At 49.6% G+C, this 57,671-nt stretch carries 42 protein-coding genes (1 of these 42 running past the window's edge); 13 read left to right on the top strand and 29 right to left on the bottom strand.

Annotation, left to right across the window (positions count from 1 at the left end; genetic code table 11):
• Window positions 1-118 precede the first annotated feature (118 nt).
• Window positions 119-955: an AAA family ATPase gene (locus AB1757_21435; GenBank protein ID MEW6129617.1), complete on the top strand. Its 837-nt coding sequence runs from the start codon at window positions 119-121 to the stop codon at window positions 953-955.
• Window positions 952-1,437, top strand: a complete 486-nt coding sequence (locus tag AB1757_21440) for a hypothetical protein (GenBank protein ID MEW6129618.1) — start codon at window positions 952-954, stop codon at window positions 1,435-1,437. The genes AB1757_21435 and AB1757_21440 overlap by 4 nt, the downstream gene beginning before the upstream one ends.
• Window positions 1,438-1,475: 38 nt before the next feature.
• Here AB1757_21440 and AB1757_21445 read toward each other — a convergent pair whose 3' ends face one another.
• The 10 genes from AB1757_21445 to AB1757_21490 all read right to left on the bottom strand — a co-directional run bounded on the left by AB1757_21445 (window position 1,476) and on the right by AB1757_21490 (window position 10,946).
• Complete coding sequence (locus tag AB1757_21445) at window positions 1,476-1,976, bottom strand: CopD family protein (protein ID MEW6129619.1); 501 nt, start codon at window positions 1,974-1,976, stop codon at window positions 1,476-1,478.
• A 1-nt stretch (window position 1,977) separates the two neighbouring features.
• A complete protein-coding gene (locus AB1757_21450; GenBank protein MEW6129620.1) occupies window positions 1,978-3,198 on the bottom strand; it encodes an MFS transporter in 1,221 nt (406 codons plus the stop codon).
• Window positions 3,199-3,380: 182 nt separating this feature from the next.
• The gene (locus tag AB1757_21455; protein MEW6129621.1) at window positions 3,381-4,556 is read right to left on the bottom strand and encodes a lycopene cyclase family protein; all 1,176 of its coding nucleotides are present in this window, start codon (window positions 4,554-4,556) and stop codon (window positions 3,381-3,383) included.
• Between the two features lie 219 nt (window positions 4,557-4,775).
• Window positions 4,776-6,089, bottom strand: a complete 1,314-nt coding sequence (locus AB1757_21460; protein MEW6129622.1) for a lanthionine synthetase LanC family protein — start codon at window positions 6,087-6,089, stop codon at window positions 4,776-4,778.
• A gap of 12 nt (window positions 6,090-6,101) precedes the next feature.
• Window positions 6,102-6,668: a 2OG-Fe(II) oxygenase gene (locus tag AB1757_21465; GenBank protein ID MEW6129623.1), complete on the bottom strand. Its 567-nt coding sequence runs from the start codon at window positions 6,666-6,668 to the stop codon at window positions 6,102-6,104.
• Window positions 6,665-7,366, bottom strand: a complete 702-nt coding sequence (locus AB1757_21470; protein ID MEW6129624.1) for a hypothetical protein — start codon at window positions 7,364-7,366, stop codon at window positions 6,665-6,667. The genes AB1757_21465 and AB1757_21470 overlap by 4 nt, the downstream gene beginning before the upstream one ends.
• Window positions 7,367-7,454: 88 nt before the next feature.
• Window positions 7,455-8,642 (bottom strand): alpha-hydroxy acid oxidase, encoded by a 1,188-nt coding sequence (locus tag AB1757_21475; GenBank protein MEW6129625.1) that lies wholly within the window; start codon window positions 8,640-8,642, stop codon window positions 7,455-7,457.
• A gap of 120 nt (window positions 8,643-8,762) precedes the next feature.
• On the bottom strand, window positions 8,763-9,317 hold the full coding sequence (locus tag AB1757_21480; GenBank protein ID MEW6129626.1) for a 3'-5' exoribonuclease: 555 nt from the start codon (window positions 9,315-9,317) through the stop codon (window positions 8,763-8,765).
• Window positions 9,310-9,867: a hypothetical protein gene (locus AB1757_21485; protein ID MEW6129627.1), complete on the bottom strand. Its 558-nt coding sequence runs from the start codon at window positions 9,865-9,867 to the stop codon at window positions 9,310-9,312. Before AB1757_21485 ends, AB1757_21480 begins: the two co-directional genes overlap by 8 nt.
• 17 nt (window positions 9,868-9,884) lie before the next feature.
• Complete coding sequence (locus AB1757_21490; GenBank protein MEW6129628.1) at window positions 9,885-10,946, bottom strand: ParM/StbA family protein; 1,062 nt, start codon at window positions 10,944-10,946, stop codon at window positions 9,885-9,887.
• Window positions 10,947-11,229: 283 nt separating this feature from the next.
• On the opposite strand from AB1757_21490, the gene AB1757_21495 reads away from it, so the two are divergent.
• The gene (locus AB1757_21495) at window positions 11,230-12,936 is read left to right on the top strand and encodes a rhomboid family intramembrane serine protease (GenBank protein ID MEW6129629.1); all 1,707 of its coding nucleotides are present in this window, start codon (window positions 11,230-11,232) and stop codon (window positions 12,934-12,936) included.
• Between the two features lie 5 nt (window positions 12,937-12,941).
• Here AB1757_21495 and AB1757_21500 read toward each other — a convergent pair whose 3' ends face one another.
• Window positions 12,942-14,309 carry a SpoIID/LytB domain-containing protein gene (locus AB1757_21500; GenBank protein MEW6129630.1) on the bottom strand — a complete coding sequence of 456 codons (1,368 nt, stop codon included), beginning with the start codon at window positions 14,307-14,309 and terminating at the stop codon, window positions 12,942-12,944.
• A gap of 55 nt (window positions 14,310-14,364) precedes the next feature.
• Window positions 14,365-16,182, bottom strand: a complete 1,818-nt coding sequence (typA, locus tag AB1757_21505; protein MEW6129631.1) for a translational GTPase TypA — start codon at window positions 16,180-16,182, stop codon at window positions 14,365-14,367.
• A gap of 89 nt (window positions 16,183-16,271) precedes the next feature.
• Here typA and AB1757_21510 point away from each other — a divergent pair, with 89 nt between their 5' ends.
• Window positions 16,272-16,901: an O-methyltransferase gene (locus AB1757_21510; protein MEW6129632.1), complete on the top strand. Its 630-nt coding sequence runs from the start codon at window positions 16,272-16,274 to the stop codon at window positions 16,899-16,901.
• 29 nt (window positions 16,902-16,930) lie between these two features.
• Here AB1757_21510 and AB1757_21515 read toward each other — a convergent pair whose 3' ends face one another.
• Window positions 16,931-18,637, bottom strand: coding sequence for a 6-pyruvoyl-tetrahydropterin synthase-related protein (locus AB1757_21515; protein ID MEW6129633.1), 1,707 nt, complete (start codon window positions 18,635-18,637; stop codon window positions 16,931-16,933).
• A 282-nt stretch (window positions 18,638-18,919) separates the two neighbouring features.
• Between AB1757_21515 and AB1757_21520 the strand changes: the two genes are divergently transcribed.
• The 4 genes from AB1757_21520 (at window position 18,920) to AB1757_21535 (ending at window position 23,528) form a co-directional block, all read left to right on the top strand.
• A complete protein-coding gene (locus AB1757_21520) occupies window positions 18,920-19,885 on the top strand; it encodes a nucleotidyltransferase domain-containing protein (GenBank protein ID MEW6129634.1) in 966 nt (321 codons plus the stop codon).
• A gap of 108 nt (window positions 19,886-19,993) precedes the next feature.
• The gene (locus AB1757_21525) at window positions 19,994-21,451 is read left to right on the top strand and encodes a circularly permuted type 2 ATP-grasp protein (protein MEW6129635.1); all 1,458 of its coding nucleotides are present in this window, start codon (window positions 19,994-19,996) and stop codon (window positions 21,449-21,451) included.
• 89 nt (window positions 21,452-21,540) lie between these two features.
• Complete coding sequence (locus AB1757_21530) at window positions 21,541-22,497, top strand: alpha-E domain-containing protein (protein MEW6129636.1); 957 nt, start codon at window positions 21,541-21,543, stop codon at window positions 22,495-22,497.
• A gap of 104 nt (window positions 22,498-22,601) precedes the next feature.
• Window positions 22,602-23,528, top strand: coding sequence for a transglutaminase family protein (locus AB1757_21535; protein ID MEW6129637.1), 927 nt, complete (start codon window positions 22,602-22,604; stop codon window positions 23,526-23,528).
• 193 nt (window positions 23,529-23,721) lie between these two features.
• Here the strand turns inward: AB1757_21535 and AB1757_21540 are convergent, their stop codons facing one another.
• From AB1757_21540 to AB1757_21560, 5 genes are all read right to left on the bottom strand, one after another.
• Window positions 23,722-25,089 (bottom strand): PepSY domain-containing protein, encoded by a 1,368-nt coding sequence (locus tag AB1757_21540; protein ID MEW6129638.1) that lies wholly within the window; start codon window positions 25,087-25,089, stop codon window positions 23,722-23,724.
• Window positions 25,090-25,114: 25 nt separating this feature from the next.
• On the bottom strand, window positions 25,115-26,329 hold the full coding sequence (locus tag AB1757_21545) for a PQQ-binding-like beta-propeller repeat protein (protein ID MEW6129639.1): 1,215 nt from the start codon (window positions 26,327-26,329) through the stop codon (window positions 25,115-25,117).
• A 97-nt stretch (window positions 26,330-26,426) separates the two neighbouring features.
• Complete coding sequence (locus AB1757_21550) at window positions 26,427-28,760, bottom strand: TonB-dependent receptor (GenBank protein ID MEW6129640.1); 2,334 nt, start codon at window positions 28,758-28,760, stop codon at window positions 26,427-26,429.
• A gap of 240 nt (window positions 28,761-29,000) precedes the next feature.
• Window positions 29,001-29,249 carry a hypothetical protein gene (locus tag AB1757_21555; GenBank protein ID MEW6129641.1) on the bottom strand — a complete coding sequence of 83 codons (249 nt, stop codon included), beginning with the start codon at window positions 29,247-29,249 and terminating at the stop codon, window positions 29,001-29,003.
• Between the two features lie 91 nt (window positions 29,250-29,340).
• A complete protein-coding gene (locus AB1757_21560; protein MEW6129642.1) occupies window positions 29,341-30,111 on the bottom strand; it encodes a DUF3386 family protein in 771 nt (256 codons plus the stop codon).
• A 747-nt stretch (window positions 30,112-30,858) separates the two neighbouring features.
• On the opposite strand from AB1757_21560, the gene leuS reads away from it, so the two are divergent.
• Complete coding sequence (leuS, locus tag AB1757_21565) at window positions 30,859-33,462, top strand: leucine--tRNA ligase (GenBank protein MEW6129643.1); 2,604 nt, start codon at window positions 30,859-30,861, stop codon at window positions 33,460-33,462.
• A gap of 201 nt (window positions 33,463-33,663) precedes the next feature.
• On the opposite strand, the gene AB1757_21570 is transcribed toward leuS, so the two are convergent.
• Both AB1757_21570 and AB1757_21575 read right to left on the bottom strand, forming a co-directional pair.
• On the bottom strand, window positions 33,664-40,875 hold the full coding sequence (locus AB1757_21570; GenBank protein MEW6129644.1) for a C25 family cysteine peptidase: 7,212 nt from the start codon (window positions 40,873-40,875) through the stop codon (window positions 33,664-33,666).
• Window positions 40,876-41,386: 511 nt separating this feature from the next.
• Window positions 41,387-46,093 carry a C25 family cysteine peptidase gene (locus AB1757_21575; GenBank protein ID MEW6129645.1) on the bottom strand — a complete coding sequence of 1,569 codons (4,707 nt, stop codon included), beginning with the start codon at window positions 46,091-46,093 and terminating at the stop codon, window positions 41,387-41,389.
• 371 nt (window positions 46,094-46,464) lie between these two features.
• Between AB1757_21575 and lptE the strand changes: the two genes are divergently transcribed.
• Both lptE and holA read left to right on the top strand, forming a co-directional pair.
• Complete coding sequence (gene lptE / locus AB1757_21580; protein MEW6129646.1) at window positions 46,465-46,983, top strand: LPS assembly lipoprotein LptE; 519 nt, start codon at window positions 46,465-46,467, stop codon at window positions 46,981-46,983.
• A gap of 102 nt (window positions 46,984-47,085) precedes the next feature.
• Window positions 47,086-48,144 (top strand): DNA polymerase III subunit delta, encoded by a 1,059-nt coding sequence (gene holA / locus AB1757_21585; GenBank protein ID MEW6129647.1) that lies wholly within the window; start codon window positions 47,086-47,088, stop codon window positions 48,142-48,144.
• Window positions 48,145-48,237: 93 nt separating this feature from the next.
• Here holA and rpsT read toward each other — a convergent pair whose 3' ends face one another.
• Window positions 48,238-48,504: a 30S ribosomal protein S20 gene (gene rpsT, locus AB1757_21590; GenBank protein MEW6129648.1), complete on the bottom strand. Its 267-nt coding sequence runs from the start codon at window positions 48,502-48,504 to the stop codon at window positions 48,238-48,240.
• A gap of 191 nt (window positions 48,505-48,695) precedes the next feature.
• On the opposite strand from rpsT, the gene AB1757_21595 reads away from it, so the two are divergent.
• Together AB1757_21595 and AB1757_21600 are read left to right on the top strand one after the other, a co-directional pair.
• Window positions 48,696-50,435 (top strand): cobaltochelatase subunit CobN, encoded by a 1,740-nt coding sequence (locus AB1757_21595; protein MEW6129649.1) that lies wholly within the window; start codon window positions 48,696-48,698, stop codon window positions 50,433-50,435.
• Complete coding sequence (locus AB1757_21600) at window positions 50,432-52,756, top strand: cobaltochelatase subunit CobN (GenBank protein MEW6129650.1); 2,325 nt, start codon at window positions 50,432-50,434, stop codon at window positions 52,754-52,756. The genes AB1757_21595 and AB1757_21600 overlap by 4 nt, the downstream gene beginning before the upstream one ends.
• Window positions 52,757-52,793: 37 nt before the next feature.
• Here the strand turns inward: AB1757_21600 and AB1757_21605 are convergent, their stop codons facing one another.
• The 8 genes from AB1757_21605 to AB1757_21640 all read right to left on the bottom strand — a co-directional run.
• Complete coding sequence (locus tag AB1757_21605) at window positions 52,794-53,639, bottom strand: hypothetical protein (protein MEW6129651.1); 846 nt, start codon at window positions 53,637-53,639, stop codon at window positions 52,794-52,796.
• Between the two features lie 158 nt (window positions 53,640-53,797).
• Window positions 53,798-54,214, bottom strand: a complete 417-nt coding sequence (locus AB1757_21610) for a hypothetical protein (protein ID MEW6129652.1) — start codon at window positions 54,212-54,214, stop codon at window positions 53,798-53,800.
• A gap of 119 nt (window positions 54,215-54,333) precedes the next feature.
• Complete coding sequence (locus tag AB1757_21615) at window positions 54,334-54,783, bottom strand: hypothetical protein (GenBank protein ID MEW6129653.1); 450 nt, start codon at window positions 54,781-54,783, stop codon at window positions 54,334-54,336.
• A 69-nt stretch (window positions 54,784-54,852) separates the two neighbouring features.
• Window positions 54,853-55,293 carry a hypothetical protein gene (locus AB1757_21620; protein ID MEW6129654.1) on the bottom strand — a complete coding sequence of 147 codons (441 nt, stop codon included), beginning with the start codon at window positions 55,291-55,293 and terminating at the stop codon, window positions 54,853-54,855.
• Window positions 55,294-55,309: 16 nt separating this feature from the next.
• Window positions 55,310-55,666 (bottom strand): hypothetical protein, encoded by a 357-nt coding sequence (locus AB1757_21625; GenBank protein MEW6129655.1) that lies wholly within the window; start codon window positions 55,664-55,666, stop codon window positions 55,310-55,312.
• Between the two features lie 44 nt (window positions 55,667-55,710).
• Window positions 55,711-56,592 (bottom strand): hypothetical protein, encoded by an 882-nt coding sequence (locus tag AB1757_21630; protein ID MEW6129656.1) that lies wholly within the window; start codon window positions 56,590-56,592, stop codon window positions 55,711-55,713.
• Window positions 56,593-56,631: 39 nt separating this feature from the next.
• The gene (locus AB1757_21635) at window positions 56,632-57,120 is read right to left on the bottom strand and encodes a hypothetical protein (protein ID MEW6129657.1); all 489 of its coding nucleotides are present in this window, start codon (window positions 57,118-57,120) and stop codon (window positions 56,632-56,634) included.
• A 489-nt stretch (window positions 57,121-57,609) separates the two neighbouring features.
• Window positions 57,610-57,671, bottom strand: partial view of a hypothetical protein gene (locus AB1757_21640; GenBank protein MEW6129658.1) — the end only. Its footprint extends 340 nt past the window's final position; the window shows 62 of its 402 coding nt (coding positions 341-402); its start codon lies off the right edge, out of view; its stop codon occupies window positions 57,610-57,612.

A 57,671-nucleotide genomic window follows, 5' to 3' on the forward strand; every position in this document is an offset into this window, starting at 1 on the left:
AAAAGCGGCAGCGAGTTTTGTCGTGGGTGCAGGTTGGGTTGAATTTGCTGCGAGAATCTCCAAAATATCTGAACCTTCTGTTCAATGGTAGAACGACAGGCTTTTATTTTCGCTGGGCATGATTCAGGATTTCAAGGAATTGCGGATACGTGAAGAAAATCTTATGGTCGGTGGTAACCCCGTTTTCACCCGCAAAGGAGCACAAGTGCATCTTGCCAGAACAGGACAAGGAGAACAGGAGAAAGAGGCGAGGTTTCTTATTGATTGGCATAGAGCAGCTCTACCGATAGTGCAGGAATGGTCAGAAAAGGATCCTCTGTTTATATTCAAACGATGGCTTGCGCGAATGCTTATTCTTCGACCGATGCCAAGCTTAATTACGGGAGACTCTGAACAAGAAACACTGGAACCGAATTCTCAGGTTACCGATTTCGGCGCGTGGTTTTCGGCTTTAACCCTGCAATATCCATCAGCCTATACCAGGATTGACGAATATCTCAAGCAAGTAATGCCTGATCTGAAAGATTTGGAGAATCGCGGAAGTAGCAAAGACTTTCGCAGCCTTGAGGTTCGGTTTTCCAACGAATTAGGGAGATTCAAGATACCTTTCGCAGATTTGTCTGATGGCGAGAAATGTTTCATGATTTGCGCTTTAGTGCTTGCCGCAAACCACGCGTATGGTCCCGTACTCTGTTTCTGGGATGAACCTGACAACTATCTCGCATTGGATGAAGTTGGTCATTTTGTCATGGCGCTTCGGAGCGCGTTTCATTCCGGCGGTCAACTTATTGCCACATCGCACAACCCCGAAGCCATCCGTCGTTTTTCTAAAGAGAATATCTTCGTTCTCCACAGAAGAAGCCATCTTGAACCGACAATCCTTCGTCCACTTAGTCAACTCCAAATCAACGGTGATCTAATCAATGCGCTTATTCGGGGCGACTTAGAATTATGAGCGTCAATAAACATCTCTCGCATATTTTTGTACTTCCAGAAGACGATGCTAACAGCGATTTGGCAAACGGCTTTCATCAAGAGGTGGCTCAGAATCGTTATCGGCAAATGCAGGCGCTTCCGGTTGCGGGCGGGTGGCTCAAAGTCCTGGAATGTTTCAAGAATGATCATATCCGCGATATGCAACGATTTCCTCAACGCTTCTTGGTGTTGTTAATTGACTTTGATCACCAACTTGAACGTTTAAACCAAGCGGAAAAGGTGGTTCCAAATGAATTGAAAGACCGAGTCTTTGTTCTTGGAGTATTGAGCGAACCTGAAGATTTAAGTAGAAACGAACGCCGCTCTCTGGAAATTATGGGGATGGCACTCGCACAGGATTGTCGGAACGACACTTACATACTTTGGAACCATAACCTCCTGAAACATAATTCAAGCGAGCTTGAACGATTACGCCAAAAGGTTCGCCAAATCTTGTTTTAACCATCCTAACAGGTGACGCTATAAAACAGGTCAATAAATCAACCGCGAACCAGTCTCACCGACACGTAGACAATGATGATGGCAAGCAGAGTGGCAAGCGCGGCGGCAATCGAGCCTGCGCGGTTATGCGGCGGCGAGCCTTCTTGCCCCGCGTGACGTTTGGCATCGCGAAGACTGGTGATGTCGTGAAAGAGCATTAAAGCAACCATCAAGACGACGAGAATCAATTTAACTGCAAGCCATTTCATAAACGATTCATCGTAGCGGATGCTTCCGGCTACCGATTTGATTCCACCGACTGAATTCACTTGATAATCTATGGTTCGATAAAAAATGTTGACCAAACCCGTGATGATCAAAATACCAATCGCCGACCAACCGATTCTTCTGAACCGTCGGGCGAGTCCGCGCAATATCGGCTGGCGTTCTTCTTTGCTCAAACTGAGAGCAAAAGGAATCACCGCAGTCATGGTGTAAATCAATCCGCCGACCCAGATTGATGCCATCACGATATGAATCCACACACTCAATCGATACATCTTATCCCTCTTGACGCGCCGGAACTTCGGCAACGGTTGTGACATTCGAGCGCAAGGTCAAAGCCAGTATAAACGCGATAATCATAATCGCGCCGCTCACCCAGAAAGGCGTGATGCCATAACGCGCTACCTGACGGCTCGCATCACTCATAAGTAACCAGCCGCCAAGCGCCGGACCGATGATGCGCGCCAGGCTGGCTGCCGATTGCAATGCGCCAAGCACACGCCCTTGCCACGCCGCATTCACATATTTGGAAGCGAGTCCATTGAGCACCGGCGTCACAAAACTATTACCAATCGCAATCGCGGCGCATGCCATCAACACAGACTTGAGGCTGTCACTCACCGGCATGGTAAACATTCCCAGTGCTAACAACGCGGTTCCCACGATGGTCAGCGTCTTTTCACCGAACAATTTCACCAACCGACCAAGCAATCCGCCTTGAATAATCACCCCGATGACACCCTGACTGGCAAAGATATAACCGTTGTGCGCTTCGTCGAGATTGAATTTTTTCGAGGTAAAAAGCGAAAAGGTTGCCGTGAGCATGGCAAACGCCACGGTTGCAAAAAAGTACGTGGCAAAGACTGCGCCGAGTTGCCAGTTGCCCGATTCTTTAAAGACCTGTTGAATCGACGCGCGACCGGCTGCCAGATGGCGATTTTCAGCAGATAAACTTTCCGGCAATAAAAAATACAATGCGATGGCATTCGCCGCTGCCAGCAATGCCGCAAAGTAAAACGGCGCGCCCAGCGAAACTTTACTTAATACGCCGCCGATGAAGGGACCGAAGATAAAGCCGAGACCGAATGCCGCGCCGATGAGTCCCATCGATTTGGCGCGGTCTTCGGGCGGCGTCACATCCGCAATATAAGCCTGCGCGGTTGAGATATTCGCGCCGGTGATGCCATCAATGATGCGCGCCACAAATAACAGCCACAACGTACCGGCAAGCCCCATGATTAAAAAGCCGATGGAGGTGCCGATTAAACTGACAAGCAACACCGGGCGACGCCCGACTCTATCGGAGATTTTTCCGAGTATCGGCGCGAAAATAAATTGCATCATCGAATAAACCGCAAGCAGCAATCCGACAGTGGTTTCCGAGGCGCCGAATTTCTGGGCGTATAAAGGCAAAACCGGAATAACAATGCCAAAACCGATGAGGTCAATGAAGACGGTAATAAAAATGATTAATAACGGAGAGCGGTTTTTTGCCATCTCTTCAACACGTTTCCTTCTTTAATTTTCAATCTCTTGATTCTGAAAAGTGTGCATGAAAAATAGCGGTTTCTCCTCTCAGCTTACCGCTCTCTGCGGTTTGGTATCCTGTATTTTTTAACCGCAGAGGGTGCAGCGGATTCACCGAGAACGCGGAGTTCAAAATTTCAATCAGCCTTAAATTAAAAAATCTGATGCGCGCGACTGAGCAAATCTTGTTTCAGGGTGATGTAACTCTGCTCACCAATCAAACAATCGACCAAAACTTTTCTGACGCCGCGATGATGCGCCGCAAGAAAAATTACCGCATTCGGAAACGGACGCCCCATAAATCTGCCGTGATAAAAACGCGGCAACAATTGCGAAGCGCGACTGAGTTCCCTGCCAAAAAATTCCTGCCAGTTATTTTCATAGGCGGCTGCGGCATTCGCTAAATTTTCTTTCAACAGTACGTCAGCCAGAACGTCCGCAGATTTAAACGCATAATAAATGCCTTCGCCGGTTATCGGGTCGGCAAATCCCGCCGCATCACCAATGAGTGCCCACCCCTCACCGCTTGCCCGCAAATCTTTCCAGGTTGCGAAATCAAGCGTTGGAATTTTCGCGCCGAAAAAATTCATGCGGGATTCTTCGGGCATCTTGCCGCCGTAATACCCGCGCACAAAGTCCGCAAGCAAGCCGCGAAGTTCATCCGAAGTTTTTTCGCCGAGTTTGGAAGCGACCCCGAAATTCATCACACCCGGTCGCGGAAAAGCCCATAAATAGCCGGTAAATGCGTGCGGAAATTGAATGGTCACCGCTTCCGCTTGGTTACCCTGTTGACTCGGTTCATCAACCGCGATGTTATAACCAAATGCCAGCGCCAGGTCTTGTTTGGAAAAAATGCCTAAAAGTTTTCTTCTCGTAGGCGATGCCGCGCCATCGGCTCCGACTAAAAACCTGGCAGACCACTCGCGCCCGTCATCGGTTACCAGTTGCCAACCGTTTCCCTGTTTTTCAAAATGCGTCACTGCCGCGCGAATGAAATTGGCTTTGCTATTAATGGCTCTATCCAACACCAGGCGGTTTAACACTTCACGCGAATAGATAGCGAACGGGCGATCTACATCGATTGAAACCCGGCGACCGTTTGCAGAAACCAGAGTCACGCGATGAATCAATTTTCGCGGATAATCGGCGTTTTCGAGAATAAATGAAAATTCGCGCAGGGCGCGGGTCGGAACGCCACCGCCACAGGGTTTTTCCCACGCGCCTTTCGGGTCGAATAACAGAATCTCGCGCCCCTTAGCGGCAAGCCGCGAAGCCAGATGCGCCCCGGCAGGACCTGCTCCGATAATGGCAATTTCCGCGCTCGACATAGACCTCAAGAGTAAAAAGGCAACGCGGAAAAGACAAGCAGATTACGGAACAAACGGAAATAACGGAACAGACGGAACCTGAATTTGAAGCCCACTACGATTTGCAAAAAGCCCAAGTCAAAACCAGCGGCTATATTTGGGTGATTTCATCAACCGCAGTTTTCTTCCCAAGAATAAGCAAATCCGTTTGTTCCGTTTTTATTTCGTGTGCTTTGTAGTTTAAAACGGAGAATCGGGGAAGGTGATTCCCGGTTTGCGATTCAACTCGCGGGCATCCAGTCGCAATAGAAACATCCCGATTCCTGCCGCGCCCTGCATAAAGCCGGTTTGCGCGATTTGCACATCAGGGTCGCGGCGGTTTTCGGCTTGAATCCATTTCAGCCCGTTGTTCTCTTTTGCCGAACGCGCCAGCAAATTGTCTGTCACCCGCTTGATGAATTCGAGATAGATTTTATCTTTAGTGATTTGATAGAGGCTCAGAAAAAATTCGCCGACTCCTGCCGCGCCGCAACATTGGCTGACATTATTCCAATAACCCGGCGTCTCTTTTTCGGGAATGCCGCTTTTCATAATCGCCCGCGCAGATTTTTTCACCAGTTCCATCCACGCTTTATCGCCGGTCACTTGATACAATCGATAAAACAACCGCGCCGTACCGGCAGGACCATGACACCAACTCAAATAGTAGAGGTCTTTGCCTTCCGGTTCGTTGTGAAAAATCATGCAGATGTCGCCATCGGTTTTGGCTACGGCTTTCAAATAAGTTGCACCGGCAAGCGCCGCGTCAAGAAATTCTTTCTGTTTGGTTTCCTGATAAAGCGTCGCTAAGAAATAAGCGATACCTGCGGTGCCGTGTGAAAAATTGGGCATTAGTCGCGGAAACGATTTATTCATTGCCCATTTTGTGCCGCCCGCTTCCGGTTGTCCGAGTTCAATCAAGCGGCGTCCGGCATCTGCGGCAATACCTTGCAAAGAACCGTCGCCAAGTTCTCTTGCGGCGTACAACAAAAATAATCCGATACCGGCGCTGCCCGCGATGATGTCTGTCGTATCGTTCCACTCGATGCCTTTGCCGGCGCGATTGGCGCGGTCTTTTAAAATTTGCGTGACCCGGAGTGCAGCCTGACGATAGCGGTCATCTTTCGACGCTTTATAAGTTTCAGTGAGCGCAAAGCCGATTCCGGCAATCCCTGTGTAGAGACCGTTTTCTTTTTCTTTATCGAGATTCACCATCAAATAGTCCGCGCCCGATTTGGCATCGAGCAAAGCGGGGATGTACTGATTGTTGGTCGAATGATAGGTTTCAAGCAGAAACAATATGACGCCCGGTGTGCCGCTGTAGAGATTTCGGGAAACGGATTTCGGGTCGAGCGGATTTGCGGGCCAAGCGGTTCCCTGTTCGGTCTTTATCGCCGAAGCTTGAATCCAGGCGTTGGCATCAAACGCGGCTTTGAAATAGGCGCTGCGTTTTTGCGCAGGCATCGGTACAGCAAGAAAAACGATTAGCAGAAATATGGCTCCAAACTTTTTCATAAAACCCTTTCATTAATGGTAAATCACATCGGTGCGGAGGATGTATTTCGTCCCACTTAAAACCGGCAACCCTTCGTGCCAGAGTTGGTGCGCGAATAGTAAAACTTTTCCGGTTTCGGGCGCAATCAAGGTTTGGGAATTTAAGAAAAAGGTTTCGCCGCCAGCAAAATCTTGATTGAGGTAGATGATTAAGGTGAGCAAACTTCTCTGGCTTTGCGAACGCATAAAGTAGCCATCGGTGTGCGGCGCGAATTTTTGCCCCGTCGTGTAGCGATAAAAGCGCAGGCGTTCATTGAGTCCGACAACCGTTTTTCCGTTCAGGGTTTCGGGAACGATGCGGCGAAGGCGGTGAAACAAGGCATCCGCAAGTTTGAAATCCTCAGCCGCAGCGCGATAATTGTGCCTGCCGTTACTGACCAGAAAACCGCGAGGTCCCTCCCACTCGCCCTCAATCGTCGCATCGCGGAAGCCGACGGTTTCGCTGAGATTGATTAATGCGCAGCATTCCTCAAATGAGAAAATATTATTTTGAGTTAAGGTGTGGTTTAAATCAGGAAAAGGATTTATCCCTTGGCTCATCTTTTTAATGAAGTATTTCTTGAAGCTGGAATATCATCAGTCAGTTTCAGACAAATCACTTTTACACCTGCACGCCTGACGGTATCAAGCACATCTGTCACATCTTCATAGATGAGCTTTTCCGAAACATAAACGGAAATCATCTTCTCTTGCTTAAAATCTGTTTCCTGTTTGAGCAAATTAAAAATCTCTTCATTCATGGTTAATTGAGAATTCAAATAAACCTGTTTTTGTGAATCATCTATCCGTTTAACTTCTATCCTCACCGATTCATTCTGCGTATTGCAGCCTTCTGTTAATGCCAGAACTTCAAAGTCAATTAATCCCATCCATCCAAGTTTTTTTTCAAATCTGGTGGGCAAACCGATTCGCTGATGCCTGGCTTTTTGAATGTCGCGAATTACCGAAATGATGGTGCCCATTTCAATATATTTTGTGGCGCGAATATGCAGTAATTGGGTTCCACCGGTCGCCTGGTCAAATTGCTCAACCTTTGAAGTGATGTCCGAAAACTTAATCAGATCATGACCAAAAAAGATTTGGTTGATTCCAGGTAAATGAAGGCTTGATTCAAAAGCTCTGTCTTGCTCCTCAAATTTAACTCCGTCCAGCACATAAAAAGAGATAAGAAGAATGAAGACAATAACCGAGGTTAGCATCCAAAAGATTTTGTTACGGTTAAAAAATAAGCTATCCATAATTATCTCCTCGTAATAATCAGCTATGAAATTATGGTTAGTTTTTTTATAACACGAAGAGGTGGGCAATCAGATAGTTTATCTGTACTCACCAGATAACCGTCTTCCCTATTTTCTCAATCGACGTGCAGCCCGTGAGTGCCATCGCCATTTCAAATTCGTTGCGCAAAATGTTGATGACTCTGGCAACCCCCGCAGCGCCCGCTACGCCTAAACCATAAAGGTAGGGTCTGCCGATAAACACCGCATCAGCGCCAAACGCAATTGCTTTTAACACATCAGTGCCGCGTCGCACGCCGCCATCCATCAACACCGGCATTCGCCCGGCGATGCGTTCGACCACTTCCGGTAGCGCATCAATCGCTGCGGGCACGGTATCCAAATTTCGCGCCCCGTGATTGGAAACGATGACGCCCGCAACGCCCGAATCACAGGCAATCGCCGCGTCATCGGGATTTAAAATGCCTTTTAATAAAACCGGAACGCGGGCAAACGAACACATCCATTCAACATCTTTCCAATTTAATTTTGGGTCAAACAGTGAACTGTAAATTTCACCGTCGCGTGGGCGATGGGTGGTCGAATCGTCCCACTTGAAACCGCTCAGTTGCGGGCGTTCAAATTCCGACGGCAGTTGAAATTTAATACGGGTTTCGCGATTGCGCGTGCCGATGACCGGCGTATCGACAGTTATCATCAATGCTTTCACACCCGCGTCTTCGACACGCTGGATGATCGATTTGGTGAATGCCTTATCGCGTTGAACATAGAGTTGAAACCAGACCGCATTCGTTGCTTCCTGAACCACTGCTTCAACGCTCGTGGTTCCCATGGTGCTCAAGGTAAAAATCGCCTTAGCCTGATTTGCGCCGCGAACCGTCGCGAGTTCACCTTCTTCATGAAACAGCCGTTGATAAGCGCAGGGCGCAAGCAGAATCGGGAACGGCAAGCGTTCACCAAGTAACCTCACATTCGTATCAATTTCCGAAACATCAATGAGCACTCGTGGACGAAGGCGCAGGTTGTTGAACGACTGGCGATTCCAACCGAGTGTGACTTCATCGCTTGCGCCTGCCAGGAGATATTCATAAGCCATCGGCGAAATAAAATCTTTCACCGCCAGTTCAAAATCTGACAGGCTGACCAGGGTTGATAAATCGATTCGCTCGCTTCTTTTAAAGTCTAGCGGTTCGCTCTGCTCGCAGTCTGGCGAGTCCGGCGAATCCTTCAGTTTATCGCTCGTTCGGTTCTTCAATTCCATTTCAGAATCAGCCATTTCGATTTTCAACCTACCGATGATTTTTATTCACACTTAACAATTTCAATTCGCCAAACTCGTCAGACTCGCAAGACTTGCAAGACTCGCAAGACTGCGAGCATAGCGAGCCGCCAGATTTTAAGACTCCCGACTCTCCTTGAGCATATTGCAAAACAGCGCGCCCTGTTCGAGCGCATCATCAAGCGCCTGATGCGTATGCGGCAAGCGATCAAACCAGCGGCGCGGCATGGCGCGTTTCGTAGTTTCGGTAAATTCGCTTTTCATCATCGCCATCGCGTAACTTTTAATGTCGAGCGCGGAAAACGAAAACGGGCTTTCACCCATAAAGCGAATCAAATACCAGTACATCCACATAAAATCGAATACCACCGGATAGCCGACAAACACGGGTTTGCCGGGCAAACTTTTCAACCAGTTGAAATATTGGCGAATAGCTTTTTCCGGCGATTGCAAATTTTTGCGACAGGCTTCCCAGGCTTCGGGCTGGGTTTTCCACCAAGCCATCGTTTCAGGATTAGGGTTGGCTTCGGGCAGGGTTTCGAGATTGGCTTCAAAAGTGGCAATTAAAGTTTTGTCTACGGTATAAGCGGCAGAGGCAAAACTGAGCATGGAGTTGATTCCCGGAATCGGGCCATCGGTTTCAACATCGGTGCTGACATAAATTTCAGGCATAGGTTTTCTTACTTTTCACAAATCGCTCAAGCAGGTGCAAAATCACAATGGCTTTTTGATGCCAGCCCGCTTCGAGTTGTTTTTCCAGCAGCTTAATTTCCGAAAGGTTTCCACCTTCCTCCCGCAAACCTTCCAACTTATCCAAAATATCAACGCTATGGGTGTCATATGACACTGCGCCAACCTCTTTGGTTGAATGGTGATATTCCCATTTCACTTCAGCATAAAAATGCGCTGTCGTAAAACTCTCGGATTCCGATTCTTCCTTTTGGATAATCTGCGCTAATTCCGAAACTAACCCGGTTACCTCTTGCCAATTACTCAAGCCGCTAATCCGCAGGTGTTCATAGAATTCCTCATGAATTTTTTCATTCAGATAAAAGTGAACTGAATCCAAGCCTTTAAATCGAAAAAGAACTTGCAGGCTGTAATGGCTTTGACAGGATGAAATGCCAGCTTGTATCAACAAACGGGCATTATCCGGGAAATATATCAAATGCTTTAGATGCTCTGACTCTAACATGGATACCTCACCAAATATCCTTCTCATCGGTAAGGCGCGATAGGTTATGCATCTTCGTTGGTTTGTCTGAGCAAGCCATAACGGAAATAGCCGACGGCGTTTGAAAAAATCATGGATTCGACCTTTTCGGCTGAGGGGAAAACCGCTTTGATGCCTTCAAACAACATATCGCCGGAACCGCCCGCGACCAGGACTTTTTGCGGGCGCATCGAACGCACGGTCATCTGTATGCGGTTGATGATTTCGGGCATATGTTTTTCGAGCACCTGTTTGCGCATCTCTTCAAGGTCAACCGCTTCGCCCAGCGGCGTCACATAGGGGGTTTTGCTGCGAATGTACTGCTCGATGGTGCTGCGTTCGAGATAATCGTCATATTTCGCATCAATCTCGCGTTGCAAATCGTGATAAACCGCATCGAGCGATGACGGTATAGATTTTGAAACCGTGTGAATATAACGCCCGTCGGCAGCAACAATATCAATAGTCTTTTCGCCGCCATCAATCACCGCCGTCGGCACGATGCGGTCGGCGATTTTATGCCCGTCGCGGTCTAAGACGTAGCTCAGATATGAGCCATAACCTTGCGGCAACACCAGAATGTCTTTGAGGTTGAATTTCACTTCGTGGGCGATGCTGCCATTGATTTTGTAAAGTTTGACGACGTGTTCGCCTTTGAGTTTTTCAATCAACAACTCTTTTTGCGAAGCGAAGAAATTGACCGGAAGTCCGACGACCAGCACATCCAGCGCAGGCACCTCTTTTTCGGTCATAAAGCGCGCGATGCCCGCGATGGTGAGCGCCGGGTTGTAATGTTTAGTGAACATATCGCGGTCTGCCGAGACTTCGCCGCCGCGATTGAGACGAATGGCGGTTTCGCCGAAGTTGCGAATTTTGCCCGGATAGAGGCTCAGTTCGGCGATGAAGTTATCTTGCATGGTGCCGAGGAAATCTTCGCCGAATTCAGCAGGACCGATGACCGACGGAAAGATCAGCGTCTTGCGCCCGCTTTTGGTTTCCGAATAAATTTTGGTCGCAGAATAACCTGTATCAACTGCCAGAACATTCATAATCGTTGTTTTACAAAGCCCGTGGACTTTGACGGACACCTCCATTTGCCCAAGTGGTTTTTGATTTATAGACGAGGTTTTGTGTCATGCTCACTGCCTGATTGCCTTTGGTGAAGTTTGATTATACGTGACTCGAGGTTTTGTGCTAAGTGCAAATCTCATTTCAATGCTGAAAAACCGCGCCAACCACAAAAAAACTTATCGCTTATAAAACTATTGTTCACCTTACCCTGGTTTGGTAATCTGGGCGCAAAATAAGCTATTTTTGCCTTAGCGAAAATCCCTGCCCTCAAGAATAAAAACCATCAGAAGGAAATTTCATATGTTACCGCTTGATGTCATTTTAGGGTTGCTGCTGTTACTGGTCGTCATTATTCAAAGCTTTTTTTTCATGGTGCCGCTTGGCAATGAAAACTCCACCGTCAGAAGATTGCCCTGGGTAACCTTCGGTCTGATTATCATCAACGTGCTTATCTATTTCGGCACCGCGCCCATTATCAATGCTCAGATGCAACGTCTGCAAAACGCACAGGACGGTATCATTGAGGTTTTACAAAAAAATCCCAAGTTATTAAAAGACGAAAAGATAAAAACCCAACTCATTGAACTGGGACTGGCAACCAAAGAAGAATTGGAAGACGCCCCAATGCTGAAGTATCTGGATGAAGAAGAGTTGAATGAGTATGGGTTGGGTTATGAAGATGAATCGACAAACCTGGATGCGTTAAAAAAAATCAATGAAATCAATGCGCGCATTTCGCTTGATGAAAAATTTTTGGAATTTAAAAGCGCCCTTGCCGATAACCTGTCATTCAAACTGGGGCTTGCGCCAAACGGCAACTGGAAAATTCATCAACTGCTTTCCTATGCCTTTATGCACGGCGGCTTGTTGCATCTGTTCGGTAACATGATTTTCTTTTTTGCAGTCGCCTTCAGTCTCGAAGACCTCTGGGGACGGGGCCTCTTTTTAGGCTTTTACCTCGGCGCTTGCATCGTTTCCTGCTTGCCGTTTGTCTTTAGTCCCAGCAATGTTCCGTTAATCGGCGCATCAGGCGCAATCAGCGGCGTGATGGGGGCATTTCTCATTCGCCTCTACAAAACCCGCATACGTGTCGGCTATTTAATTCTGGCGTTCTGGTGGCTGATCTTTATGATGAGGAAAAAGCCCTGGGGCATTATCCACCTTCCAGCTTATGTATTTTTGCCTTATCTATTTCTGGTTGATTTATTGATGGTCTGGTATTTCAAAAAATCAGGCGTGGTCTCGAATGTCGCGCATTCCGTTCACATCGCCGGATTCCTTTTCGGCGTGGCTTTCGCTTTTGTCATTAAAAAAGCCAGCATCGAAGAGAAATACATCAATCCCGCTATCGAAGCCAAAATCTCTTTCACCGGGTCAGCCGCCGTTACCCAGGCACTCGATATGATGGATCAAGGCAACGCTTATGGCGCGGAACAAACCTTGAAAGCCCACTTGATGAATCGCCCGAATGATGTCGATGCGCTGATGACACTGGCGCAGGTTTACCAGCGAACCGAACGCTATAACCTGATGAACGATGCTTATGCCTCAGTCATTCGATTACACATTGCCAACAACGATAAAGAATCGGCGCTCTATATTTATGACAGTCTGCTTTCAGGGTTTCCCGAAGATGCGGTGAACGTCAGATTACCTGTGCGCGATTGGATGTCGATTTGCGAATACCTGCGCGAAATCGGCATGGTGCGCGAAGCCGGGTTTGAATACGAGCGATTGGCAAAAGCCTGCCCAAATGATCCGCTGTCGGTGCGCGCCTGCATTCAAGGCGCAGAAACCGCTTTAACGGATGGCGATCAGGATCGCGCCTTCAGGCTGTTCGAGATGGCGCTTTCGCGCAACCCTTCGCCGGTTTATGAGAGTCGCATTCGGCTGGGCATGGAAAAATGTCAGAGCTATTTGAATTCGCGCAATAAACGCGCGATTCCGCCGCATGAACCGCCAAACAAAGCGACGATTCCACAGCCCTATCAAAATCCGCGACCCTGAGTTTTTTAATAGAGGGTTTGCAGTTCGGTGTTTTTGAAATAATGCGCGAGGATTTGTTGATGGTTGAATCCGGCATCAGCCATCACCGCTGCGCCGATTTGACAAAGCCCGACGCCGTGTCCCCAACCTGCGCCAATCAGTTCAAAGCTGTCGGGGTATGCGGACGTTTCATTTTGTTCTACCCGCACGACGAATGCCGAACTGTAAAGGTGCGAACGCGACAAGGCGCGGCGAATTTCCAACTCTTTCCCGATAATTACGGTTCGCTTGGTTCCGGTAATTTTCAATTTAATGATGCGCCCGGATTCGCCGCGTTCGATGGCTGCAAGTGAAATGATACTGCCGAAATCAATGCCGGTGCGGCTTCTCAGCAACTCCTGAATCTCTTCCTGTGTATAGCCCACACGCCAGCGATAAAAATCCATAGTCTCCTGATCAAATCCCGGCAGGATGCGCGCAAGCAGGGTTTTCGATTTGGTGTTGCAATAGGCTAATGGCTCTGCGGTAATCCAGGCTTTGGCATTGGTTTCGTCGGTCAAGGGTATCGCGTAATCTTCTTTATCGCCGAGCCAGTCATACACCGCCGTGAGGTAGGCAATCTCTTTATCTTCCCAGGCAGCGCGATAAACTTCGCTCATCCCTCCGCAACTTTTTGAATAGCGCGCATCGCAAATCGTTTCATCATAGACAAGAACGTTGCCGCGTGTATCTTGAACGGCGTTCATCGCTTCCTCAGAAAAAATTTTCGTCACTCCTTGATAACGCTGGCAATGGTCGTCCGCGCAGACATCGAAACTCGCATGATTTTCGCGGTCATACCATTTGATGATTTCTTCAACTTCACCTTGCACATCTTCATTTGCAAAACCGCTCAAGGTCGAGGGTTCCCCGTCAATACGTCTGGCATTTTCAAGCTGCGCAAGCAACCAACTGCGCGACACAATCGCATGCGCGCGCAGGAGTTCCGGCGGGCAATTGGCATTCATCTCCGAAGAAATCACGCTGATGAGATAGGATTCGAGCGGCAGTTTATTGATAATCGTCAATCCGCCTGAGTAGGCGATTAATTTCAAAGCGCCTTGAAACACCTGGGTTTCTTTGCGTTCCCAGTGAAAATTAATGCCGATGACGACATCGAAAACTTTAAACCGGCAAGCCGCGAAATCCACAGGTGAGAACTGAATCGTTGTGCCGGTGAGTTCGCCTGCGCCATTAATCACAATTTCACCATTACTGAGCGTGGCAACATACTCGCCCGCCTCAACCGTTTCGCCGCTTTTCGTTTGAAATTGTCCCAGCAACTCAAAGCGCACGCTTTGCGCCCCGCTCATTAACCCGACTTTAATCGAAGGCTCCCGGTTAATCTCAATCATCACTTTTTCTTTCTGTTAAAAACTCGTCTTCTGTCTACTGCCAACTGCGTAGTGCTTATTCCGTACTCTTGCCTTTCGGACGAAAGTTTGATGCAAGAATTTTCTTGCGCATGCGAATCGATTCCGGCGTCACTTCTACGAGTTCATCTTCGCGAATAAATTCCAACGCCTGTTCCAACGAAAGCACACGAAACGGCACCAATCGCATCGCTTCATCGGCGGTCGAAGCCCGCATATTGGTTAGTTTTTTCTCGCGCACGACATTCACATCCATATCCACGTCGCGCGAGTTTTCACCGACAATCATGCCTTCATAAACTGCTGTCGACGGTTTGACGAAAAGTTCGCCGCGTTCCTGCAAATTGTAAAGCGCGTAAGTGGTCGCGGCTCCGGCGCGGTCTGCAACCAGGGCACCCGTGATGCGCTGGGTAATCGCCCCCTGCCAATCATCCCAACGTAAAAAGATGGTATTTAGAAGCCCTGTGCCTTTGGTATCGGTCAGAAACTCGCTGCGAAACCCGATCAGCCCGCGCGACGGCACTTCAAATTCCATGCGTACACGCCCGGTGCCGTGATTAATCATTTTTGTCATGCGACCTTTGCGACGCCCCAGGGCTTCGGTTACCACTCCGATAAAAGTTTCCGGGCAATCTACCACCGCGAGTTCAATCGGTTCCAGCTTTCTGCCCTCTTCAACGCGAGTGATAACTTGAGGTTTTGAAACCTGCACTTCATAACCTTCGCGCCGCATCATTTCGATTAATATCGCAAGCTGCAATTCGCCGCGCCCCGAAACTTTGAAACTGTCGGGCGAATCGGTGTCTTCGACGCGAATCGCGACATTGGCGAGCGTCTCTTTGTCCAGCCGTTCGCGAATTTTTCTTGAGGTCACCCATTTGCCTTCTTTGCCTGAAAACGGCGAAGTGTTGACTCCGAAAATCATTGATATCGTCGGTTCATCAACGATGATTTTCGGCAACGGTTGCGGGTCATCAATCGATGAAATGGTTTCGCCGATATAAATGTCTTCGATGCCTGCAAGGGCGATGATTTCTCCGGCTTCGGCGCGTTCAATCGGTGTTTTTTTCAAGCCCTCAAAGGCATAGAGTTTTGACACGCGGGTCTTTTGAATCGAACCATCGAGTTTGCAAAGCGACACCATATCGCCGACTGCAACGGTGCCGGAAAAAATTTTACCGATTGCGAGTCTGCCGACGTAATCATCGTAATCGAGATTGGTGACCAGCACCTGCAAGACGCCATCTATGGGCGCGACCGGCGGCGGAATGGTGCGGACGATTTCATCAAAGAGCGGTTTCAAATCTTCGCTCTCGTCTTCAAGTTTATATTTGGCGATGCCATTGCGGGCGATGGCGAAAATCGTGGGAAAATCGACCTGTTCGTCGGTAGCATCCAGGTCGATGAATAAATCGAATACTTCGCTGATGACTTCATCGGCGCGGGCGTCCTGCCGGTCGATTTTGTTGATGACGGCGATAACCGGCAGATCGAGTCCCAAAGCTTTCGATAAAACGTAGCGCGTCTGTGGCAGCGGTCCTTCGCTGGCGTCAACAAGTAACATCACGCCATCGACCATTTTCAACACGCGCTCGACTTCGCCGCCGAAATCCGAGTGACCCGGCGTATCAACAATGTTGATTTTCACGTCGCCGTAATGCACCGAAGCGTTTTTCGCCATAATGGTGATGCCGCGTTCGCGTTCCAAATCCATCGAATCCATCACCCGTTCGGCGACTGCTTCGTTGGCGCGAAATAATCCTGATTGTTTCAACATCGCGTCAACCAGGGTGGTTTTACCGTGGTCAACGTGCGCGATGATGGCAATATTGCGTATATCTTCTCTGGTTTGCATATCGTTTAGTTTTTGCCTCTAAAAATAAACGGTTATCATAACAGACGACAGTTACATCTGTCAGTCAAACATTTGGAGGCATTACCGGTATGGAAAGTTTTATCGCTGAGGACGTAGAAAAATACATTTACGATATTTTGCCCGCGCGCGATGAAGTGCTCACCGAAATGGAAGCGCAGGCACGGCGTCGCGACATTCCGATTATTGGTCCCGCCGTGGCGAGAGTGATTTATCAGTATGCGAAATTGATTAATGCCAAACGGGTTTTCGAGATGGGTTCGGCAATCGGTTATTCAACCATCTGGCTGGCGCGCGCGGTGGGAGAAGGCGGCAAAGTCTATTACACCGACGGCAGCGAAAAAAATTGCGCCGAAGCGCAGGGGTACATCGAACGCGCAGGGGTCGCCGATAGCGTAGAAATTCTACAGGGCGACGCGATTGATTTGCTTGAACAAACCGAGGGTGAATTCGATTTGATTTTTAATGATGTGGATAAGCATCAATACCCCGATGCGTTTCGCGTCGCTTTGCCGCGCGTGCGAAGCGGTGGTTTGTTTATTACGGATAATGTCTTGTGGTCGGGAAGAGTCGCGCGCCAGGCAAATGACCAATACACCGCAGGCGTGCGTGAATTCAACCGATTGATTTACACCGCCGATAATCTCTTTACAACCATTCTGCCGATTCGCGATGGCATTGCCGTTTGTTTGAAAAGGTAGAACCGAACGAAAGGAAAACTTTAAGCTTGCTACTGGTTATGAGTCGAAAGCGATTTGCCGGATTGATAGCGCAACCAGATCGAGAGAGAGATAAATATCAACAAGCTGAGGATTGAAATGATTTTTCCTGCCTGACGCGGCAGGGTGTCCGCGAATTTCAGATTTATCCGATAATCGCCCGGAGCGATTTTAAGCAGTAAATTTCCGCTGGCGCTTGGTTCCACGACAACCGGCTCCCCGTTGATTTCAGCAGTCCAACCGGGAAAATACATGGGTCGAAACACGATATTGGAATCTTGCCTCGCGGTTATTTCATAGCTCTGGTTAATGCCACGGTCATCAATGACCCGAACCAACGCCTCGCCGCTTTCAACAATCGGACTCCCCACGTTTCTCCATGATTCGAGGTCAGCATTCCACCAGATGGGGCGATACTCGCGAACCTCTCTTTGGCTCAGCCCATCTTGCAATTTTTCCGGCGAATGCGGCGCGCGAACCACCGCCAGATAGCTAATCACCAGATTGAATATCATCGCCAGCGCCAGTATGCTGCCATAAATTACACGCCGTTTCGACGCTTTTAAAATCCACCAGGCGATTGCTGATAGGAGCGCAAGCCCTACGCAAGCGACCACAAAAAAGCGCACCGGGAAAAACAGCATGGGTAATCCGGGGAGCCATTGCCACACCAATCTGGTCGCTCGCGTGGTAATCAAAATGCAACAAGCTGTCAGCGCCCACACCGCCGCTGTCAATTTGAAACCCGCAGGATTTTCCTGACGCCATCGCCAGGTTTTCCAGAGCGTCAAGGTAATCGCTAAAAAGAAAACCGCTACCCCTACAGCCATCACATTGGTTTCAAGCAGATAGGATTGTGGTGTTTGGGTCTTCGCAAAAAGGGCAGAATTAAAGGCTTCGTCAATATGCTTAAATAAAAAATAGTCCTGGTAATTGAACTTAAATTGCAGTTTGACAAACTCTCTTTCAAAGACAATCGGGACGATAAAAATGGCGGCAAGCCCCAATCCCAGTAAAAGTCCGCAGGCGATTTGCCATAGATTTTTAAATTTTCGAGTTAATAAAATCGCCAGAATCGGTAAGAGCAGACTGGTTAAAAAGGCAATCGGCACATGGGTAAAAAGCAATAAGGCATAATTGCTTGCCAGCAGGAAAATGTGTTGCGTATTTTTTTGCAGGCTCAGGTGGTAAATCGAATTGAACAGAAAAGGAATCCAGGCGAATGACCAGAATTCCGAAACCGCTGTTCCCTGATACAAATCATAAATGTGATAGGGAATAACTGAGTAAATGATTGCGGCAAACAGACTATAGCCACAAGGTAAAAGATTGCGCGCTAATTTGTACATCCCGGCTGCCGAAATCATCAGTGAAGTCCAGCAACTCAACGCCATTGCCGGCAAAGTGCCGACAAAAATATCGAAAAAAGCGGCAACGTAAAACGGCAGCGGCGGATAATACAAAGCAACCGGGCTGCCTTGATGATGATTGGCGGTCGGAAGCCAGCGCGGAAAAATAGCGCCGTCGCCGAGCGCTTCTGAAAATTGCCAGGTCCAACGATAATGCCTGACCGCATCATAACCTGCCGGAAACCCGAAAATAAATGTTGGCAACATCAAAAGGGTTGCAACCCCGATGATAACGCCGATGGGCAATACTCGCTTGAGAGTGAATCCTTCGTGAGCAGAGGTTTCGGATTTCGGCTTCAAATTCAACACGTTTTCCATCCCTTTTGATTTTTTTCAAAGTGATTCAACGGTCAAAGTTGATTCAGTTTATCATTTTAAATCCCAACTTGGGTTAAAAAGTGCAGCATTACGATGGGGATATTCAGATGTTGAATTCCATCAATCATCCAGCCGATTTACAACCGCATAATTTAAACGGCTGGAAATCATTGCACAGCTATTCAAAGTTTTAGATGGATTTGAAAAGTTTAAAAATAGTTTTGTATATTACCTCATCTCGCCTGTTTTAAGCGTTTCTTAATCGAGTAGAAAATGGAAAAACGACAACCGGAAATCAAGTTAAAGAATTTATCGCCTGAGCAAACCCAGGAACTCTTGCCTGCGAATTTAATTTTGCTGGCTTACAGAGGTTCGATTGCTCATAACATGTTCGTGCCGCAAAACAACCCTGACAGTATTGATGACAAAGATTTGATGGGGGTTTTCGTCGCGCCGATGGAACATTATCTGGGATTCGGACGCGATGATGTCCATGAAAAATTTATCAACGAATGGGACAGTGTCAGTTATGAAATTCGCAAATTCATTCAGTTGTTGCTCAAATGCAATCCCAATGTTTTGAGTTTGCTCTGGGTGGACGAGTCCCACATCATCTATCAGCACGAACTGGGAAGCCTCTTGCGTGATAATCGCCATCTTTTTGTTTCAAAGCAGGCTTATCATTCGTTCAACGGATATGCCTATGCGCAATTCAAACGCATGACGCATTTCAATCAAGAAGCACAGGCTGAAATGCAGGCGCTGGAAACGCTCTTGCTGGAAAACGAAATTGACCTTGCCGACCCCAGACCCACGCAAGAACAACGTGATGTGGCTATCACAGGTGGCGACTATAGCGGTGAAAAACTCGGCACTTTGATTGACCGCTATCAGGGCATCAAACGGAAATATTTTTCCGGCGGGTATATGGGAAGCAAACGACGCGAGTTAGTCAGACGTGTAGGCTATGATGCGAAAAATGCCGCACATTTAATTCGCTTGCTCAGAATGGGCATTGAATTTTTAGTCGAAGGCGAATTGCATGTAGCGCGCGCCGATGCTGAAAACCTGTTTGAAATCAAACGCGGCGAATGGTCAATCGAGCGCGTCAAAGCCGAAGCCGAACGCCTGTTCAAACTCACCGAAGAAGCATATGTGCGAAGTGCGCTGCCGGTAAATCCCGACACTCAAACCGCCGAAAAGCTTTGCATGGACATCATCGGCAAATATTACCGGTGAGCACTTGACACACTCACCTGTGACTTTAATAATGCGCGCATACTCGGCAATCTGAAATTATGCGCGCATTTCTTTATTGCGCTGAGTGGGTTTATGTCCAGTTCCCGAATGCCTGAACCAATTTCCTTTCAGCCGCCGTTTACGCGCTATCAACTCGACTCTTCCTTTGACGAAATGTTTGATGGCGCGGGCACTTGTCGTCCGCCTTATCAGGCATTGCTTAAACGCTTGTTCAAGCTTTCACCTGAAGAATTAAAACAACGCCAACAATCGGCAGACCTCTCTTTTTTGCATCAAGGCATCACCTTTACGGTTTATGGTCGCGAAGAAGGCACTGAACGCATCTTCCCTTACGACCTGTTGCCGCGCATCATTACCGGCTCGGAATGGGCGACGCTTGAACAAGGACTGACGCAACGCATCAATGCGCTCAATCTTTTTCTCAAAGACATCTATCACGAAGGCTGCATCCTGAGTGACGGCATCGTGCCGCGTGAATTGATTTATTCCTGCCGTCACTTTCGCCGCGAAATGCGCGGCATCAATGTCCCGCGTGATATTTATGTTTCGGTCATCGGCACAGACCTTGTCCGTTTGGATGACGGACAGTTTGCCGTACTCGAAGACAATCTGCGGGTGCCAAGCGGGGTCTCTTATATGCTGGCAAATCGCCAGGTCATGAAGCATGTTTTTCCGCGACTCTTCGGCAATTATGGCGTGCGCCCGATTGACCATTATGGGCAGGCGTTACTGGCAACCCTTCGCGCGCTCGCGCCTGCGCATCGCCCTGACCCAACCATCGTCTTACTCACACCCGGGGTTTTCAATTCGGCATATTTTGAACATACCTTCCTGGCGCGGCTGATGGGCGTAGAACTTGTCGAAGGGCGCGACCTGGTGGTTCACGATAATGTCGTTTATATGCGAACCACTGCCGGGCTGAAGCGCGTCGATGTGATTTACCGGCGCGTCGATGATGATTTCCTCGACCCATTGGTCTTTCGCCCCGATTCGCAACTCGGGGTTGCCGGACTCATTAACGCCTATCGCGCCGGCAATGTCGCTTTGGCGAACGCCATCGGCACAGGCATTGCCGATGACAAAGCCTTGTATGCTTATGTTCCGGCAATCATTCGTTACTATTTAAGCGAAGAGCCGATTTTGCCGAATGTCGAAACCTATCTGCTGAGCGATGAATCGCAACGCCAGTATGTGCTTGAAAATCTCGACAAACTGGTTGTGAAAGCGGTTGGGGAATCGGGCGGTTATGGAATGTTAATTGGACCCCACAGCACAGCGGCAGAGCGCGAAGAGTTCCGCGAGCGCATCCTTGCCGACCCGCGCAATTACATCGCCCAACCGACTCTCGCGCTTTCCCGCGCGCCGTGTTTTATTGATGGCGAAGTCGAAGCCCGTCACGTCGATTTGCGTCCCTACATATTGAAAGGCGACCAGGTTACGATTGTCCCCGGCGGACTCACGCGCGTGGCGCTCAAACGCGGCTCTTTAGTCGTCAATTCGTCGCAAGGCGGCGGCAGCAAAGATACCTGGGTGCTTGCCGAATAATCACTGGTCATTGATTAGTTGTCACCGGAGTGGTCATGGGCTTGAAAAGCTTTAACAAATGGCAAGCAACCGATGACCAATAGAAAATTATGCTATCGAGAGTTGCAGACAGTTTGTATTGGATGAGCCGATACCTTGAACGCGCAGAGCATACGGCGCGGTTAATCGATGTCACGCTCAACCTGATGTTGGATCAATCGCCATTGATGGCGGAGCGGCGCTGGCAACTGGTCATGAGCGGTTTAGGCTTGCCGCCCACCGATACCCGCGACGCTTATAAACTCACTGAGAGTTTGGCATTTGATGCTGAGAATCCCGGTTCCATCGTCTCTTCTATTATTGCCGCGCGCGAAAATGCCCGGCAGGTGCGCGAGCAAATCAGTTCGGAAATGTGGGAAGAATTGAATCGCCTCTACCTGCAAGTCAAAAGCGCCAGAATCGAGCAGATATGGAACTTCGGTTCGCACGCCTATTTCCGCAACGTCAAAGAAGGCGCGCACCTCTTTCAAGGCATCACCGATTCAACCATGAGTCACGGGCAAGGATGGCGATTTATTCAAGTCGGGCGCTTCATCGAACGCGCCGGAGCGACGGCAGCCTTGCTTGATGCGCATTTCAAATACCTGTCTGACCCGAATATCGAAAGTGATGGCAAGAGCGATTATCTCGAATGGGTCGGGCTGCTGAAATGCTGCACGGCATTTGAAGCCTGTTGCAAAGTTTATTCGGCAGATTTACAACCCGACCGCATTGCCGAATTTCTTTTGCTCAACGCTGATTTTCCGCATTCGGTGCGCTTTTCCGCCGATATGTTGCAAGCCGGATTGAACGCGATTGCCGAAGCCACGCAAACTCATAAATCTTCCCGCGCCAACCGACTGGCTGGAAAATTGCGAGCGGCGCTCAGTTTCGTGCAGATTGAAGAGATTATGGAAAGCGACCTGCACAGCTATTTGAAAGATATTGAGCGCCAGTGTTTGCAGATTCACGATGCGATTTATCAGGCATATATCACCTATCAGATCGAATCCGCGCCGGTTTCATAAGCTTTGAACCGTTGTCCGCGACTGGTTGCGGCTGCTTGAATAAACGGGATTTTATGATTTCGCAAATAAAAAATTTCCAACATCCGAAAACCAAAAACTGATTTATGTACTATTCAATTCGTCACCTTACTAAATTCCGCTACAGCGCACCAATCAATGAAAGTTTAATGGAAGTTCGTATGCACCCGCGTTCTGACGGCTTTCAACGTTGTCTCTCGTTTGAACTATCGGTCAGCCCGCGCGCCCGCATCCTCAATTACCGCGATTATATGGGCAATCAGGTGCATCATTTCAACATCCCGGGCAGGCATAATCAGCTGGCAATTAAAACCGAAGCCCTGGTTGAAATGCTTCCGCCTGCGGAGATTCCCGAAAGTCTGGATGGCGACGGGTGGCAGCGACTCGAAGAATTAACAATGAGCAATGACGCCTGGGATATGTTGTTGCCAAGTTCTTTCACCGAGCGTAGCGCCTTGCTCGAACAATTTGAGCGCGAGTTAAACCTGCAACAACGCGCCGACCCGCTCAGTTTGTTGCGCGAAATCAACAAAGGCATTCACAACGCTTTCGACTATAAACCGCAAAGCACCAAAGTGGATTCAAAAATTGATGAAGCGTTGGAAAAACGTCAGGGTGTCTGCCAGGACTTTGCGCACATTATGATTGCCCTGGTTCGCCATCTCGGGATTCCCTGTCGTTATGTGAGCGGCTATCTGTTTCATCGCACCGATACGCCTGACCGTTCGGCGCAGGATGCCACTCACGCCTGGGTTGAAGCCTTGTTGCCGGATTTGGGTTGGGTGGGATTTGACCCGACGAATAATTTGCTTGCCGGTGAACGCCATATTCGCACCGCCATCGGTCGCGATTATACGGACGTGCCGCCAACCCGTGGCGTATTTAAAGGCGAAGCCGAAACTGAACTCAAAGTCGCGGTTCAGGTTTCCCCTACGACCCACCAACTCCCGGAAACCGAAGCGACGCGGATGCCTTCGTGGACTTTGTATGAAGCGAGTCAACAACAGCAGTAGCAACGGTGAATCAACTCAGAATCAAACGATTGGCACCAACAATGGTCACAAGTGCCGGATTAGAGCAGTTTGCCATTAAACTTACTAATGAAATGTTGAAGGAGGGGTCTTTGACCGTGACCTCTGCGCGTCGGTATGAGTGAATGAAAAATTCGGCTGTTCGACCTAACTGCATACGCCTCCGTTCAAACACTCAAGATTCGGCTTGCGCGGCGCGCTTCTTCTGCAACAGCCAGTCGCCAAGCAAAATAACCAGTATCGAAATTCCTGCCGCAGGCATCAGCATGCCGAGCAAAGCAATCGTGACCAACAACCACTTCGCCGGTTTGAAGGCTTCGGTTTTTTGCGGGAAACCGGTCTTACCGCGCGGCTTGCGTTTCCACCACATCACCACACCCGTCACACTCATGGCAACAATCAACAGACAAACCAGAAACGCTAAAATCTTCGTCGGCATTCCGTAAATCGAGCCGACGTGAATCGGGTAGGCAAGCAACCGGGTCTTTGCCATCGGGGACAAATCTTTGAAGGTCACGTGGTCAAGGATAGTGCCGGAATATTGCTCAATGTGGAGATTTGAATAGGTGGACAGCTTATCCGTCGTCCCACAATAGACCGAAAAACTGTCTTCGGCAGTGTGCGGCAAATCCACAAAAAGTTGCGGCTCACTTTGTTCACGGCGCGCAATGGCGATCACCTTATCAAGGCTTAGAGGTTTTGCGCCTTCCCTGACCGATGACTTCGGCGGACGGAGATAACTCTGCGGGTAGGCGTTCGTCAGGTACGCTGCAATGTCATAAACGCGTCCGAAAAATTGCGTAAAAAACAGTCCTGTGAACATGACCAGGAATGCCAAAATGGAAAAATAGAATCCGGGAACTGTGTGCCAGTCGCGCCATACGGCGTAGCTTTTGCCGCGCAGTCGCGGCAGCCACACGCCGATGATTTTCCGGCGACCGCGAGGCCACCACAGGTAAATCCCCGTGACCACCAAGATGATGCCCCAGCTTGTCGCGAGTTCGACGATATACCTTCCTGTGGAACCCGCAAACAGTGTGCGATGAATTTTGAGAACGATGTCAAAAAACGAATCACCGTATTCGGTCTGCCCTTGCACCTCTCCTGTATGTTGATTGACAAAGACATAAAGATAACGCTCCGGTTGTTGATGAAAAGTGATAATCGTAGCCCGTTGCGCGTCGTCCGATAAGGTTAGACCATGAGCCTCGAAGCCTTGCGGCACAACGGCTTTGGCGGCTTCGAGTTGTTGTTGATAGGTGACCACCTGCATTTGCGGCATAACGGTTCGATAGGGATATATCCAAGGCTCGATTTCTTTAACGAAAACATAAAGTCCGCCGGTGATGGCTGCCGTTAGCAATACCGGCAGTACGATTAGCCCCGCGTAAAAATGCCAACGCCAAATGACACGATAGAGGCGCGGTATCGGTTGGCTTGCAGGCACATCCGGCTCATTAAAATTATCAGTCAACGTTCCATTCTTGCCGACCTGATCAACTGGTTTCGCTTCAATATCCGCAATGGCAGTTTCAATTTTCATGGTGTTTGTCAAAAGATGTGATGAGTTAGCGTTCACTCAACTTGATCAACCGACGACCGCAACGAATGAGCAGAGCGCTATCAACAGCGGCGATGCCGTAAATTCTGCCGCCGTTCAGCGACAACTCGTTGCGGGCAATTCTTTCGGGGCTGGTCCCGGCGCGAAACACTTCGGTCACGCCTTCGACAGTGAAAAAATAGATGTGGTCTCCGGCAGCAAGCGGCGAAGCCCAGCAATCGCTTTCGATGCGCGTTTGCCAGAGTTGCTCGCCGGTCTTCAAATCCAAGCAAAAAACCGCGCCAACTTTGTTGACGAAGTAGACCAGCCCTTTATAAACGAGCGGCGAACAAAATGAAGAGGTGGCTTCCTTGGCTCGCCACCGGACTCGCGTTTCGCTTACATCACCCGCGCCGCCAAGTTGAATAGCGAGGTTCGAGCCTTTATCGCTTGAGCCGATTACTACCAAATCATCACCAATCGAAGGCGATGGAATGTTATTGCCTTTCAATCCTTTCACAGACCAAAGTTCGCGCCCCGTCGCCGCCTCGAAAGCTGCGACTCGCCCGTTTACGCTAATCAAAATTTGCGCACTGCCCTGATGCGAAGCGATGATAGGCGAAGTCCAGCCGCCGCCTTCCGCCAAGTCGGTCATCCATAAATTGCGCCCGCTCTTTTTATCCACCGCCAATAAATACGAATGACCCTGATGAACTACGAAGACGATAACCGCTTGCTCGGTGAGCGCCAGAGAACTGCCCAAACCGTGATTGGTTTTATAAGCACCGTATTCGCCTGCCAGTTTGCGTTGCCATAACAATTCGCCTTTGTGGTCAAAGGCGAACAAATCGCCGCTCTCGAAAAAAGCGTACACGCGCCGCTCATCAACGGCTGGCGTGGGCGCGGCTTTGCTCACGGTGTTGGCATCCTTCATGGTGTAAGTTGCCGCCTGTTTTTTCTCCCAGAGTTTTTTACCGCTTTTGAGATAGAAGCAGGAGACGAAGAGGCGTTCTTTGTTTTCGCCCTGCGTGGAGGTGAGAAAAATTTTATTGCCCCAGACGACCGGACTCGATTGACCATAGCCCGTCAAGTTCACGCTCCAGGCAAGGTTCTTCTTGTCAGACCATTCGAGCGGCAAATTGCGAGCCGTAGAGTGGCTGTCGCCCGTACCGCGAAACGCTGTCCAACGACTTTCGCTTGTCAGTGGCGTGAGCAGTAAAAACAGAATGAGCATAAGATTCATGGTATCTCCAATCGATAGCTTGGTTGTGATTTGAAGGGTTGGCGAAGCGGTAAGGCAACTCCCCTCCCGGCTATAGCCGATTCGCCTGCCTGCTCGCTTATCGCCCTTTCGCCCAATTCCAACGCATCCCAACGCGGAAGGTGCGACCGACTTCCGGGCGATAAATCGGAGCAGGAGTAAAACTGGTGTTTGGTGGCGTTGGCGCAAGCAAGACGCCTGTGTTCGGGTCTTTGCTGTCGGTGAAATTATCAACGGCAGTGAAAACCTCCAACCCGCTGTAGAGGCGTTTGGCGACGTATAAATCCCAGAGCGCGAATTTCGGCGCAATCACATCTGTCAAAACGCCGTTCACGGTGGCGCGTGAATTGATCCAGGAACTGTAAAACGTGCCGCGCACATTGGCGCGCAAGCCGAGCTTTTCATCGCTCTCCCAGACAAAGCGCGCGCTGCCTTGATGGCGGTTTCTGCCTGTCAATTGCAAATCGGTTTTCTTATCGAAGGCATCGAGATAGGTGTACGCGCCGCCAACAGCAAAACCGTGAGCTAACGAAACGTCGCCATCAAACTCGACGCCTTGGGTCGCGGCATCGGCAAGGTTTTTATAGAAAAAGAGCAAGCGCCCGAGTTGCGGTTTGAATGCCGGGTCAATGCCTTCTTGCGCCATGATTGCCGCAAGCTGCTGCGGCGAGGTGATGAATCCCAGACTCACCGAATCAATCAAGTCGTGTATGTCATTGCGAAAAATATTCACGCCAAACCGAACGCGACGATTGCGCGTTGTATATTCGCTACCCACTTGCCAGGAGTTGGCATATTCGGGTTGGAGATTCGGATTGCCGATGACTTGATAAAAATTGGTCGGGTTCAGAAAGCGAAAGTAGAGTTGCCCTAAATCTGGAGCGCGAAAGCCGCGACCATACGAAACGCGCAAGCGCAAGCCTTCCGTGACTTTGAAATTCACGCCAACTTTCGGCGAGAAAGCGTCGCCGAAGATCGAATGGCTATCATAGCGAAACCCTAACGTCACAGTTAGGCGATTGAGGCTAAGACGATCTTGCGCCCAAAATACGCCTGTGTCGGCTTGATTGCCACCGTCATCGCGCAAACGGTTCGCGCCGCGATAACGATCTGTCCAAAATTCGCCGCCGATTTGCACCAATTGCCGCTCGCCTAAAATTCTTCCAAGCGTCGCGTCAACTTTGCCCAGTCGCTCGTGCAGCGTGCCCGGCGTAAGCGGCGTATTGAGCGATGGCGCAAGTCTCCCATTGGAAATCTCATCAAACTTTGCAAAATAACCGCGCGCCTGTAATGTCGTTCGCCCATCAATCTGCCAGTCTGCGGTCAGACCGTAGTTTTGTGATTCTTCATCAATGTCGTTCGTTTGTGACCCGAGCTCGCCAACGGAACGTCCGCGTTGATTCGTCCAGTAGCTATTGACCAAAGTCGAAAGCGAAAAGGAGGGAGTAACTTGATACTTGAATTTCGCCAGCGCGTCGTAGCGATGAAACCCTGCGCCAGTGGTGTCGAAAGTCGTAGGCGTTAAATCGAAGCCGTTGTTTTTGTGACGCTCAAAGCTGAAAAAGCCGCTCCATTGATTTTGCGAAAATCCCGCTTCGGCGCGAGCGTCGAACGCGCCGTAGTTGCCGCCGGAAGTGGTCAAGGAAAACTCGAATGGTGATGAAGGCTCGCGGGTGATGAGGTTGATGACGCCGCCGATGGCATCCGAACCGTAGAGCGCGGAGGATGCGCCTTTGACCACTTCAACGCGGTCGAGCCTGCTGGTTGATTGACGGTCAAGGTTCAACACACCGCGTTTGATGCCACGCGCTCCGACTATCGGCTGCCCGTCAAGCAAGACCAGCACCTGGCGCGAATCAATGCCTTGAATCTGTTCGCCTGCCGCGCCTGCGGTCTCCGAACCGCGACGAGTTACTACACCTGGGAGTTCGCGCAAAACTTCAGCGACCGTTTCATAACCGGTGTCGCGTATGCGTGAACGCCCGACGACTTCAACGCGGGTATTTAAGCTTTCGCGCAACTCTTCTTGGCGTGAGCCGGAGACGACGGTGAGTCTCTCCGTAAGTAATGCAGGCGCAAGCGCAAAACTGATGGCGTCGGAAGAGGGCAAGTCAACCTCTTTCGATAGCGGCGCGAAACCTTCGGCGCTTGCAGTGAGGCGACAGCGTCCGCTCGAAACCGCTGAGAAAACGAACTCGCCATTGGCGTCGGATTTAACGGCGCGTTCAAAGCCTGTAGCGAGGTGTTCGATAGTGACCGATGCGCCGGTAATCACCGCGCCCGTCTGGTCAACGACTTGTCCGCGCGCGGCGATGGATTGCGCAAAGAGGGAATGCGTGGAAGAATTGAGAAGTAAAAAAACGAGCGTCAAGGTTGCCAGTTGACGCCAACGACTAGTGATTGAATAACACATTTGATGCCTCCTTAATTCGCGCCGCTTCCAGATAAAGCGGATGCGAGTTAATCAGCCGTGTGCTAGTATCGAAACGCACACTGCCGGTTAAGTTTTACCGAACTGAAACGGATTAGTTGTTGCACTGAAGCCTTCGGCGTTGCTGCGCTGAAGGCTTCACTTTTTATCACTCAATATTTGAGCAATTCTAGGTACGCCGATTTTCGCTTTCGATGAAATGCCGGTGAATTGCCATGGGGTTCACAGTTGCAACACCGGCACGGCAAGACGGCGGGCTTGCAAGCTGACGGCTTCGATTTGGGTCGGGTTCATGGTCTCGCGCGAGATGATGAACAGACCTGCCTGCATATTTTTTTCAAACCGTAAGCAATCCTCTAGTCGACAATGCGCGAAATTGCAGACGCCGCATTTGAGCAGCCAACACTTGAGACGAATGATTTGCTCGTCATTGCTGTCGCCAAAGATGATGATTGGCAAAGCTTCTTTCATAAGCCTGTGTTGATTAGCCGAGAGTAATAGCACCGAAAGATGAAGCGGTCGCTATCGGATTTTACGCCGCCGAACCTGAGCCACCGCCGGTTCACTTTCGGACAGCTTGTTCGCCAGAATCTCTGAGGCGAACATTACTGATTTCGATGATGCGCGCCGTGACCTGCCCGTTTTCGGCGCGAATGATTCGGCGTGACGCAGGAACCCACAGACCCGAAGTATTGGCGTAAGCATCGGTGAACATCTCTGTGCGTTTCAGTTGTCCGGTCTTGGCGTCGAAGTAGGTAACAGTGAAATGTTTGGGAAGGAATTTACCGCCTTCCGTGAGCGTGGTTTCCAGCACCGTGATGGTGAATTTATCGCCAGCCATGGTGCGCGTTACTTCGACGGTTTGACCATCGCGCACCCGATAGCTTGATTTCATGGAGTCGTTTAGTTGCAGCAAACGACCGAGTGGGTTTTTATCGTCTTCGCCGAAAGTGAGGGGATAGCGACCATCGCCTTTGGCGAAATCGCCGCCGCGACGATGTGCCAGCATACTGCTCAATTGATCGTTGACCCATTCCTTCGCCTCTTCCGATAAGCCGTCAATCTTCACCTCAACGCCTTTGGCGTCAGAGTACAGGAGCGTCCCTTTGGTGATGCGCCCGTTGTCATTAAAAGTGAAATCAGCTGCGAAGCCACGAAAATTCTGGGGAAAAGTCTGCCGCGCATCGTGCGCCTTTTTGAGCAAGGCGTAAGCTTCGGGGTCTGCCTTCGCTTCTTTGGCAGCAGTTTGTTGCGCCGCGACCGTGCCGCCAAGCAAAGCGATGCAGCAGGCGGCAAGTAAAGTTTGCGTCAATGTTGCTAGGTTATTTTTCATAATGATTCTCCTGATCAATTTCGTTTAAAACATTTTTCACTTATTTCACATGATGGTTGATTCCGAATAATTTTGTGTGGGGGAAAATTTTCCCTCTGCGTGAAGAACTTGCAAAAGGTTACCCACGGCATCTGCCAAACAGAAAAATTGCGCTTGTGACATGGTAAGCATGACATTGTTTACAACTACATGAATGCAACCGGTGGCACAGCGAAAACAGGAGTACCCGCGTTGATTTTGAGGCGAGTGCTGTTGATCGATTTGATTCATAATCTAATCTCCTATTCCGTGTTTGAACTAAAGTTATCGTGAATCCTGGCTTGAAATGTAAATTGCGGTGACGAGTTAACCTCCCTGCCTGAGCCTTTTGCAACTCAATAAAGTGAGGCGGAAGGGCTGCCTGCTTGCGCCAACGATGGTTTGCTGAACGCCTTACTTAATTGAAATCGAAACTCATTTTCATTTAAAGAATCAACACTATACTCACAAAGGCGATAAGCTGTCAACAATTCATCAGATACTTTTTGAGATTATCCGGAACTTAATTTCAACTTTCAGTTGCTGCTTCTCTAAGTAGCAGTCTATTATTAGCCTTATGAAATTCGCAACCATATTGAGATTGAAACTCAATCTGCTCAACCCACTGCTTGCCCGCTAAGGGCAAAATAATTTTTCGCGCCGCAAAAGGCTTTCGACAAATCCATCATTCATCAATAAACTAAACACTTTTTAAATAAGGATAGGACTATGGACGAGAAATATTTTCCGCAAGCCATCGAAACCAAATGGCAAAAACGCTGGGCAGATGAAAAAACTTTTGAAGTTAAAGAAGACCCGACCCGACAGAAATTTTATTGTCTGGAAATGCTCGCTTACACTTCGGGACGCGCTCACATCGGGCACATGAGCAATTATGCAATCGGCGACGCGCTGTCGTGGTACAAACGCATGCGCGGCTTCAACGTCCTGCACCCGTTCGGTTGGGACGCTTTCGGACAGCCTGCCGAAACCGCCGCCATCAAACACGGCACCGACCCCGAAGATTTCACCCGCGATGCCATCAAAACCATGAAAGGGCAGTTGCAACGCATGGGCATCAGCTATGACTGGTCGCGTGAAGTGGCAACCTGCGACCCCGAATACTACAAATGGAATCAGTGGTTTTTTATCGAGATGTACAAACGCGGCATGATTTATCGCAAATTGTCGCCGGTCAACTGGTGTCCCAAAGAAAACATTTCGCTATCGAACGAACAGGCATCGGGCGGCGTCTGTTGGCGTTGCGATACCCCGGTGATTCAAAAACCCTTGATGCAATGGTTCGCGCGCATCACCGATTATGCAGGCGAGTTGCTCGATTGTCTGGATGATATGGAAGGCAACTGGCCCGAGCGCGTCATTGACCAACAACGCAACTGGATTGGTCGTTCGCGCGGCGCGCACGTGACTTTCAAAATCGCTGACTTTGATGAATCCATCACCGTCTTCACCACGCGCATCGATACGATTTATGGCGCCAATGCTATCGTGCTTGCGCCTGAACATGCGTTGGTTGAAAAACTGGTCGAGGGTACACCGACCAAAGATGAAGTGTTGGCGGTTGCCGCAAAATTGAAAAATCAGAATCGTTCGGCGCGCACCCTTGAAGATTTGGAAAAAGAGGGCGCGTTTACCGGGCGTTTTGCTATCAATCCGTTCAACGGCGAACTGATGCCGATTTGGATTGCCAATTTCGTGTTGATTGAATACGGAACCGGCGCGATTATGGCGGTGCCTGCGGGCGACCAACGCGACTTTGAATTTTCGCGCAAATACAATATCCCGTTTCGGCAAATCAAATTGACCGGTGATGGCAAAGAAATTCCCGCAGACGAATTGGAAGTCGCCGACGAATCGTGGACAACCACGGTCAACACCGGCGAGTGGAGCGGACTCACTTCCCAAGCAGCAAATGAGAAGATGACCGCCTATGCCGAAGAACAGGGATTTGGCAAAGGCGCGATTACCTACAAGATTCGCGACTGGGGCATCTCGCGGCAACGTTACTGGGGAACCCCTGTACCGATGATTCATTGCGAGCAGTGCGGCACTTCGCCGGTTCCCGAAAGTGAATTGCCGGTGGTGTTGCCGAAAGGCGTGAATTTGAATGTCACCGAAGGCTCACCGCTTGACCACGTTCCCGAATTCGTCAACGTCGCCTGTCCGCAGTGCGGTGGTGAGGCAAACCGCGATACCGACACGATGGACACTTTCGTTGACTCGAACTGGTATTACTTCCGTTACTCAGACCCGCATAACGACACGCAACCGTTCGACCCGCAAATCATCGCGTACTGGTTGCCGGTTGACCAGTACATCGGCGGCATCGAACACGCGGTCATGCATTTGATTTACACGCGCTACTGGAACAAGGTCATGCGCGATATGGGTTTGGTGAAATTCGATGAACCGGTAACCAAATTGTTGACCCAAGGCATGGTCTGCAAAGAATCTTACAAATGCCCTGAGCACGATTGGCTGTTCCCTGAAGAAGTCACTAAAGAGAAGACCTGCAAATTCTGCGGCAGACCGGTCATCATCGGGCGCAGCGAAAAGATGTCGAAATCGAAAAAGAATGCCGTTGACCCGATGGAGATGATTGAGCGTAACGGCGCGGACGCTTTGCGATTGTTCGTGTTGTTTGCCGGACCGCCGGAAAAAGACAAGGAATGGTCTGACGAAGGATTCGATGGCGCTGAACGTTATTTATCGCGTGTCTGGCGCATCGCCGGGAAATGGCAAGGGCGTATCAACGGCGCGGCGATTCCGGCAATTGCTGCGGACAATTTAGCCGATTATCAACGCAAATTGTTACGCAAAACTCATCAGGTGATTCAAGCGATAACCGAAAATCTCGAAGAGCGCATGCATTTGAACACCTGCATTTCGGCGTTAATGGAACTCACGAACGAACTTTACGCCTTCGATTTAGCGGTTGATAAAAACGGCGAAGCGACGGCGCAGGATTCGAGCATCGCCCGCGAAGCGTTGGAAGCTTTGATACGAATGCTGGTGCCCTTCGCGCCGCACATTGCCGAAGAGATGTGGGAAGCTTACGGTCACACGACCAGTCTGGCTTTTGCGAAATGGCCCGAATTTAACGCCGACTGGGCGCGCGAAGAAGCTATCGAAATCGCCGTTCAGGTGAATGGCAAATTGCGCGGCAGAGTTTTTGTTGCGCCCGATGCCGACGAAGAAACGATTAAACAGACGGCCTTTGCCGATGAAAAAATCAAAGCCAATACCGATGGCAAAGAGATTGTCAAAGTCGTGGTCATCCCGCGTCGCCTCGTCAACATCGTGGTGAAATAAGCCGTAGTAGATTGGAGCCATTTTCGCCTGAGCTTACGATGAGTTCGTTGAGAAAGCGGTCTTTGACCACCAATGATCAGGCTTGTTCAACCTCAGTTAATGATTTTGCAAGCCACCCAAGAAACCCTGTTTTCAAACGAGGCAAAAGTAAATAAGCGATTCACATTCACTTTTTATTTTTGCCTTTTTACTTTTTACTTTTTATTTCAATCTGAGTGTCGGGTCGCCTAAGAGTATCCAGGTGCGGCGAATGTCCATATCCGCGATTGCAGTTTTTGCCTGTTGCGCGGCTTCCCCGATGGTCACTCTTTTCGCAGCAGAGTTGAACAGCCGGTTGATAAAATTTTGATTCAATACTTTTTGACCGTGCGGCGAAGTCAAACCCGATGATGCCCACACGGCAAGTGCGCCGCCGCGACCGGCAAGCAGTAAAGCTTCACCAAGCGATTCCGATTCGGCTTCCGAAAAATCGCCGTTCAAACAACTCATGGTCACAAACATCGGTAAACTCGCGTTGGTCAAATTCCTTGCTTCCTGTGCCGTCAACAGATTGCCGCGCCACACATTGAGCGACCCGTGACCGACATAATTCACCAATCGCTGCCCGCGATTCAGGGCGTCAAAGAGTTTCGCTTTTGCCGTCGTCGCATCCAGTTGTCCGCGTCTGAGTTCTTCGACCTTCAGTTGCGCTTCGATCAATGATCGAATCCCGCCATTCGCACCTTCAAAATCAAAACCTTCATTGGCATCGGAAACCAACAATGCAGACGCTGGCGCGACGTTTGGTTGATAATGCAAAATTTTCGCGATTACATTTTCGGCATCCGTCAGCGTTCGCGCGGGCAACCGCCCCACTGCCATTTCAGCAATCCCGTCGTCGTTGAAATCCGCGAACCAATCATCGGATGCGGTCTCCATAAACTCCGTGTCAATGAATCTGGTCGGCAATAAATCGAACTCACCCCGCCCCAGATAATTTTTCGCATCATACGAAGCATCGCCGACGAGTAATACAAAGCGCGGGCGTTGGAGTTTATTGCTCTGCGTATTGCTCAAAAAGGCTCTGATGGCTTGCGGCGATTTGTTGCCGAAGTTGAATTCATCGTAGAGGTCTTCGACATCAACGAGCGCCACCTTCAAGCCTTCGGCTTCACGTTTCTGTTTCAACGGCTTGAGCGCGTCAAGGAACTGACCATTGGCAATCACCACGAAATCGGCTCCACTAGCCGGTTTCAAGTCTGAGGGGATATTCAATTTCACGCTCACCGGTTGACCTGGCTGGTCATTGGCAATCGCTAAAAGTCGGCGGGTTCCCTTTTCAAAAGTCGCAACACTTAAAATCAACCCGCCGAGTTTTGACTGCTCAATCGTGCAGGCAAGTTCCTGCGGCGCATCTGTTGCCGTCACATCAAACACGCGAAGGTTTTTCGAGGTGAAGCCATTTATCGAAATGCGTTCGCCTTCCCTTGCCGTAAATTTCAATTGATTATTTTCGGCGGTAAAGGTTTTCGGATAGGAGACGCGAATCGCATCCACCAGCGAAACATCGCTTGCGCCGTTTTGCGCGGTTAAGCGAACGGTGTTCACCCCTGTTTGCAGAAACGCCAGCGGCACTGCAAATTTTTCCGCATGATTTTGCTGCGCGTTGAAATCGAGATAGCCGATTAGATTGCCATTGAGTTGCACCTGCACGCGATGGGCTTGTTGTGTGACACCCTGCAAAGTGATTTCAAGCGTCGCTTTTTCCGCCGCGTTGATGGCGAGATTTTTAAGCGTAAGAGTTTGGTCAACGGTTTGCGCAGTGATAATCGCGCCAAAGAAATTTTCTTTTTCACCATTTCGTAATGCCGCGAAATAGATGCTGCGGTCACGCCGTTCAATGGTTTCAATAAATGATTGCGGCGTGATTTCGCCTCTGCCGGTTTGCGCAACCAGACGTTTGCCGGACTGTGTACCTTCAACCAGCCAGTAAATTCGCGTATTCGTCGATGGCGTATCCAAACCGACGCCGTAAAATTCAACTGCCTGTAACGAACCTGATTTATCCGTGACTACGGAAATCGGAATCTCTTTACCTTCGACAAACATCTGCAAGGTTTGCGGGTTCGCGTCTTTTGATAAACCGGCACGGCTGAGTTCGGTTGGTGTCAGGCGATAAAACCCCTCTTGCTTCACGCCAATCTTGATTGCCCGCAGTGATTCCATCATCCCTGGCGAATCGGTTTCGGTTTTCCCGGAAATTTTTGCGAGCGTCAAATTGTCATCCGTATTTGCAAACCGGTTTATTGAACCCGCGACCGTTTCAATAATTTTTGAGGTATCGATTTCGGCGAACGGTTTAGAAACATCGGTTAAAAATCTCGCCTGCACGGGTTCATCAGGTTTCCCGCCAACTGATTTCACATAAACCGGGCCGTGCCAGGTCGAGTGCCCATTCAGGTCAACATCTTCCAACCAGTATGCGGCAGTTTCCGATGTGCCGCTTACCCAAAACCCGTAATGGTCGCCCGCTGTTAAAACCGCTCCCGCCTTGAGCGCCGAACCGGCGACGAGTTGCGCATTCAACAATTCACGTTTGCCGTTTTCATCGCGATAGATATTAAAGCCGAGATTGTCGGCTTCAAATCCGGTTTGCCATTCAATCAAGCTGCCGTTGTCAAAGCCGGTTGCCGAAAGCGCCATCAGTTCAACCAAGGTTGGTTGCGAGCAGGCGGAAAATTCCGAGGTGTTCCCCGAAGCATCCGTAGCGGTCGCAGTAACCCGCGAACCCGATGCCACCGCAACATTGAAGGTCACATTAAATGTCGCGTCGCCGGAAGCGTTGGTTGTGACGTTGGTCGCGCCGAGGTAATTTCGCCCTTCACCAAATCCCGAATTATCGCAGGAGGTGTTGGCATAAAAATCCAATTGAAATGCGGCATTCGCCGAACTGTTCAACGTGCCTTGAATGGTGATGCTTACGCCAATGACCGCCGAAACCGAAGTGATGACCGGATAGTTTTGCAGATTATTCGCCCCGGTATCGGGGTCAAGATTATCATTGACTTGTACAACCCCATTGTTGCCCAAATCAATGCCCATCAGGTTATTTGAATAAATCGAGTTGGCAGTAATACGGTTGCCGGTGGCGACTGAGCCAATGCCAATGCCGTTTTGTCCACTGAAAGCAATAATGTTTCCTTCCCCGGAATTTCCGCCAATTATGTTGTTGTTGGAGGCAATCAAAATTCCTGCGCGGCTGTTGCCTAATGCCCCGGTTCCGGCAACATTGGTGCCGATGAAGTTGTTTTTAATCGTGGTGCCGGTTGAAGAAGTCAACCCCATAAAAATTCCAAAGTTGTTGCCGGAAATTAGGTTTCGCGCTGATGTAGTCGAACCGCCGATGGTGTTGTTCGGGTCTGCAACCGAAATGCCGCCACCGGTCGCGGTGTTGCCATCGCCATTGCCTTTATCTAATGTCCCTGTCGCGTCTGTGCCAATCAAATTTCCCTGAACAAAGTTGTTGCTGCCATCGAGAGTAATTCCGGTGTCGGGGTTAGCTGATATAACATTGCCTGCGCCCGCGACCGTGCCACCGATGAGGCTGTTGTTGGTATTGTTGAGAAAAACGCCGAGGGTGTTTCCAAGCGCGGTTGTGCCGTCTGCGCCAAGACCAATGTAGTTTCCTTGAATGGTGGTGGTCGCCGAGGTGCCGACGGTTTGAATGCCAACGATGTTGGCGGAAATGATATTGCGTTCGGCTGCGGTTGTGCCGCCGATGGTTGTGGTGCCGTTTGCGACGATGCCTCTGTCAACATTTCCGGCGTCGCCGTTGCCGCTTGAATTGACGCCGATGAAGTTGCCTTTGATGATGGTGTTGCTTGCCGAACTTGCGGTTTCGATGCCATCGTCGCCGTTGTTGGAAATCACATTTCGCGCCCCCGAAACCATCCCGCCGATGGTGTTATTTGTAGCGTTCGCGCCTTGAATGTGTATGCCGTCTTGCGTGTTACTCATTCCGGCAGAAACATTGCCCTGAGAATTGACGCCGATGAGATTGCCTTGAATGGTGTTGTTGCTTGCGGACGTAGTCGCGCCATCAATCAAAATTCCGTTTGCGGTGTTTGCCGAAATCAGATTGCCGTCATCTGCCGTGCCGCCGATGGTATTGTTGCTGACGTTGTTTAAGAAAATTCCATTCGCGCCATTACCCAGAGCAGCGAGTCCGCTTTGACTTGTGCCGATGCGCGAACATTTAACTGTGTTTGTGCCGGTGGTGTTGAATTCAATCCCATCACCATTAAAACGATTGATGATGAGTCCCTGAACGGTGCTGTTACCTGCGGAGATGACCAAACCGTCTGCGCCCGCGCCTGCGTTGGTGCCATTGAGTTCAACTATGGGCGAACTGCAAGTTGCGTTTGGTTGTGATAAGCCGTCAATTATTACAGGTGCGGTGATGGTTGGCAGCGGCGTGGTCGGCGAAATGGTTTTCACGCCCGCGCCTGCTATGTTGAACGTGAGGGTGTTTGGCGCAGGGTCGGCGTTGGCGTCAATGATTGCCTGTCGCAAACTTCCCGCGCCGCTGTCGTTGGTGTTGGTGACCACAATTGACGGAGGCACGAAAGCCGTAATGGTGCGGCAAACTGAAAACTCCGAAGTATCAAACGGCGCGAGGTTTCGCGTAGCGGTTGCGGTCAAGGCGTGTCCGATGGTTGCTTCGGTTGGAAGGGTATGGCTGATGGTGGCGTTGCCACTCGCGTTTGTGGTGACATCAACAAATCCTAAAAAGGTTTGCCCTTCGCCATTGCCGAGCGCGTCACAGGTTGGGTTTGTAAAAAACTCTATGCGGAAAGAGGTGTTAGCAGCGCTGTTGAGTGTGCCGTTGATAACCGTTCCGAGACCTGAAAAAACTTCGGCTGATGAGATGACGGGAAAGTTTTGCAAATTGTTCGCGCCGGTGTCCGCGTCGCCTGCGTCGTTTGCAGTGATACCGTCGGCGTTCAGGTCTATGCCCAAAAAATTTGTTGGCGTGCCGTTTGAGTGAATCGCATTGCCTGAGATTTTGTTTCCTGTCCCAGCCGTGCTTTGAAGCGAAACGCCGCGATTGGCGTTAAACGCGATGAGATTGCTTTCGCCCGCGTTGGTGCCGCCGATAGTGTTGTTTGCTGAATTCAAAAAGATTTGTATGCCGTCGGTGGTGTTGCCAAACCCCGTGCCGCTTCCCGTGACATTGACACCGATGTAGTTTCCCTGAATGGTGTTGTTGGTTACGCTCGCATCGCGCAGAGCAATGCCTGCGCCGGCGTTGCCTGAAATGATATTGCGCGCGGCTACGGTTGTGCCGCCAATCAGATTTCCAGTGCCCAAGGTGAAAAAGCTGATGCCGCCCGATGAGTTGCCGATTTTCGTCAAACCGTCGGCGCTCAAACCGATGAGGTTGCCCTGCACAAGGTTGTTTGACGAACTTACCAAGCGAACGCCCGATAGCGAGTTGCCGGAGATGGTGTTGTCGGAAATTGTATTATTTGATGATGAACTGACTAAGACTCCATTCCCGTTGTTTCCAAAATCCGCATTGCCTGCCGCGTTGGTGCCAAGGCGATTGCACCTGATGGTATTGCCGCCGTTGTTAATAAGTGAAATCCCATCACCACTGAAGCGATTGATGATTAAGCCTTGAACGGTGCTGTTGCCCGCAGAAATCAACAATCCGTCCAAGCCTGCGCCTGCATTCGTCCCATCGAGTTCAATCAAAGGCGAACTGCAAGACGCATTCTGTTGTGATAAGCCGTCAATCACAATCGGCGCAGTAATACTCGGCAGGGCGGAAGCGAGCGTGATGGTTTGAACGCCTTCGCTCGCGATGTTGAAAGTTATGAGCGTCTGATTGGCGTTGGCATTTGCATCAATAATCGCCTGACGGAGCGAACCCGCGCCACTGTCATTGGTGTTAGTAACCACCAGGGTTTCGATGATAACCGGAACGCAGGCGGAAAATTCCGAAGTATCAAGCGGCGCGGTGTTTCTCGTCGCCGTAGCCGTAATGAATTGACCGAAGGATGTGGGCGGAAGGTTCGCGTTGATATTGGCATTGCCGGTGGAGTTTGTTGTTACATTCGTAAAGCCCAGAAAAGTTTCGCCTTCACCATTGCCCGAAGGGTCACACGAAGAACTGGCAAAAAATTCTATTCGATAAGAAGTGTTTGCCGCGCTGTTGAATTGTCCGGTTATGCTGGTTGTCAAACCGTTTGACACGGCAGACGCCAGAACGGGAAAGTTTTGCAAATTATTTGTGCCGGTGTCGCCGTCGCCCGTATCGTTTGGGGTTACGCCGTTCTGGTCCAGGTCAATCCCTTGTCCGCCGTTTGAGAAAATCGAATTGCCTAAAATTCTGTGTCCGGTAGTCGGGTTGGTGTCACGAAAAATATTGATGCCGTCTCCGGTGTTATAAGCGATTAGGTTGCCTTCACCGGCGTTTAATCCACCGATGGTGTGGTCGTTATTGGTTGAACCGTTGCCGATAATCGTAATGCCTGCGCCGTTGTTGCCCATAGGGGTTATGCCGTCGGCAGCAACGCCTATGAAATTTCCCTGCACAATGTTTTCCAAACCGTTCACGTTCATTGCGGTCGCGGTATTTCCCGAAATCACGTTGCGCAAATTCGATGTAGCGCCGCCGACAGTAATGTTTACGCCGGTTATTTCCATTCCAAACACGTTTGGAAGCGCCACCATGCCGCTTTTATCCGTGCCTATGTAATTGCCGGTTATGTTATAAAGCGAGCTGCCAAAAACTCTCAGCCCCATAAACGTATTTCCCGAAATCACATTGCGCTCTGCCGCAGTGTTGCCGCCGACGGTGATATTGATGGAGAGAAAACTGCCGATTGTGCGTTGCAACAAAATGCCTACGACGTTGCCGCGAGCGATTGTGCCCGTGGGGTCTGTTCCGATGTGACAGCCTTCGATGGTGATGTTGCTTGAAATCTGCGTGGCGATGCCAGCGTTTGAGAAACGATTGATTGCCAAGCCTCTGACAATACTGGTTGCGGCGGTGTCAGGGATATTGAAAAACGATAAGCCGTTTGCAGAAGCTCCCGCGTTTGTTCCATCCAGTTCGATGACGAGATTGCCGACAGACCATCCCGTTTGCGTTGTGCCATCAATAATCACCGGCGCGGTGATGTCCGGGAAAGGCGTAAGCGGCGCGATGGTTTTTACGCCGCTTCCGGTTATCGCGAAATTGATGGTATCAATCGTTGAAGTCGCATTGGCATTGATGATTGCCTGACGAAGCGAACCCGCGCCGCTGTCGTTGGTGTTGGTAACCGTAAACGTCGCGCCCTGGGTTTTCTGCGGGTTTAACCAGGCGATCAACCCTATACATAAACCGATACCGGCAATTATCAAAAACCCACGCTGTTGTTTCATCACATCACTCCCTGACATCTTGTGACTTGATTGTGCAATTGTATTGCGCAGGGCAGTCTGAAAAGACTTCTCTGCGCGTCCGGGCAAATGCCCAATTGCATCGAGTGAGTATGTGATTAGCTTCAATGGGTAAATTGATGCGGCGAGACCACAGCGCCATCAGGCAATGCGCCAGGAGTTTAAAGAAGTCTTAATCGCTTTGGGCTTGCGCCTGCTTGTTGAGTTAAAGCAGTCAACCCGGAAGAACCCGACCTCGCCTACAGGTTTAAGATACGCGCGCGCCACAGTCACTACAGCCAGACCACATACTCGCCCAAGCTATATCATGAGTTGAATGATTCCAGCGTGGCATTTTCGGAAATTTCTTTTAAACCATCCAATCCACCGGACGATTTACTGAGGTCGAAAAAACGGGCTAAAGACCGCGTCAGTCGCCGAATCGTGGTCTGTAGCCCGCTTTTAATAGATGCGTCAATCGCAAACGACTCTAAAGTTAAATAGAGATATTCCTTTAACGCAACTGCATTGCCGGGTCGCCCAGCAAGGTCCAGGTTTTACGGATATCCGGGTCAGCGATAAATGCTTTGGCGCGCATCGCCGCTTCCCCAAGCGTCATCGGTGTCGACCCGAACAACTGGCGATAGAATTCTTTATTCAACTGCGCCTGCCCGCCCGGTTCGCATAGTCCTGACGATGCCCAAATCGCACAGGCGCCGCCCTGAGCATTGAGGAGGCGCTCGGCGAGACTATCAATCTCAGGGTTGACATAATAGCCATTCAAACAATTCATGGAGACGAACAATGCCAGATTCTGGTTATTGATTAATGCGCTGGCGTCCTCGTTTGACAGCAACCCGCCTCGCCATACACTGAGCGAGCCGTGACCGCTGTAATTGACAACCTTCAGACCGCTATTGATTGCCTCAATCAATTCCTTATGCAAAGTCGCATCATCGGCGGTGCCGCGCTTGATTTCGGTTACCGCAAGATTTGTCGGCACTAGAGGACGAAGTTCGTTGTTGCCGTTTGAAAAATCAAAACCGTCAGTCAAATCGCTAACCAACAACAACTGGTTTGCGGCGGTCTGATTATCGTAGCTGATGATTTTAGCGACTAACCGCGCGGCTTCGCTGGCATTTCGTGCGGGCAATCGCCCGATTGCCATCTCCGGCAAACCCTGGTTGCTGAAATCGACAAACCAATCGTCGGAAGCGGTTTCCATATATTGCGTATCAATCAATTTGGTGGGCACGATATTGTCATCGCCAAAACCTAAATAGTTTTTGTAGTCGTAGGTGCCATCGCCGCCAAGCAATACATAGCGCGGAGCCACCGCCCAATTCGACTTGGTAAAAGCCAGAAAATCTTTTATGGCTTGCGGTGATTGATTGCCGAAATTGAATTCGTCATAGAGGTCTTCGACATCGACCATCGCGACAGTTAATCCCTTGCTTCGACGAAAGGCGGCAAGCGGTTCAAAGCTTTGCTGTAGCTCGCGGCGCGTGATAATCAGATAATCGGCGCTGCGATTGTTTTGTCGCCAGTTTGAGGGCTGGTTGGTTTTAGGCATAACGCTTCGCGCCTGCTCGCCGGTAAAGGCATAAAGTTGGCGCGTTCCGGCTCCGGCAACCGTCAGCGTAATGGTCGCGGCATTTTTACTGCCGCTTAATGTTCCGGTGAGTTCTTGCGGATTATTCGGGTTTGTGACATCCAGTACGCGAATGTCGGTTGAGGTGAATCCGGTCAAGGTAATCTGCTCGCCGCCGCTTGCCGTACATCGCAATTGATTGCTTTCGGCGGCATACTTGCGCCAGTAAGTCAGGGTGATTTTATCAACCAGAGAAATATCCGCGCTGCCGCCCAGGGCAACTAGGCGCACCTGATTGCTCCCTTGATTTAATCCGGCTTGTGGCAGGTTGATGGATTGTGTAGCGGCTGCCTGTCCGTTAAAGGTTAGCGTGCCGACCGCCTTACCGTTTAAGAGAACCTGCACCTGATGCGCGGTGTTGGTCACACCCTGGACATTCACCCCGAGGGTCGCGGTGCCGGTTGGTGAGGTGGCGAGATTGGTTAGGTTCAAAGTCTGGTCAACCCCTGTGCTATTGATTAACGCGCCAAAGAAATTTTCGGCTTCGCCATTTTTGAGAGCCGAGAAATAGAGTGTGCGGTCTTTATGCTCAACAGCGGATTGGAACCGGGTCGTTCCGGCGACGCCACCGGAAATTTTTGCGGACTTGATGCGCGCACCCGTAGTTGCGCCGTTTACCAGCCAGTAAACCCGTTCATTGGTCACAGTGTTGTCGAGTCCGAGTCCATAAAATTCAATCGTGTCGCTGGCATCTAACCGTCCATCCAGTTCACCTTTGACCAGAAACGGCACCGGTTGCCCATCAACAAACAGTTGCAATTTACGCGGGTCGGCATTGGTATCAAGTCCCGCAGCCGCCAGTTCGCCTGGGGTCAAGCGATACCAGCCTTCATGTCTTACGCCGATTTTCACGGCACGATTATTCGCCAGTCCTGATTGGGTCTGTATCATCGCCGGCGTTACTGTCACCGGTTGCGCGAGTCGTTCAATCGGATTGCTGCCTTGCGCAAAATTCATTTGCTCTTGCGGTTGTCCGAGACTCACGAGCAATTTTGATTGTTCGGTGGTTGGTCTCGCGCCGCGATTTTCGCTAATGGCGATGGGTCCGGTTAAGGTGTGCTTGCCGTTGAGGTCTAGGTCTTCCAGCCAGTAACTCACTTTGCCATCCACGCCTGTCAATTGGTCTTTCCAGGCATACACGCGCCCGGATTTCATTTCCACGCCTGCGCCCGCAGTCAACGCCGAACCGGCAATGATGGAGTGGGTGATTTTCGTGCGTTGCCCGTTGACTTCGCGGTAAACATTGAAGCCGAGATTATCCACTTCATAATCGCTTTGCCATTGCAACAAGACCTGCCCATCATCAAATCCCTTGGCGGTAAAGCTTCGCACCTTTGCCACGGTCGGCGCAGTACAACCGGGAAATTTAAATGCCCCGACGCGGGTATTCCAATTTCCAGATGATCCGTTGGTCTGGTTGATGTAGTACATGTTGGTGTACCAGAAGGTGCAATCATCAACCGGGTCAATACTCATCGCCGTATAATCTCCCCAGCGATGACAGGGCGCACCTCCGCAATTGTTGGTTTGTGAGCCTGCCCCGGCAACAAGTTGAACTTCAGTTTGCGGCAAGGTGTTGAGCGGGTCACCTGCCAAACGCCCTGAATAAGCGATGCTCGGAAAATTCGGACTTGTTCCGTTTGAGGTGCTGTAACCGACTGCCATGTTGCCTTGGTTGTCGGCAGCAATACTCCCCATCCAACGGTGGAGTGTGGTATCCGGCGCATAAATTTGTTGTTGAACAGACGTGGTAACAATCGTCCCGCCAGTGACATTGATTTGCGCCCATTGGATGCGGTTTGTGCTGCCTGAGACATTAACGTTATGAACTACCCAAAGCGATTCAGCACTTCCTACGCGGCGATACTGCACCTTTTGCATAATGCGGTCACCAACCGTATCCAAAGTATTCGTGGTGTTTGGTTGCGGCACATTTGGCAAGTTGAAATTGTAAGCGGTTTGAGTTACAGAGGTAATGCCGCTCATCGTGCCGCCTTGACAGTTTGCGCCCGGAGTAAATTTTCTTACCTCAAAAGTAAAATCAGTCACCGATTCTCCGACAAAATAATTTGGAGTACCGGCAGGCGGTAATGAGGCTGGGAGCTTTGCGCCACTAATGTTACTGGGAAATACTGAAAAATTAGTGTTTCCGCTGATAAATCCTAACGCACCTCTCAGCGTCGCCCCGCTATACATATCCGATTTATTAAGCGAGGCAAAGGCAATGCCTGAATAGATATTGCCATTGCTGCCGAACATATTGGCTCCCATGTAAAGGCATCCGTCATTCCAATTTCCGAATTTCGCATAGTCAGCAAGCGCATTTATAGGTGGTTGCCCGGATGCACCTGTGTCCATACGAACAGCATAGAACCACCAACCACCGGAAACCGGGTCGTTGGTCTTGGAAACCGCGAAACATTGATAATAGGGACCGACGAGGGCTGCGCCAACAACCTGGAAAGCGAAATGGGTGAGTATCCAGCGGTCAGCAAACTGGTCATAAATGACAACCGGGTCGCCCTGATTATTAGCGGCGCAAGGTGTGCCGATTCCCTGCCCGCTCCATAAGGAATTTTCCGTAAAAGCCGCGAGTTGCGTCCCGGTCTTGTTGTAAATAGCATAGGCATTATTGACCGCCATAATGTAGTGACTGGAACCGACATCACCGTTAATGTCTGGTGGCCAACCCGCGCCTGCCTGTCCGCCGATAACTGACGAATTAAAACTCAATCCCGCGAAGTTGACCGTCGGACTTGGCATTGGTGCCAAAGGAATTGTCGGTGTTTCAACATCGGGCGGATTTTCGGGCGCTTTCTTGGTCGGCGTCGGGCCTTCCAATTCTCGCCCCAACCTTTCTCCTGAAGGAACAGATGGCAGGTTGCGAACATCACCGTTAAATTCGCTGGGCTTCACCGGTTCAATGTCATAAGAGCGCGCTTCGATTACCTCGCCGCTTGCCGTGAGTTGCGGTTCACTTTGCGCTTTTAATTTTTCGGCGGCTAATTCGTCATCGGTTTTGAGTACACCGGGCGCTTTGGCGATGGAAAAACGTGAAGTGGATTTCGGAAAGATGAGCAAAGGACTGGAACGACGAACGCCACCTACGCCGCTTGCGCTGCTGCCACGCTGCGGCGCATTGGTCGCCATCTGGTCTTTTACAGAAGGACGCTGATAACCATTGTCCGGTGATTTCGCCGAAGTTTTTTGTGCCATCAGTTGTTGATTCATCCGCAGACGTATGCCGCTCAGCATCTTTTTACTGAGCATCGGGCGGCGTGAATGAGCTACGGTTTGGTAGCGATTTCTTTTGGCTTTGGTTTGTGGCTTTGGCTTTTTTGCTGTGCCAGTCGGTTGTTGTGCAGGGTCAGAAACCGGGGATTGCGAAGTATCGAGGTACAGCCGGGCATCGCTCCCCACCTGCGCCTGACTCACGCGCAAAGGGATTAACCACGCCCCACTGCCGACAGACAAACTGAGACCAATGGTCAGGGAGATTATTCTCGTGATTTTGAATGCGGCAGTAGCCGTTGAAATCCTTTTCATTAAACGCCCAAATCTTTTGCTCATTACTTTCCATCCTTTCACTGCAATGGCTGGTTCGCGAATTTTTCTCTCCAACACATTATTAAAAAGAACAACGAGTGCCTGGGAGGATTCGGTTAGGGTTTATCGCTCCTCAACCGAATTGAATTGCGATACCCATTGAATTGACTCGCTTTTTAAGCCCGCTAAACGAGCCAATCCGAAATTCACAATGCCTGGGCATCTATGGGTTGATGCCGGTTGTTATGATTGATGTGGGGCAATTTCAGGGATAACGGCAAAAATGGTATTCCCAGACCAATTATCGGTCAAGCATTTTGACGACCAGCAGGGAAATAAAAACTGTCGGTCTATTGCTTGTCTCGACAACCGCCCCAAGGCTAATATGAACGGCGATGGTCAAACCGGTTATTCTCGTCATCTTGATTTTTATTACAGCGGATGTCTGCGGTTATAAACGCGCAGGGCAAGGCAACAGTTTGCCGAAAGACATCAAAATTCTGGCTGTCCCGATATTTCAAAATTCCAGTTTGAAATATCGCGTCGAAGGTCGTTTTACCAATGCGGTAATTGAAGAAATTCTTAAACGCGCCCGCGCTTTAAAAGTCACCACGACCACCGAAGATGCCGATGCAACGCTCACCGGCGACATTCGCGCCTTTCGCGCGCGTGGCACCATTCTCGACCAACAGGGGCGCACCCGCGTCTGGAATGTTCGCATCATCATCAGCGTGACGGTGCGCGATAATTTGCGGCGAAAAATTCTTTATCAAAACCCGCGCCTGACCTTTGAAAGCGAATATGAACTCTCGGACGACCCCGACTCGTTTTTCAACGAAGAGAATGCTGCGGTTGACCGCATCGCCAAAGATTTCGCGCAAACCATTGTCTCGACGATTATGGAAGGAAAGTGAAACTGAAAGGCAAAAGGCAAAAGGCAAAAGGCAAAAGGCAAAAGGGTAATCACCTTTCCACTTTTACTTTTTAACTTTTGCCTTTTGCCTTCACGAATGTGAATGGCAACCGGCAGAACCAAGAAAAAAATTGACGGCATCAGTTATGACGACCTGCGCAAACAGATAAAAGCCGGGCATCTCGAATCGCTTTATCTGTTTGTTGGCGAAGAAGACTATTTTCAAGACCGCGCCGTTACGCTTTTGAAAAATTCGCTTGATGAAGGCATGCGGCTGTTCAATTTCAATTCCTTCACGGTCGGCGAATCCGTAGGCGGCAATCGCACAACCATCACCCAGGCTATCGACAATGCCAATCAATTGCCGATGATGGCAAATCGCCGCATCACCATCATTCGCGAGTTCGATAAGCTCAAAGAAGAGGAACTCGATTTCGTCCTCGATTATTTGAAACACCCGTCGCCCACCACAACTGTGGTGTTTCGCGCTGTGTCCTTAGACCAGCGGCGCAAAATTACCGCCGCGCTGATGAAATCCTGTACAGTTGTCACCTTTGACAAACTCACCGATGCCGAGGCATCGCGCAAAGCCGAAGAGTATCTGCGCTGGCGAGGTTGTCGAATCGAACCGGCGGCGCTCAGTCACCTGATCAATCTTGTGGGAACCCACATGGGGCGACTGGTCAACGAACTGGAAAAACTGGCGGCTTATGCCGAAGGCGGCTTCATTAACAATGCGGCGATTCAGGAACTCGTGCCGCGCGCCCGCGAACATTCCAGCTTTGAACTCTGGGACGCGATTATGGATCGCGACCGCAAACGTGGACTTAGATTGATGCACCGTTTGCTGGATGATAAAACCGAACCGCTGGCGATTGTCGGCGCGCTTGGCGGACTCTATCGCCGTATGCTTTCGGCAAAAGATTTGATTGCCCGTCACGCGGCGTTTGAGGATGTCGCTAAAGCCACAGGGCAATATGGGGTACGGGCGAAAGAGTTCATTACCAAACTCAATCGCATGTCGCGTGACAGTATCGTTTATGGAATTCGGCGGATTGCCCAGGTCGATTTGGCAATCAAGAGTTCGGAAGCGACGCCAAGATTACAACTTGAATTTTTAATTGCAGAACTGACGATGCCTGAAAAGAGTCGAATGATTTAGCAATCGGGCGTTTATCAACACACAAAAAGAGAACGACAAAAAATTCATATCGTTCTCTTCAGGTTGAAATATTGAAATGATATTGGCGCGAAACTACGCCGAGAGTTTGTTGACGCTGGCGGTCAGGCGCGATTTGTGACGGGCTGCCGCATTTTTATGAAGCACGCCTTTTTGCACCGATTTATCAATCACTGAAACCGCTTCGGTCAGCGCAGATTTGGCATTTGCGGCATCGCCGGATGCAAGCGCGGTGCGGAGTTTCTTAATTTCGGTGCGCAGCGCGCTGCGGTTGCGGCTGTTGACTTCATTTTTGCGCTCGGTTTGACGCATGCGCTTCACTGCTGATTTATGGTTTGCCATTCTCTAATTGTCTCCTACTAATATGTTAATAATTTTATAATCGAAAAAGATGTTCAGAATAACTTTTTGGCTCAAACTATGTCAAGTCTAATGCCATTTGCTTTTATGTCGCGAGTTGCGATTGACATGGCTTTTCCGAATAAGTAAGTATTGCATCGCAACGTCCCGATTTCCGGTTTTTCAATAATGCCATGAATGAATATGTAACAGACTCCGAACGCGACCGGCGCGTCCTTGAGCTTTATGAAAAGATTCTCGAAATCGAGCAGCGGCTCATCCCGACGGGTCTGCACATTTTCGGACAGGCGGCAGAAAATCGCGAACTCCTTGACCTGCTTAAAATGGTTGCTTCGTTCAATCGCCCCGAACTCGGCATTTGTTCACTTACGGATTTAATTTGCCAAGGATTGAATCTTGCCGATTATTCAACGCTCATCAAAGAAAGCCCAGCCAGTAAACAACGCCTGAGCGAACGCGAACAGGTCGAAGCGATTTTGCACGAGGCAATCAAATGCTTTGTCGAATCGGACGCAGCAACCGCCAGCGATTTTTTAGTTGAACGCGCTAAGGTTCAAATTGATGATTCGCAACCGGTATTCAGGTTTCTCGAAAATCTACAAAATCAACTTGCTGAAAATCACGAAACCCCTGCATTAATGCGGGCGCTCAACGGTGAATACATCGAACCCGGACCCGGCGCAGACATTATTCAAAATCCCTTGATACTACCGACCGGTCGCAACACGCACGCCGTTAATCCTTACACCGTCCCTTCGCCTGTGGCATTTGAACGCGCCCGACCGGTTGCCGAATCCTTGCTTGAACGTCACCGGCAAATCTCCGGGCGATTTCCCGAAACCATCGCGATGGTGTTGTGGGGCATTGACAACATCAAGACCGAAGGCGAAGCCGTCGCGCAGGCGCTGTGGCTGATGGGCGTGCGCCCTGAGCGCGATTCGCTCAATCGTGTAACTGATATTGAGGTCATTCCGCTCGCAGAACTCAATCGTCCGCGCATTGACATCGTGATGACGAGTTCCGGCATTTTCCGCGATTTATTTGGCGCAACGATTGAGGTGTTAGACCGCGCCGCGCGTCGCGTTGCCGCGCTTGATGAACCCGAATCATTGAATTTCATTCGCAAGCACATCAATGAACAGATGGCGGCAAGCGATTTCACTTTTGATGAAGCGGTGGTGCGAGTCTTCTCGAATGCGGCGGGCAATTACGGAACCAATGTCAATTTCATGGTGTTGGACAGTCAGTGGGAAGACAGCCGCGAACTCGGCGATTTGTTCGTCACCCGAAAATGTTTTGCTTACGGGCGCGATTCACGCGGGCGCAGTTTTGATGGTCGCGAAGCCAAACGCTTGCTTGAACGGGCGCTCGCGCGCGTTGAAGTGAGTTACCAGAACATTGATACAACCGAAGTCGGCATCACCGACGTTGACCATTATTTTGAATATCTCGGCGGCGTCTCGAAAGCCGTAGAAAAACAGGCGGGCGCAAAGCCTCTGATATATCTTTCCGATACCCTCTCGCCCGCGGCAAAGGTGCGAACTCTGGAAGAAACCATTCGCCTGGAAACCCGCACCAAAGCATTAAATCCGAAATGGTATGAAGGCATGTTGCGACACGGTTTCAGCGGCGTTGCCGAAATCGAACATCAGGTAACCAATACCTTCGGGTGGTCTGCGACTGCCGATGCGGTTGATGATTGGATTTATGATGCGGTAGCCGAAACCTTCGTTTTAGATGAAGCGATGCTTGAGCGGTTGCGCGCGCTCAATCCGCATTCGACGCGCACCATGGTCGGCAGACTTCTTGAAGCCGCGGGTCGGGGCTTCTGGAAAGCCGAACAATCCGTACTTGAGAAATTACAAAATGCTTTTGGTGAAATCGAAGATCAACTCGAAGGAGTCGGCGCATGAAAATCACCGTTTTGTATGTCGGCAACAGTTTACTTGCGCCGCTCAAACGCGCCGAAAAACAGATTAATCGCGAATACAAACTCGATTTGCAAATCGCGGCGGTAAACTGCGGAATCACCCTTAATGAAGATGAATGGACAATCGTCAAACGTGACCTGCAAGAATCAAGCATCGTTTTTATTATTCACATCACCGACGATGCCAACGCCCGACTCATTCAATCCGAACTACAGAACGCCGCTCAGCGAACCGTCATCGCTTTCAACTGTATGCCCGATTTGATGCGCCTGACGCGAATGGGCAAACTTGATTTCGCGTCGCTGATGAAAGCCAATAATATTAATGGCGCAACCGACGAATCACTCACTGACAAAGCAGCTTCAAGTCAAAATCTGATTCGCAAACTCGCTTCGTGGATGGCGGACACCTTCAAATCGCGAAAAAACGGCAATCCAACAAACGGCAAATCGAAAGCCGCCAATCACGGGCAATACGTCAAACTGATTGGCAAACTGCCGCTGATTTTAAAATTCATTCCGGGCGCGGGAAAAATCCGCGACATTAAAAACTACCTTTATCTGTTCTGTTATTTTCTGCAACCGACACCCGCAAACATTCGCTCGATGGTGCTCTATGCGATTAAACATTATGCGGAAGTCTGGAGTCTGGAGTCTGGAGTCTGGAGTCACACTTCAAAAGATAACAATCGTGAACTCAGTGAAAATCTGCTGAAAAGAATCAAGGTTGATGCGCCGGAAAATTTACCGGCGGTTGGCATCTATCATCCCGATGCCGAAAAACTCTTTGAAAGCTACGCGGCTTATCAAAAATGGTACGAGCGCAAACATCATCGCAAGCTGGAAAAATCCCAGACCATCGGTTTGTTGTTGATGCGCCCGCAAATCATCAGTGATGCGCGCCATCATTACGACGCCTTGATTCGCGCGATTGAAAGCCAAGGCTTGAGCGTCATTCCGGCGATTTCGACATTTATGGATAACCGCGACGCCTGCCGCGAATTTTTCATCGAAGCCCAACCCGATGAGAAGGCAAAAGGCAAAAGGCAAAAGGCAAAAGGCAAAGATGACGAGCCTTTATCTACAATTTCACCTCTTCACCTCTTCACCTCTTCACCTCTTCATCAATCAACGGCAAGGGTTAATCAGATCGTATCGCTCACCGGTTTCAGTTTTGTCGGCGGTCCGGCGATGAACGATAGCGAGGCGGCGGTGGATTTTCTCAAAGATTTAAATGTGCCGTTTCGGTCGATGGTGTCGCTCGATTTTCAAAGCATTGAAAACTGGCAACAGAGCAAACTCGGCATCAATCCTGTGCAAACCGCCATGCAGGTCGCGCTTCCCGAACTCGACGGCGCAACCGAACCATTTGTCTTTGGTGGCTTGCGACAAGATGCCAGTCAACCGGAACCGATTGGTGAACGTTGCCAACGCATTGCGCAGAGACTGGCGCGCTGGAATCGTTTGCAAAATGTTACGAACGCCGAAAAGCGCCTGGCTTTTATGCTCTTTTGTTTTCCACCCAGTAAAGGCAACATCGGCACCGCCGCTGACCTCGATGTCATGGCAAGTGTGTTGGAAATTTTGCGAAGATTAAAAGCCGAAGGTTATGCGCTTGATCTGCCGGAAAATGCAAACCAGTTGCGCGACCGGATTTTGCAGGGCAATGCCGATGACTATGGGATGCTCGCCAATGTCGCCTATCGAATGAGCGTCGATGAATATCGCAGGTTGTGTCCGTATGTCGCGGATATTGAAAAAGAGTGGGGACGCGCGCCGGGCAATATCAATGCCAACGGGCGCGAAGTCTTAATCTCAGGCGTTGAGCTTGGAAACATTTTTATCGGGGTGCAGCCGACATTCGGTTATGAAGGCGACCCGATGCGAATGCTTGCGGCAGAAAGCGGCGCACCGCATCACGGGTTTATGGGGCTTTATACATTTGTTGAAAAAGTATTCAAAGCCGATGCCGTCATTCATGTTGGCACTCACGGGGCGCTCGAATTTATGCCCGGAAAACAGGCAGGGCTTTCAGAGGCTTGCTGGCCCGACCGGTTGATTGGCGAATTGCCGAACATTTATTTATACAGCGTCAACAACCCTTCGGAAGGCACGATTGCCAAACGCCGCTCTTATGCCGAGTTGATTTCTTATCTCACCCCGCCGATTGAAAACGCCGGACTCTATAAAGAGCTGGTTTCGATGAAAGAGTTGTTGACGGCTTATCGTCGGGCGACTGGTGAAAACGAACGCGCGCAACTGTTCGCAGCCATTCAGGAAAAAGCTCAACATTTGAATTTATAGAAAAAGGGCGTTGCGATTGCCCTGTTCCGCATGCAATTTATCGGCTTACCGTTTTTCTCAGGATTTCAAGCAGATTTTCTCTGGTTTTTTGAGATAGATGTTCATAGAAATATTTTACGACTTCATCATTTACCCGACGGGTTTTCAACCGTTCAAGCATCGACCGGGCTTGTCTTGGTTGAATGCTGCGGAAAATCCCTTCGAGTTGCCTCAAACGCTTTCCATACCCTGCAACATCATTCTGATTAAAGCGTTGCTTCAGTAGCGGCAACAGTTGGGCATCATGGTAATCCCAATGTATGTCAACATCGAGCGTTGAGGTGGGCAAAGGTTTGACAACCCATTGCTTGCGAATCCAATCTTCACTCATTGCCTCTCCACGAATATGTTTTTTGATATAGTAAAAACGAATGTCTTCTTCTTCTTTCTCTTTCATTCCATCAGCGAACCAATCTTCGACAATGGATGCCTGCTGTTCGGGGTTATAATCATCCCAAAATTTATATTCGGTTTTGTCGTAAGCATAGGCATTGGGGGTGAGCGCCTGTGACCACATCGAACTAAAAACATAATCCCAGGAGCGTTTTGAATGTTCGCCCTGCCAGACATGGGTCAATTCATGAATGAGCAATTCTTTATCTTCTTGCCTATAACTCATGCCGGTGTAACCGTCGCCCGAATGGATAACATATTTTCCCAGACTTGAAGAGACATTAAAAAAAATGGTCGCGGGCATACTGGTTGGCATGGTAAATGGTCTATCGCTCATGCCAAGCCCATCGCTAATTAAAACCTTGTCGTAAGGAATGGTATTTTTAAAAACGGTTATCGCCAGGGCTTTTTCTTTCTGCCCTAAATGGCGTACTGCACTAACTGCTTTCATCGAAATCCCTCCTGTTTGGCAACTAACCTGCGCCTTAATTGCGATACCCTTATGTTGACCTTTTGTAAAATCGTTCGGCAACTAACATATGTACTTACCTTGTTGACTCTACATTTTCATCATCAACACACGATAATCCTCGCGTTCCTGATGGGAATCTATGAGGAGGTATAATTGAAATCCACATAGCTGGCATCAATCCGCTCGATATTTTGCTTTTTGGAAATTTTTATAATTTTGACCTGATTGAATGATAATGTCCAGCGGTTTTCCGTCCCATTTTTTTGTACGCCAACCCGCATATGAAATTGCGCGTTTTTCAAACTTGACTGAAATAGTGTCTTCTCTTTCGAGGTAGGTTTCCAGCTAAAGGTCAGGGGTTTGGGTTTATCGGGTTTGGCTTTCGTAGTATTTTCAAATTGCGAGGTAACACCCGTAAATGTACCGTCAGGGCAATCACCGGAATTTTTCAGTTCTTGCCCTTCCCATACACCGATGGAATGAAGTTCATCCACTACCCAACTGCCTCCGCCTTTTTTCTGGTTGAGAACATAGGCATCCAATTTAAATGACATTTTCCCTTCCTCCTTGTTGATTGCCGCTCACCCAAAAATCTCTGAACGCCAGCGCATCCAATTTCCGAAACCTGAGCCAACCCGTCGGTTTCGACAACACGCTAAGAGAGTTTGCCGGGTTAATCGACTGGCGCGTATCTTTGCTGAAGTAATTTCGCATTGTGATTTTTTGTCGAAATGATCGTCAGGATTAAACTGAGCAAGGAAAACAGCGCAAAACCAATCATCATAAATGCGCAAATCACCAATCGCTGATTGAGTTCCTCGCCTTGCGGGGTTCTGCCTTCGGGCATTGCCAGAAAAATCGCGGCTGCGCCGCCCAGCGATAAAAGCGTCGCCGTCAGGCATAGCGCAGGAACCCGCCAAGGGCTGCGCTTTTTCCCGCCTGTGCCCGCCCCGAATGCCAAAAGTCCCAACAAAATCGCACTGAACAAAGCCAGGACGAAGGCGCCGCCAACCAAGAGGTCGCGCCATTCATAGACTTCGGAAACCGTGCCGCCGAGCATTAACGAACAACCCATAAAACCGGCAAAAAACAGTAGAAACAAAATTCCTAAGCCAATCCGCATCGCTTTTTCTCCTTTGCCGCGCTTCCTGTCGCGTTAAACGATTCGCTCTTTATTTGAGAAAATGCTGCTTTAATAACTTCCCGGATTATTCATAAAAGTGGGATTGCCATCCAACCAGGCATAAAATTGTTTGCCCTCGTCGCTAAATAAAAACCACAAAGCATATGCCCCCAGCATGGTTCCAAGAGGTAAAATCAATAACAAAATGAGGGATGCAATGATTGCCCAGCCGCGCGCTCGTGGTCGTTGTTTAAACATTCGCCAGGCTGCCATTGCCGTTGGCACAATACAAATCGCGCCGAGCACACCGTAAAAAAGCACCGTGAAGATGGCTCCTGCCACGCCGATAACCGCCTGTTTTTGCTCTCCGCTCTCTTCGGCAAGAGCAATTCCAAGAATCACAAAGACGCCGACGCTCACCGCCATCAGCAATAAAAATGTAACGGTGAAGATTGCCGCAAAAATCGCAAAGCCGATTGCCAGCATCTTGTTATGTTCAGGTGGGGTCATGGTTGCTATTTATAAATCACTTTTCCGTATATCCGCTACAAATCAAGGTCAGTTCTTCCCGATTGTCGCGCATATAGAGACTTTCAACGCCGACGTCGGTGAAGGTGTAAGTGGTTCGGGATAAGAATTGTCCGCTGTCGGCGTAGCGATCGCGGGTTAAAATAACTTCAAAAAAACCGAGACCCCGGTTGCGCAATTGCGCGAACATATTTATACGGGTCGAATGTTTATCGGGCTTTCGATAGACCGTTAACCGGGTAATGCGCACCGTTCCTTTGATACTATCTTTCAACAAAAACCCCTCGCCAACCTCAAACACCAAATCCGCACCGCTATTCCAGTATTTTTTGATTGTCAGAGTATTTTTGTTCACCTACTGCGCCTTTCAATCAGCAGCCGGTTTTATATCAATCCGCTTTAGGGGTTCATCAGATTCGCCCAACGTTTGGGAATAAAGTTGTCGCTTCTGCGCCGGAACATCGAAGCCCAATTGGCATCCTGAAATCCTGCGTCCCAGAACATCAGGTGATGATCGCGCAAAGGGCTTGAAGTCGGCTCACAACCGTACATCCGCCCAATCAAGTGCGGCAGAATAAACTCCGGCTCGATGACGCCATCTTCGATGACGCAATTCGTGTCATCCCAGAAAAGCGTCAGATTGCGATTATTGACCTCTTCGGTAGGCACGAAATAGACGTTGAAATCCGCCCGTCCGTCGCGCTTGGTAATAAATAATTTTCTCCAGATGCTCTTTCCGATAATCGTGCCTTCGTCGCTAAACCTTTGATTTTTTTTGTTCACGCTTTCGACCAGCACATCACCGAGGTCAATATCGACTTTTACGTCATCAATCCACCCCAACTCAAAAACGAGATTGGTCTGATGGGTAAAAATCGTGTTCAATTCATCGACGACAGTTTGGGCTTTATCAAATGAGTGAGTGGTTTTATCGCCTCTTCGGTCTTCTACGAAATGAAAACTGATGCGTTGCCGTTTGGGTCGTTTCACCGCTACTTCAAGCGTCGCTTCCAATGACCTCGTGGCAATATCGATGACTTCGATGCGCGTCGGCGGACCCGGACTTTCGCCCTTTATATCAAAAAAACCGCCGCCGGAATCACTGATGGAGGCGATGCGCGGGTTGACACTGCGGACGATTTTTCCCGCGCCAAATTCCAGAAGCAAGGTTTTGATTTCCCGATGACCGACCATAAACCATGGCGGCGCGGCATTTTTATCCAACCCCCATTTATTCTCTAATCCAAGGGTTGGCTCTTTCCATTGTGGTTTTAAAGACATTTTAATCCCCCTGGCTAAAGGCTGTGACATTAGGTTGCGTTATATTTCTTTATGGACCATTTTTTTACGCTGGGTATCAAACTTACCGTAGAATAATTGCGGTCTTACAAGCCGTATCTTCGTTTGTAGCAAAGGCGGGGTGCCACCAACAGGCGTTGGGGTTTCACGCACCGAACTAAATTCGGAGGTAATTCTCAGCATCTGGGTCATCCGGTTCCCGGAATAGACGCTAATCGCAAAAGTAAGCTCAAAAAGCACCAACGTGTTGTCGCGTAAACCGACTAATTTTACTCCGAGGAAATCTTTGGTTGGCGGAATATAAAAGATGATATTTTTATGCATTCGGGCTTGCTCAAATTCGGAGGAGATGCTGATTTCATCGGTTGATTTTAGATTAATCATTCGGTTGGCTCCGCCTTCCACTTCAAAAGAATGGACAGGAATATCCCATCGTTCAACCGGTATCTTTTGCTGCTCTCTGATAATAATATGTAGGTCAGACACATATTTCATTTTTTTGATAACCACCCTTTCTTACCTGCAAACATAATCTCAACTCCTGTCTACTAATTTTGAAAAACCATGTACCATCTGCCTCTTCAATAAGCTTCTCCCATCATCACAGGACGGCTGAAAATCGTTAGGGGTTCCGTTGGTCAACTGTGCGGTTGCGCCATAAACTTGCAGCAGAAAGCCCGCTTGCCGATCAGCCACCTTCCTCAAGTTGCTGAAGGTGTGTCTATCTCAAATTTCAGGTCTTTTTCCCAGCGATTCCGCTTTATCAAACTCTTGGCGGCAATGCCTACGCATCCTTTCGCACATAAGTGGCAATCGGGTGAAAATCATGTCGCAAAATTTTTCGTTTTTAGGGGATGGTGCGCGCAGGTTGGTGGTAATTTCAGGCAGGCTGAAATTCTAATGGAAAGTTGAGGTCAGGGTGGAAGCAACAGAGGAGGCAACAAATCACAATTCGCCTCTTCTGTTGCTACGGAAAGATCAATCGTTGTTCATTACCCATCAGTTGCCAACCGGCAACGATTTTTTTAATCCGAAATACTGGGCTTCGGCAAAGACCGCAA

The sequence above is a fragment of the Acidobacteriota bacterium genome (assembly GCA_040754075.1).
Classification (GTDB): domain Bacteria; phylum Acidobacteriota; class Blastocatellia; order UBA7656; family UBA7656; genus JBFMDH01.

Bases quoted from the DNA above. Each gene is read 5' to 3' on its own strand.
- AB1757_21435 (MEW6129617.1), top strand. From the start codon at position 119: ATGATTCAGGATTTCAAGGAATTGCGGATACGTGAAGAAAATCTTATG.
- AB1757_21440 (MEW6129618.1), top strand. From the start codon at position 952: ATGAGCGTCAATAAACATCTCTCGCATATTTTTGTACTTCCAGAAGAC.
- AB1757_21445 (MEW6129619.1), bottom strand. From the start codon at position 1,976: ATGTATCGATTGAGTGTGTGGATTCATATCGTGATGGCATCAATCTGG.
- AB1757_21450 (MEW6129620.1), bottom strand. From the start codon at position 3,198: ATGGCAAAAAACCGCTCTCCGTTATTAATCATTTTTATTACCGTCTTC.
- AB1757_21455 (MEW6129621.1), bottom strand. From the start codon at position 4,556: ATGTCGAGCGCGGAAATTGCCATTATCGGAGCAGGTCCTGCCGGGGCG.
- AB1757_21460 (MEW6129622.1), bottom strand. From the start codon at position 6,089: ATGAAAAAGTTTGGAGCCATATTTCTGCTAATCGTTTTTCTTGCTGTA.
- AB1757_21465 (MEW6129623.1), bottom strand. From the start codon at position 6,668: ATGAGCCAAGGGATAAATCCTTTTCCTGATTTAAACCACACCTTAACT.
- AB1757_21470 (MEW6129624.1), bottom strand. From the start codon at position 7,366: ATGGATAGCTTATTTTTTAACCGTAACAAAATCTTTTGGATGCTAACC.
- AB1757_21475 (MEW6129625.1), bottom strand. From the start codon at position 8,642: ATGGCTGATTCTGAAATGGAATTGAAGAACCGAACGAGCGATAAACTG.
- AB1757_21480 (MEW6129626.1), bottom strand. From the start codon at position 9,317: ATGCCTGAAATTTATGTCAGCACCGATGTTGAAACCGATGGCCCGATT.
- AB1757_21485 (MEW6129627.1), bottom strand. From the start codon at position 9,867: ATGAGAAGGATATTTGGTGAGGTATCCATGTTAGAGTCAGAGCATCTA.
- AB1757_21495 (MEW6129629.1), top strand. From the start codon at position 11,230: ATGTTACCGCTTGATGTCATTTTAGGGTTGCTGCTGTTACTGGTCGTC.
- AB1757_21500 (MEW6129630.1), bottom strand. From the start codon at position 14,309: ATGATTGAGATTAACCGGGAGCCTTCGATTAAAGTCGGGTTAATGAGC.
- typA (MEW6129631.1), bottom strand. From the start codon at position 16,182: ATGCAAACCAGAGAAGATATACGCAATATTGCCATCATCGCGCACGTT.
- AB1757_21510 (MEW6129632.1), top strand. From the start codon at position 16,272: ATGGAAAGTTTTATCGCTGAGGACGTAGAAAAATACATTTACGATATT.
- AB1757_21520 (MEW6129634.1), top strand. From the start codon at position 18,920: ATGGAAAAACGACAACCGGAAATCAAGTTAAAGAATTTATCGCCTGAG.
- AB1757_21525 (MEW6129635.1), top strand. From the start codon at position 19,994: ATGCCTGAACCAATTTCCTTTCAGCCGCCGTTTACGCGCTATCAACTC.
- AB1757_21530 (MEW6129636.1), top strand. From the start codon at position 21,541: ATGCTATCGAGAGTTGCAGACAGTTTGTATTGGATGAGCCGATACCTT.
- AB1757_21535 (MEW6129637.1), top strand. From the start codon at position 22,602: ATGTACTATTCAATTCGTCACCTTACTAAATTCCGCTACAGCGCACCA.
- AB1757_21540 (MEW6129638.1), bottom strand. From the start codon at position 25,089: ATGAAAATTGAAACTGCCATTGCGGATATTGAAGCGAAACCAGTTGAT.
- AB1757_21545 (MEW6129639.1), bottom strand. From the start codon at position 26,329: ATGAATCTTATGCTCATTCTGTTTTTACTGCTCACGCCACTGACAAGC.
- AB1757_21550 (MEW6129640.1), bottom strand. From the start codon at position 28,760: ATGTGTTATTCAATCACTAGTCGTTGGCGTCAACTGGCAACCTTGACG.
- AB1757_21555 (MEW6129641.1), bottom strand. From the start codon at position 29,249: ATGAAAGAAGCTTTGCCAATCATCATCTTTGGCGACAGCAATGACGAG.
- AB1757_21560 (MEW6129642.1), bottom strand. From the start codon at position 30,111: ATGAAAAATAACCTAGCAACATTGACGCAAACTTTACTTGCCGCCTGC.
- leuS (MEW6129643.1), top strand. From the start codon at position 30,859: ATGGACGAGAAATATTTTCCGCAAGCCATCGAAACCAAATGGCAAAAA.
- AB1757_21570 (MEW6129644.1), bottom strand. From the start codon at position 40,875: ATGAAACAACAGCGTGGGTTTTTGATAATTGCCGGTATCGGTTTATGT.
- AB1757_21575 (MEW6129645.1), bottom strand. From the start codon at position 46,093: ATGAGCAAAAGATTTGGGCGTTTAATGAAAAGGATTTCAACGGCTACT.
- lptE (MEW6129646.1), top strand. From the start codon at position 46,465: ATGGTCAAACCGGTTATTCTCGTCATCTTGATTTTTATTACAGCGGAT.
- holA (MEW6129647.1), top strand. From the start codon at position 47,086: ATGGCAACCGGCAGAACCAAGAAAAAAATTGACGGCATCAGTTATGAC.
- rpsT (MEW6129648.1), bottom strand. From the start codon at position 48,504: ATGGCAAACCATAAATCAGCAGTGAAGCGCATGCGTCAAACCGAGCGC.
- AB1757_21595 (MEW6129649.1), top strand. From the start codon at position 48,696: ATGAATGAATATGTAACAGACTCCGAACGCGACCGGCGCGTCCTTGAG.
- AB1757_21600 (MEW6129650.1), top strand. From the start codon at position 50,432: ATGAAAATCACCGTTTTGTATGTCGGCAACAGTTTACTTGCGCCGCTC.
- AB1757_21605 (MEW6129651.1), bottom strand. From the start codon at position 53,639: ATGAAAGCAGTTAGTGCAGTACGCCATTTAGGGCAGAAAGAAAAAGCC.
- AB1757_21610 (MEW6129652.1), bottom strand. From the start codon at position 54,214: ATGTCATTTAAATTGGATGCCTATGTTCTCAACCAGAAAAAAGGCGGA.
- AB1757_21615 (MEW6129653.1), bottom strand. From the start codon at position 54,783: ATGCGGATTGGCTTAGGAATTTTGTTTCTACTGTTTTTTGCCGGTTTT.
- AB1757_21620 (MEW6129654.1), bottom strand. From the start codon at position 55,293: ATGACCCCACCTGAACATAACAAGATGCTGGCAATCGGCTTTGCGATT.
- AB1757_21630 (MEW6129656.1), bottom strand. From the start codon at position 56,592: ATGTCTTTAAAACCACAATGGAAAGAGCCAACCCTTGGATTAGAGAAT.